We start from the raw sequence: 55,903 nt of genomic DNA, 5'->3' as shown, positions 1-55,903 counted from the left end.
CTCACCGCGGCGCTGCCGATGGTGCTGGCGATCGCAGGGGTCGCGCCGTCCGTCGCGCCGTCGCTGACGACCGCGATCGCCTCGCCGCTCGAGCTTCTGGAGCTGGTCGCCGCCTCGCTGGCAGCATCGCTGCTGTTGCGGTTGATCAAATTCCCGGCGAGCTGGATGTTCGGCGCGATGATCGGCTCCAGCGTGCTGCACGGCGCAGGCTGGGTCGAAGGCGGCCTGCCGAACTGGGTGCGCGGCGTCGCGCTGGTCGGTATCGGTGCGCTGATCGGCAGCCGTTTTGCCCGGATGCGGATCAAGACGCTGGCCGGCCATATCAACGCGGCGCTGGGCTCGTTCGCGGTAGCGATCGCGGTCTCCGCCGTCTTTGTCGGCATCGCGGCACTCGCGACACAGGTGAAATTCTCCGACGTCGTCGTCGCCTTCGCACCGGGCGCGATGGACGCCATGCTTGCGCTGGCGCTGACGCTGCACATCGACCCCATCTTCGTCGGCGCCCATCACCTCTCGCGATTCGTATTCGTCACGATCGCGACGCCCGGCATCGTGCACCTGTTCGGCCGCACGCAGGACGACGTTGACGATTAGCTGGCTTCGCCGCTCGTCCGTCCCTTCAACGCCGCCAGCTCCGCTTCCAGTTCCGCAATGCGCTGATCCCGTGCCGCCAGCGCCGCCGCGACATCGGCGGCGTCGAATTTCTGCGGAATGTGCTGCGGGCAGTTGGTGTCCCAAGCAGCGATCTTGAACACGATCACCTGCTCGGGCCGCGCGCGATAGCCCTTCGGCATCAGGGACTGCATCAATGCGTCGTCGTGCTCGAGCACCCGCGCTTCACCCCAGATCTTCACCCGGCGGCGATGGGCGTAATCCATGATGAAGATGTAGGCCTTGGGATTTTCGGAGACATTGCCCTGGCTGATGAATTGCTGGTTGCCGGCATAGTCCGCAAAGGCGAGCGTCTGCTTGTCGAGCACCTTGAGGAAACCCTTCGGGCCGCCGCGGTGCTGGATGTAGGGTTGGCCGTCCGCCGAGGCCGTGGCGAAATAGAAGCTGTTGGCATCGGCCAGGAACCCAGCCAATTTCTCGTCGATTTCGGTGCGCCAGCCGTGCTGCTCGGCACGGGCATAGGCCTCGCGCGAGCCCTTGCGGGTCTGTATCTCCTTCACCGCGGGCGTGAAGGCCACGTCGCTGGCATAGATACGGGCTGCAATTGTCATTGGAGCATCTCCTGGAGGTCCGGCGCAGGTCTGCGTCTTTCCTCGCCTAAAATGGACCTTCCAACGGCGAGAACAATCATCCCTCTTGACACTTCATCGTTGCGGAATATGCAATAATCCTCATGGACCGCCTTGAAGCCATGCATGTCTTCGTGACCGTCGCCGATCTGCGCGGCTTTGCGCCGGCGGCACGCAAGCTGCGGCTATCGCCTTCGGCAGTGACGCGGCTGATCGCAGCGTTAGAGGAGCATCTCGGCGCGCGGCTATTGCAGCGGACCACGCGACAGGTGACCCTGACCGACGTCGGCACGCGCTATCTGGAACGCGCCCGGCGCATTCTTGCCGATGTCGAGGAGGCCGACGGCTCGGCCCGCGCTGAACGCAATCGGCCGAGCGGGCGGCTGGTGGTGTCGGCGCCGGTCGGCTTCGGCCGGCTCCATGTCGGACCTGTCATGATCGCCTATCTCAAGCGCTACCCGGAGGTCGCCTGCGAATTGCGGCTGTCGGACCACCTCGTCAACCTGGTGGAAGATGCCGTCGACGCCGCGGTGCGGATCGGCCATCTCGCCGATTCCTCGCTGGTGGCGCGCCAGGTCGGCGAGATGCGGCGGATCGTGGTGGCCGCGCCCGGCTATCTCAAGCGCCACGGCGAGCCGAAGACGCCGGAGGCCCTCCTGGAGCACCAGACCATCCTGTTCGGGCCTTCGACCGCGTGGCGCTTCCTGCGCGACGGCCGCGACATCGAGATCGCGCCGACTCCGCGCTTCATCAGCAACAGTGCCGACGCCGCCCTGCAATATGCCGAGGCCGGCGGCGGCGTGACGCGGGTGCTGGCCTATCAGGCCGCCGAAGGCTTGAGGCGCGGACGCCTGAAAATCGTGCTGGCGAAATACGAGCAGCCGGCGCTGCCGATCCACATCGTCTACCCGACCTCGCGCCTGCTCTCGGCCAAGGTGCGCGCGTTCATCGATCTCGTGGTCGAGACGGCGGACTGGCGGTTTGGGTGACAACTATCCTTTCTTCGGCACCACCCGGAACGTGCCGCTGGCCCGCGCGATCAGGGTGTCGTCGGCCCTGACCAGGCACTGCGCGAAGCAAATCGTGCTGCCGGTCTTGATGGCCTCGCCTTCGACCGCGAGCCATTGGCCGATCTCGGCAGCTCCGACATAGTCGACGGACAGCGAGATCGTCACCAACGACGTGGTCCAGCCCGTCGCCTGTGCGCAGCTGTAGCCCATGGCGGCGTCGGCCAGCGCCGCGATCAGGCCGCCATGGATCAACCCGCGCGCATTGGTGTGCGGTTTGGCCAGGCGCAGACCGATGCTCACCGCCTTGTCGGTCTTCTTCGAATAGAGCGGCTCCCAGGGATCGGTGAGAGGAGCCTTGCGGAAATGTGGCTCGAAGCCAGCGGGGATGTCGGTGCTGGTCATGTGTTGCTCGCGTTAGTGGCTGCGGCCATTGAACGCGACGGACGTGACAAATGCACCACCTACAAAGTTTTAAACGGAATTTGCGCGGGTGTTTGAAACGGCTCTCGTCGTCGCGAGCGCAAGTCCCGTAGGGTGGGCAAAGGCGCATCGCGCCGTGCCCACCGTCTCTCCGCAAATACGAAAGTGGTGGGCACGCTTCGCTTTGCCCACCCTACGGGACCTTTCGCGGGGCATGACAGCCAGCGTCAAAACGGCAGCCCGACATAATTCTCCGACAGCGACGTCATCGCCGCCTGCGACTGCGTGACGTAGTCGAGCTCGGCGAGCTGGATGCGGGCGCCGATGGTGCCGGTGTCGGGGAATTTGTGCAGCATCGAGGTCATCCACCAGGAGAAGCGCACCGCCTTCCACACCCGCGCCAGCGCCTTCGCCGAATAGCCATCGATGCCGGCGCACGACTTCTCCTCGTAGAATTCGCGAATAGCGCTCGCGAGGTAATGCGCATCGCTCGCCGCAAGGTTCAGTCCCTTGGCACCGGTCGGCGGCACGATGTGGGCGGCATCGCCGCACAAGAACATCTTGCCGAAGCGCATCGGCTCGGCGACGAAGCTGCGCAAGGGTGCGATGCTCTTCTCGATCGAGGGCCCGGTGACGAGATTGTCGGCCGCCTCCTGGTCGAGCCGGCGCTTCAATTCGTCCCAGAAGCGCTCGTCCGGCCACTGATCGACATGATCGTCGAGCGAGCACTGCACGTAATGCCGGCTGCGCTTCGTCGAGCGCATGGTGCAGAGCGCAAAGCCGCGGGCGTGGTTGGAATAGATCAGCTCATGGCTGACCGGCGGCGTATCGGACAAGATGCCGAGCCAGCCGAACGGATAGATCCGTTCGAATTCCTCGATCGACGATGCCGGAACGCTGGCGCGGCTGACGCCATGAAAACCGTCGCAGCCGGCGATGAAGTCGCAATCGAGCTCGTGGGTGACGCCGTCCTTGACCCAGGTTACGCGGGGGTGACCGCCGTCGAAATCGTGCGGCTGCACATCCTTGGCCTCGTAGATCGTCGTGAGGCCGGCCGCCTTGCGTGCATTCATGAGATCGAACGTGACCTCGGTCTGGCCATAGATCATGACCGTCTTGCCGGTCGCACCTTTCATGTCGATGCGATGACGATGGCCGGAAAAGGCGAGCTCTATACCCTCATGAAGCAGGCCTTCGGCATGCGCGCGTCGACCTGCGCCCACTTGATCGAGCAATGCGACGGTTCCTTCCTCGAGAAGGCCGGCGCGGATGCGCCCGAGCACATAATCCGGGCTCTGCCGCTCAAGAATGAAGTTATCGATGCCGGAGGCATGCAGCAGCTGCCCGAGCAACAATCCTGCCGGCCCGGCCCCGATGATTGCGACTTTTGTCCGCAATACGCGCTCCTCCCGATCTTGTAGGGTGCGGCGCGGACGCGCTTGTCGCGCCGGTCCGCCCACGATAATTATAACATATAACGGTTTTGGCAAAAGGGAGGTTGCTCGCCGAGCCGGGACAAATCCATGCAACGTCGCTGACGTAGACGACGAGCCAGTTCCGGCTTGAACACGCCAGCCAATTAGATAACATGTTAATTAATGAGACCGGGCCATCGAAGCCCGCCGTCGCAAAGAGGGAGAGACGCGTGATGAGGAAAGCCTGTCTGGCTTTGCTGCTGGCAGCAAGCGTGAACCCTGCGTTCGCGCAGGACAAGACCGTCGACCTGAAGGTCTCGCACTGGGTGCCGGCGTCGCATCCGCTGCAAAAGTCACTGGAAGACTGGGTGGCCGCGGTGAACAAGGATTCGGGCGGCACCATCACGGGCAAGGTGTTTCCGGCCCAGCAGCTCGGCAAGGCGTTCGACCATTACGACATGGCGCGCGATGGCATCGCCGACGTCACCTACGTCAATCCCGGCTACCAGCCCGGCCGCTTCCCGATCATCGGCGCCGGCGAATTGCCGTTCCTGATCTCCGATGCCAAGGGCGGCTCGATGGGACTGGACGCCTGGTATCGCAAATATGCCGAGAAGGAGATGAAGGACGTCAAGTATTGTCTCGCTTTCGTCCACTCCCCCTCCTCCTTTCACTCCCGCACCAAGAAGATCGTGATGCCGGAAGACGTGAAAGGCCTGAAGGTTCGTCCCGCTCACGCCACCATGGCGAATTTCGTCACCTCGCTCGGCGGCACCAATGTGCAGTCCTCCGCGCCCGAAGTGCGCGACATCATCGAGCGCGGCGTCGCCGACGCCGTCACCTTTCCCTGGGGTTCGCTGGTGCTGTTCGGCATCGACAAGGTCACCAAACACGACATGGACGCGCCGCTCTACACCACGACCTTCGTGTTCGTGATGAACAAGGACAGGTACAATGCGATGTCCGACAAGCAAAAGGCCGCGATCGACAAGAACTGCACGACCGAGATGGCCGGCGTGGTCGGCGAGCATTGGGGCAAGTTCGAGGATGCCGGCATCGACAAGGTGAAGGCGGAAGAAGGCCATGAGGTCTACAAGCTGACGCCGGAGCAAACCGCCGCTTGGAAGAAAGCCGCCGAGCCGCTGGTCAAGACCTGGTCCGACGGCGCCAGGAAGGCCGGCGCCGATCCGGACGCGGCGCTGGCCGATCTGAAGGCGTCGCTGAAGAAGTACAACGCGCTGGCGGAGTGACGCCGAGCTGCGACCGCGAACTCGCTGCGCCTCTCCCGCTTGCGGGGGAGGTCGGCGCGAAGCGCCGGGTGGGGGCTCTCTCCTCTAGGAGATTGTCTCCTTATGGAGACACCCTCTCCCCAGCCCTCCCCCGCAAGCGGGGGAGGGAGCGCACCTCATTCGCGGGCGCACCTCGAACTCGTTGGAAGGATCTTCCATGAAGCGCGTCTGGATGGATCGCTTTATCGATGCGATCGAATGGATCGCGGCCGGCTTCGTCGGCATCGTCGCGCTCGACATCTTCCTGTCGGTGCTGCTGCGTAATACGCTGAACTATTCGATCCCCGACAGCTTCGACATCGGCCGCATGCTGCTCGGCATCCTCATTTTCTGGGGCATCGCCGCGACCTCGTATCGCGGTACGCACATCACGGTCGACCTGGTCTGGGGCAATGTCGGACCGCGCTATCAGCGCTGGATCGACGTGTTCGCGACCCTGGTGCTGCTGTTCGTCGTGACCGTGCAGACCTGGACGTTGTTCGACAAGGTGCGCGGCACCTACAACGACAACGTCCAGACCTTCGACATGCACATGCCGACATGGCCGTTCTTCGCGATCGCCTGGATCGGCGACGTCTCCGCGGTGCTGCTGATCGCGATCCGCACTTACCGGCTGATCTTCCATCCCGAAGAGATGCTCGACCCCAAGCTGAAGGCGACGGAGTAATCATGAGCACCGATGCCGTCGCCGTTCTCGGCTTCGTTTCCCTATTTGTCCTGATGCTGCTGCGCGTGCCCGTCGGCATGGCGATGGGGCTCGTCGGCGTCTCCGGATTCACCTATCTGGTCGGCGCCACACCGGCGTTGAAGCTGGTCGGCCAGACCTCGATGCGCACGGTCACCGACTACACCTTCGGCGTGATCCCGATGTTCTTGCTGATGGGCTCCTTCGTCAGCAATTCCGGCATGAGCCGCGAGCTGTTCCGCGCCGCCAACGGCTTCGTCGGGCATTTCCGCGGCGGGCTCGGCATCGCCACTGTCGGCGCCTGCGGCGGCTTTGCCGCAATCTGCGGCTCGTCGGTGGCAACCGCCGCGACCTTCTCCGCGGTTGCTTATCCCGAGATGCGCCGCTTCGGTTATCCGCAGTCGTTCGCCACCGGCGTGATCGCGGCGGGAGGCACGCTGGGTGCGATGCTGCCGCCCTCCACCGTGCTTGCGGTCTACGGCATCATCACCGAGCAGGACATCGGCAAGCTCTTCATCGCCGGCATCATCCCCGGTCTGCTGGCGATGACCATGTACATGATCACGATCTTCCTGATCGGCTATCTCCGGCCCGACTTCCTGCCCAAGGGCAAGGTGCTGCCGTGGCGCGAGCGCCTTGCCGGGTTGAAGGAGATCTGGGCGCCGGTGCTGCTGTTCGTCTTCGTGATCGGCGGCCTCTACGGCCTGCCGTTCCTGCCGCGCTTCACGCCGACGGAGGCCGGCGGCGTCGGCGCCACCGGCGCCTTCATCATCGGGGTGGCCACAGGCCGGCTCGACCGCGAGAAGGTTTTTGCATCGCTGCTCCAGGCAACGCGCACCGCGGCCGCGGTGTTCACCGTGCTGATCGGCGCGTTGATCTTCGGTTACTTCCTGACGGTGACGCAGACGCCGCAGAAGGTGACGGAATTCCTGACCGGCCTCGGCCTCGGTCCCTACGGCGTGCTGGCGCTGATCATGGTGATGTATCTGGTGCTCGGCTGCCTGATGGACGCGATGGCGATGATCATCCTCACGGTGCCGATCATCTTCCCCGTGATCACGCATCTTGGCTTTGACCCGATCTGGTTTGGCGTCATCATCGTGATGACGGTCGAGCTCGGCCTGATCCATCCGCCGGTCGGCATGAATGTCTTTGTCATCAAGAGCGTGGTGAAGGACGTCTCGTTCTCCACCATCTTCAAGGGCGTGATCCCGTTCGTGGCAACGGACCTGGTGCGATTGGTGATCCTGATCGCCTTCCCGCTGCTGGCGACATGGCTGCCAACGCGGATGATGGCGCATTGAGAATGCAATGGCTGCTACGCGACGCACTGTCGTCCCCTCTCCCCTTGTGGGAGAGGGTGGCTCGCCGCGCAGCGGCGAGACGGGTGAGGGGTCTCTCTCCGCGGACTCGCTCGTCGACAGAGACCCCTCATCCGGCGCTTCGCGCCACCTTCTCCCACAAGGGGAGAAGGAAGGGCGCCGGTGCTAGCTCGACAGATAGGAGGTGAAGCGATGACCACACCGACGCTTGAGACCAAATACGTCTTCACCGTCACCGCAAAAATCGGCGAGGTCGTCACCGCCGGCGAGACCGGCATCGGCGTTCGCCGGATCATTCCGATCATCGGCGGCGAGGTGAAAGGCGCGATCATCGGAAAAGTGCTGCCGTTCGGCGCCGACTTTCAGACCATCCGCCCCAACGAGCTGATCGATCTCGAGGCGAGATACGCCTTTGAGACCGACGACGGTGCGACTGTATATGTCGAGAACAAAGGCATCCGCTTCGGCCCGGTCGACCTGCTGCAAAAGCTGAAGCGCGGCGAGCCGGTGGACCCGAAGCTGATTTATTTCCGCACCGTGCCGAAGTTCGAGACGGGGCATGAGAAGTATCGCTGGCTGATGGAGCACATCTTCGTTGCCTCCGCCGCCCGGCACGCGGATCGCGTGGTGATTGACGTGCACCAGGTGATGTGACGCGGCTGCCACCTCGTCATTGCGAGCGAAGCGAAGCAATCCAGAGCCCCTCCGCAGAAAGATTCTGGATTTGCTTCGCTGGGCTCGCAATGACGGAGGATGTGGCGACTACCGCGCATCACAACGCGCTCCTGCCCTGACCACCGGCGCAGGGGCCAGCCGGGAAGGGCCGCCGAAGCCATCCCCAGCGCTATTCCCCTCCTTGACTCCCCCAAAATTCGTTATACAACATAACTATTCTGACAAGGACGCAAATGACACAGGGAAACGCCGAGACCGCTGACGCGGGCGCCTCCGGGCTGTTGAGGATCGAGCGGGTGGACCGGGTCTTGACCGTGAGTCTGAACCGGCCGGCCAAGCGCAATGCGCTCAACGACGGCATCATCCTGGAAATCGGCGAGTGCTTTGCCTCCCTCCCCGAGGAAATCGGCGCGGTCGTCATCCACGGCATCGGCGATCATTTCTCCTCCGGCCTCGATTTGTCGGAACTCCAGGACCATGACGCCACGGGCGGCCTCCTGCATTCGCAGATGTGGCACCGGGTGTTCGACCGCATCCAGTACAGCCGCGTGCCGGTGATCGCTGCGCTGAAAGGCGCCGTGATCGGCGGTGGGCTGGAGCTTGCCTGCTCCGCTCATATTCGCGTTGCCGAGCCTTCGACCTACTTTGCCTTGCCCGAGGGACAACGCGGCATCTTCGTCGGTGGCGGCGGCTCGGTACGGCTGCCGCGGCTGATCGGCGTCGCCCGGATGATGGACATGATGCTGACCGGGCGCGTCTATTCCGCGACCGAGGGCGCCTCGTACGGCTTTGCGCAATACGTCACCGAGGCCGGCAACGGCCTCAGCAAGGCGCTGGAGCTCGCGACCAAGGTGGCCTCCAACGCGCCGCTGACGAACTTCGCCGTGCTCCAGGCACTCCCGATGATCGCAGAGGCCAATCCGCAGACCGGCCTCTTGATGGAATCGCTGATGGCGACGGTGGCGCAGAGCGACAAGGAAGCAAAGCGCAGGATCCGCGAGTTTCTCGAACACAAGACCGCCAAGGTAAAGCCGAAGTCATGAACGCACAGCCGTCCTCTTCCAGCACAGAGCGCGGTGCGAGCCCTTCTCCGCTGCGGCCGATCTCGTTCGGCGATCCCGCCGTCAGCATCGAGCGGCGCGACGACGGCACGATTTACCTGCGGCCAAAACAGCCGCTCGGCAACTATCCCGTTCGCATTACCGACCGCCTGCACCATTGGGCAACGACCACGCCCGACCGCGTCTTCATGGCGGAGCGCGAAGGCGGCCGCGGCTGGCGCAAGATCACCTATGCGGAGCTGCTCACCGCGACCCGGCACATTGCCTCGAGCCTGATCCAGCGCGGGCTGTCGACGGAGCGGCCGGTCGTGATTCTCTCCGGCAATTCGATCGACCACGCGCTGCTGGCCTTCGGCGCGTTCTATGCCGGCATTCCGTTCTGCCCGGTGTCGCCGGCCTATTCGCTGGTGTCAAAGGACTACGGCAAGCTGTCTTATTTGATAAAGCTGCTGACGCCCGGCCTCGTCTTCGCCGAGAACGCCGACAGATTCGCCGACGCGCTTGCCGCCAACGTCTCGCTCGGCACCGAGATCGCGGCGTCCTACGGCAGCGTACCGGGCCGCGACGTCACCTTGCTCGCCGACCTGATGGCGGCGCCGGTCCGCGGCGATCTCGACGACGTCCACGGCAGGATCGGCCCCGACACCATCGCAAAATTCCTGCTGACCTCGGGCTCGACCGGCAATCCCAAGGCGGTCATCAACACCCAGCGCATGATCTGCGCCAACCAGGTGATGCTGCGCGAGACGCTCGCCTTCCTCAAGGACGAACCGCCCGTCATCATCGACTGGCTGCCCTGGAATCACACCTTTGGCGGCAACCACAATATCGGGCTGACGCTCTACAATGGCGGCTCGATGTATCTCGATGCCGGCAAGCCGATGCCCGGCGGCATCGAGGAAACCGTGCGCAATCTCCAGGAGATTTCGCCGACGGTGTATTTCAACGTGCCCAAGGGTTACGAGTCGCTGCTGCCCTATCTGCGCGACGACCAGGGCCTGCGCGCCAAGTTCTTCGACCGGCTGCACGCGATGTTCTTCTCCGGCGCGGCGCTCTCGCCGTTCGTCTGGGACAGCCTCGACGAGCTCGCGGTTAAGGAGAAGGGCTATCGCGTGCCGATGCTGACCGGCTTAGGGGCGACCGAAACCGCGCCGTTCTTCATGTCGGTCAACCCGCGCACCAGCCGTTCCGGTCATGTCGGCCTACCCGTATCAGGGAACGACGCAAAGCTGGTGCCGAACAACGGCAAGCTGGAAGTGCGCTGCAAGGGGCCGAACGTCATGCCCGGCTACTGGCGCCAGCCCGAGATCACGGCAAACTCCTTTGACGAGGAAGGCTTCTACAAGCTCGGCGACGCGCTCAAGCCCGCCGACCCCAATGATCTCAATGCCGGCTTCGATTTCGACGGCCGCATCGGTGAGGATTTCAAGCTTGCGAGCGGCACCTGGGTCAGCGTCGGCCCGTTGCGCGCGCGTTTCGTCGCAGGCTGTGCGCCGCTGGTGCGCGACGTCGTCATCGCCGGCATCAATCGCGACGAGGTCTCCGCGCTCGTGCTGCTCGATCTCGATGGCTGCCGGCTGATCAACCCGACGCTGCCGGCCGACAATCTCGCCGTCACGGCCCGCGACCGGCTGGTGCGCGACGCCTTCCGCGAGCGCCTGACGCAGTTCCTTGCCTCGGCCACCGGCTCGTCGACCCGGATCACGCGCGCGATCCTGCTGGACACGCCGCTCTCGATCGACAAAGGCGAGGTCACCGACAAGGGCTCGATCAACCAGCGCGCGGTGCTGGAACATCGCGCGGCATTGATCGACGAGCTCTACGCTGCCAATCCCTCGGACCGTGTGATATCGGTCGGGTAAGAAACCATCGCATCAGGAGAACGCCATGTTGTTGAAGGATCAGGCAGCCATCGTCACCGGCGGTGCATCGGGACTCGGCGCGGCGACCGCGCGGAAGCTGGCGGCACAGGGCGCCAGGGTCGCGGTCTTCGACCTCAATGCCAAGCTCGCGGAAAGTGTTGCCGCCGAGATCAAGGGCGTAGCCGTGACCTGCGACGTCTCCGACGCCGCGTCCGCTGAAGCTGCGATCGCGCAGGCCGCGAAAGCCCATGGCCCGGCACGCGTGCTGGTCAACTGCGCCGGCATCGGCGTCGCCAAGCGGGTCGTCGGCCGCGACGGGCCGATGGCCCTCGCCGATTTCGACAAGGTGATCAAGGTCAATCTAATCGGCACCTTCAATATGCTGCGTCTCGCCGCAACCGAGATGTCGAAGCTCGAGCCGCAGGCGACCGGCGAGCGCGGCGTCATCATCAACACGGCGTCCGTCGCCGCCTATGACGGCCAGATCGGCCAGTCGGCCTATTCGGCCTCCAAGGGCGGCATTGTCGGCATGACACTGCCGATCGCGCGCGAGCTCGCGCAATTCGGTGTCCGTGTGCTGACAATTGCGCCGGGCCTGTTTCTCACGCCCCTGCTCGCCAACCTGCCGCAGGAAGCCCAGGACTCGCTCGCCGCAGCGATCCCCTTCCCGCGCCGGCTCGGCCACGCGGACGAGTTCGCCGCGCTCGCCCTGCACATGGTCGAGAATTCGTATCTGAACGGCGAAGTGGTCCGGCTTGACGGCTCGCTGCGCATGGCGCCGAAATAGGCCCGATACATGTTCGTGAACCGGCGCGAGGTCCAGATCCAGTGGGGCGATTGCGACCCCGCCAACATCGTCTACTACCCGCGCTATTTCGCGATGTTCGATGATTCCACCTCGACTCTGTTCGAGGTGGCCGGGTTCTCGAAGCAGGACCTGGTCCGCAAGTATGGTCTGGTGGGGATTCCGATGGTCGACACGCGGGCCAAGTTCTACATCCCCTCGACCTATGGCGACTGGATCACCATCGAGACGAAGATCGAGAGCATCAAGCGCTCGAGCTTCGAGGTGAAGCACAATGTCTATAAGGGCGAGGATCTCGCGATTGAGGGTTTCGAGACCCGCGTCCTGGTCGGGCGCGATCCCGTTAGCCCCGACAAGCTGAAATCGGCACCGTTCCCGGCGGAAATGGTAGCCAAATTCACGGGAAGTTAGGTCTGGAGCTAAATCGCCACATCGCCAAAAGAGGGGGCTGAATTACCCCCCGATTTCTGCTTTCAAGGAAACACGACAAGGGAGGAATGAATGAAACGCTTTTACCTGACCGCCGCCATCGCTGCGGCTACGCTTGCGCTGCCGGCGCTGCCCGCGCTGGCCCAAACCAATGAAATCACCATCGGCATCACCACCACCACGACCGGCCCCGGTGCCGCGCTCGGCATTCCCGAGCGCAATGCGCTGGAGTTCGTGCCGAAAGAGATCGGCGGCGTGCCGCTGAGGGTGATCGTACTCGACGACGGCGGTGATCCCACCACCGCGACCACCAACGCCCGCCGCTTCGTCACGGAATCCAAGGCCGACATCATCATGGGCTCGGCGCTGACTCCACCGACGATCGCGGTTTCCAACGTCGCCAACGAGGCCGGCATTCCGCATTTCGGCCTCGCGCCGTTCCCGATCACGCCGGAACGCATGAAGTGGTCGGTGGCGATGCCGCAGCCGATTCCGATCATGGGCAAGGTGCTCTATCAGCACATGAAGTCGAAGGGCGTGAAGACGGTCGGCTATATCGGCTATTCCGACTCCTATGGCGACCTCTGGTTCAACGACTTTAAGGCCCAGGGCGTGCCGATGGGCATGACCCTTGTGGACGAGGAGCGGTTCGCACGGCCCGACACGTCGGTCACCGGCCAGGTGCTGAAGCTCGTTGCCGCCAATCCCGACGCGATCCTGGTCGGCGCCTCAGGCACCGCCGCCGCGCTGCCGCAGACCGAGCTGCGCGAGCGCGGCTATCAGGGCCTGATCTACCAGACCCATGGCGCAGCGAGCATGGATTTCATCCGCATCGCCGGCAAGGCAGCGGAAGGCGTGCTGATGGCGTCCGGCCCGGTGATGGACCCGGAAGACCAGCCGGACGAGGCCGCGACCAAGAAGCCGGGCCTCGCGCTCAACACCGCCTATGAGGGCAAGTATGGTCCGAACAGCCGCAGCCAGTTCGCCGGCCATTCCTACGACGCCTTCGAGATCCTGAAGCGCGTCATTCCGGTGGCGCTGAAGACGGCCAAGCCCGGCACTCCGGAATTCCGCGAGGCGATCCGGCAGGCGCTCCTATCGGAGAAGGAAATGGCGGCGAGCCAGGGCGTCTACAACTTCACCGAAAAAGACCGCTACGGCCTCGACGACCGCTCGCGCATCCTGCTCACCGTGAAGAACGGCAAGTACGCGCTGGTGAGGTAAACGCGGCGACGATTTCGAAGACGAGAGCCGGCTCCATGGGGCCGGCTCTTTTGCTTTTGTCTTTGTGATCGAGTTGTAGCCCAGATGTCGCTGCGCTCCCTCTCCCGCCTGCGGGAGAGGGTTGGGGAGAGGGTTGCCTCCGCGCGGGGACTGTCGGACGTACGGAAAAAATACCAACGCGGAGAGAGCCCTCACCCGGCGCTTGGCGCCGACCTCTCCCGCAAGCGGGAGAGGTTGCAGCGAGCCTGCGGATGCACCAACCGCCACGCAGCCTGGCGGCTACGCCGCCTGCCGCAGCGGCGTCCAGGCGAATTCCGGATAGTAACTGTCCATCATGCGATCGACATAGGCGATCAAGTTTGGAAATCCCTCGGCACGTTCGCGCAGGCGGGATTCGAAGAACGGCGTCAAAATCCCGGCAAGCGCGCCGAACGCGGTCGCATCGACACCGCTGGGCTTGTTGCCCATCAGATAAGACTTGTCGCCGAGTTGAACCGAGAGTGCGAACAGCGAGCGCACGGCGAGATCAACGTCGTCATCGGGCCCGTGGCGGCCGAGGCCGGAGAGCAGATAATTCTCGGCCACGCGGAATTGCGCATCCTCACGCAACTTCTCGCGATTGTGTTCCGGCGCGCCATCGAAGAAATGCGCAGGCCCCTTGGCGAAATTCACTGGATCGACCCAGCGTGCGCCGACCAGCGCCCAATAGACGTGACTCTCGATCATGCGCTCGAACGCCCAGGCCTGCGCGCGTTCCGGCAAGGAGAGGCCGGCGTCGAAATCGAAGCCGTAGCGGCGCTCGAGATGGGCGCGAATGAACGTGGAATCGGCCACCGCCTCGCCGCCGTCGTCGATGAAAGGCAATTGTCCCTTGGGCGAGGCCGGCGGCATCGCCCGCTCCTTTCGATACGGCAGTTCCGCCATCTTGAGCTGCACCTCCGTCTTGGTGACGAAAGGGCTGATCTCCGGCAGGCCGAAGCCGGCGCCAAAGCCGTAAAGCGTAATCATGATAGCTCTCCTGAACGACGGAAAGAGTTGACGGAACCTAGTGCCGGGCTGCTGCCACCATGGTGGCAGCAGCCGTGATATCTTCTGCGAAGCGGGCCCCTCGCCAGGCGCGGCCCATGACGTGGTGGACCAGTGCGTCCATGGCCTGAACCAGTGAACGGGTCATGACGCTCACGAGCGTAACCCGGAGGTCGATACTGATGAGATCAGCGGATACGAGACGGCAGAAGGCCCAGGCCTGCCAGGCGTTGACGTCGAGCGCCTTGAACCTGAAGATCTTGAAATTGAAGGTCTGGCCGTCGAAAGCCTGGGCCGGCCACAACGGACCAACCGGGCCGAAACGGGTTGGAATGATCATGGACAAATCCTCTTCAGTCGATGTGTTGTCCCCGGTATAGAACTCCCCTGCTGCCAACATCCTGTCAGCAGCCGCGCGACGTTTTTGGAATCGATCACCGATAAGAGAATTGTCATGAGACGCGCCGACCGGCTGTTTCAGATCATCCAGGTGCTGAGGCGCACCCGCAAACCGCTGACCGCGGATGCGATCGCCGCCGAGCTCGAGACCTCGAAGCGCACCATCTATCGCGACATCGCGACGCTGATGGGCCAGCGCGTGCCGATCCGCGGCGAAGCCGGCATGGGCTACATCCTGGAAAAAGGTTTTGACCTGCCGCCCCTCATGCTGACACCCGACGAGATCGAGGCGGCGGTGCTGGGCGCACAATGGGTCGCGGGCCATGCCGATTCAACGCTGGCCCGCGCGGCCGAAGATTTGATGGCCAAGATCGCCGACACGGTGCCGGAGCGCCTGCGCCCCTTCGTGCTGGAGCCGGCAAGCCGCGCGCGGCCGAGCTGGAACAGGGAGCCGGACCGCCTGGATATGGCGCGCACGCGCACCCATATCCACGAGGGCAAGAAGATCATGCTGCGCTATCGCGACGAACAGGGCCGCGCCAGCGAGCGAATGATCTGGCCGATTTCGATCGGCTATCTCGAAGCCGTGCGTCTGCTCGCGGCCTGGTGCGAGCTGCGCAGCGACTTCCGCAGCTTCCGCACCGATCGCGTCGTGGAGGCAACCTACCTCGACGAGAGATATCCGGAGCGGCGCGACGTGCTGCGCGCGAAATGGCGTCAGAGCCTGGTCTGGGGCCCGCCCAAGGACACGTGACGACAATGCAAGAGGCGATCCCCATCGACGTGTCGAACTGCTGCCAGAGCTGCGGCGCGTGCTGCGGCTATTCGGCGAACTGGCCCCGCTTCTCGATCGAGAGCGACGAGGAGCTCGCGTTGATTCCTGACAAGCTCGTCAACGAAAGGCAATCCGGCATGCGCTGCGAAGGCGATCGCTGCTCGGCCTTGCGTGGAGAGATCGGGAAAGAGACCGCCTGCGGCATCTACGAAGTGCGGCCGGAGGTGTGCCGCACCTGCATGCCGGGCGACGCCGAATGCGCGATGGCGCGCCGCAAATTCGGGCTGCCGGTGATCGAGGTCGCTTAGGCGGGAACGGCCTCGGTGATCTCGTCGTCGATCTCGTCCTCCAACGGTGCGAGCACCGAGAGCGGCTTGGTCGACAGCGTGATCGGCTTGCGGCCGCCCGACAGCGAGGGCGACGATTTGGCGGTGCGCTCGCGCGACAGCGCGTAGAGCGTCGAGCCAACGCGGCCGCCGTTCTCGATCAGGTCGCGTTCGCTACAGCTCGCCGCGATCGCGACAGCCAGCGAGTGCAGATGGCTGCGGCGATAGCAGAACAGCGCCAGCATGGCGCGGACGTCCGGGGAAACAGTCTCAACCAGCCTCGGCAGGCCACTCTCGTTGGCGCGATACATTTCGCCAAGGAGTTCGTCGCGGACCGGGCAGAAATCGCTTTCATAGGCGTCGCGGCTTGAAAACATTGCGGTTCTCCCTCGATGCCGAAGATGCAGTGCAATTCTCTAATGAAAGGTTAACCACCCCGGCCGGTAGTTACCCGGGGTGCTTGCGCCCTGGCCGCGAATCAGTGCGCGCCCCCGGCGTCATGGCCGGGCTTGTCCGGGCCATCCACGGAAAGCCGAAAGGCGCGAAGAATGTGGATGCCGATGGACGATGACCTACGCCCAGAGGGCCGCCGTCCTTCAGTTCGCGGCCATGAAGATCGAGAGGCCAAAGCCGGTGAGATGATGCAGCGCCTGGTCGACGCCGATCAGGGTCCAGAACCAGGGATGCTCATGGTTGACGCCGAAATTGGCCGAGACCAGCCCCTTGGCCCGGTCGATCGTGATGTGGATGGCGAAATCGATCAGCGCCACGAACCAGAATCTGGGCGCGACGATCAGGATCAGCGGCAGCGCAACCGCAAGGTGAACCAGGCAGTGCACCAAAAGCGGCAGGGCCCAGCCGTGCTTCTGGTCCTTGCCGTGCGCCATCCAGGCGGTTTGCAAAACGAAATCGGCGATGATGTGCTTGAACGTGAGCAGCAACATCCAGCCAATGAGCGCTTCAACCGGAATCGCCGATGACATGGGTGGAAACGACAAAGCTGACGCCCTCATTGGCTTCGAAAGGAAAATGGAGCGTTCAGCGCAACTTCTTCTTGGGCCGATCAGACGATCGGACGGAGGATTTATGACATCTCCTGCCGCGGAATGCAGCCGGGGGGAACCGGAAAATCGGCAACTGTGACTAAACGGTGATAGGACGACCCATCGTCCGGGTCGCCTTGAGTAAAGGTTACCTTCGGCGCGGAATTTGCATTCTATTGCCAGAGCGCTATCATCCCCAGCTAGAGAAATAGCTTTCTTTTTTCAGACGCTTACGAATTTTCTTGCGCGTGCGGCCGGCGATACCGCGCCGCCCGGCATCCCGGAAATAAGGCCAGAGTGCTGCCATGAGTGCTGAAGGCCCGACCTCGTCCACCGAGCTCCCGCCGCCCCGGCGTCCCAAGGTGATCAAGACCAATCAGCAGCAGGTTCTGCTGTACGTCGTGCTGACCCTGCTGCTGTCGCTTGCGACCGTCTGGGCCGGCCGGGCCATGCTGCACAATTCGGAGACGCTGATCTTTGCCGTCGGCAGCCCCAACAGCGACGAGGCGCTGTTCGCGACCAAGCTCGCGGCCGTGCTGAAGAACAACGCCTCGCGATTCCGCATCAAGGTCGTCAACACTCCCGACAACGCCAAGGCGACCACGCAATTCGACCGCAAGCAGGCCGACCTTGCCGTCCTGCGCACTGATGCCAAGGTGCCGCTGCGGGCACGGGCGCTCGCAATCCTCGAGCACGATCTCGTGCTCCTGCTCGGTCCCGGCAACAAGAAGATCAAGTCGCTCGCCGAGCTGAAAAAGAAGAAGGTCGCAGTGGTCGCCGAGACCGAGTCCTCGCTTGCCTTCGTCCGCAATATTCTCGACATTCCCGACGGCCCGGACGCAGCGAAAATCCAGATGGCGCCGCAGGGCGCTACCCTGGACAAGCTGTTCGCGCCATCGAGCGGTTTTGGCGCGGTGATCGCCATCGTCCACGCCTCCAGGGCGGTACGGGACAAGGCCTATGAGCAGGTCGCCCGACGCGGCGGCTTCACGCTCAACGCGATCGACGAAGCAAAGGCGCTGGCGCGCAAATTCCCCGGGATTTCCGACGAGACTCTGACGGCGGGCACGCTATCCGCCTCGCCAGAGATTCCTGACGATGATCTCGATACGATCGGGCTGGAATGGCTGCTGGTCGCGCAATCCAAGATGTCGGCGACCACCGCCGGCGACCTCGCGCGCATCGTCTACGAGAACAAGTCCGCGCTCGGGCTCGACAGCGGCTTCGCGACGCACATCGAGCCGGCTTCCGTCGAGAAGGATGCTTTCGTGATGGCGCATCAGGGAGCTGCCGACTACATCAATGACGACACCAAGTCGTTCATGGATAAGTATAGCGACCTGATGTACCTGGCCGCCGGCGCGCTCAGTGTCATCGGCTCGATCTTTGCCGCGATCTACGCCAAGATCACCCGGATCGCGCCGGAGAAGGCCAGCGAGCTCGCCACCGCCATCCTCGATATCGGCGAACGCATCGAGCACGCCCATTCGCTGGATCAGCTCGAATGTCTCCAGGACGAACTCGAGGGGATTTTGCGTGGCGCGGTCATTGGCCTCAGGGACGGCACGATCAGCACCGACGGGCTCGATACGTTCAAGCTCGGCTATGAATTCGTGCGCGATGAGATTGACATGCGGCGGGGCTACCTGAAGCGGCACGCCGCCGAGACCGAGAAGGCTGCCCCCGAACCCACCCCTGTCCCGGACGACAACACCAATGTCGTGGTGGTGAAGACAGCTCAGAGTGCCTGAGCTGTCGATGGGTCTGGCGACCAGGCCAGCGGCATTGCCGGTGAATGCCGCCGCCAGGCCGGGGAACCGTCCGGGCATGCAACCGTTGGTTCACGGTACAACCGGAGAACGGGCCATGCGTCTGCTCCTTCTCATCATCTTGCTTGGAATGCTGGTCGCGGCTGGTTACTTCGCCTATTCGGCAATGTCGGTCGCGGGCGACCCGATCCCGACGGAAGGTTACGTCGCATTGGCTCTGGGTGCGGGATTCTCCTTAATCGTCGGTATCGGCTTGATGCTGTTGCTCTTTTTCAGCAGCCGTCGCGGCTATGACGAGCCCCCGCATTTCAAATAGCGATTCGGCCCGCTAGCGCGTCAGCCCAGCCCCCGGCGGCCGCCTCGTCGTTGACGGGCTCGGTGCGGGCGGGCACTTTGGCGCCGAAGTCCCAGCCGGGACCGCAAGAGCCAAGACCGAGCTGCCATCCCGCATGCCCAAGCCGATGATTCCCGCTCTGGCCCAGTTCGTGGCCGCCACGGCCGGCCGCAACATGACCAAGGCGGCCTATGTGGCGGTGACGATCGGCGTGCTCAGCATGGTGCTGCTGACGGTCAACCCGGCCTATGAGACGGCGCACCGCTGGGTCGATCTCCTGCTCTGGGCCTGTCTCGCCTATTTCGTGTTCGAATGGGTGGTCCGGCTGCGCCACATGACGCGAACGGGGCGGCTGTCGCTCTATATGTCCTCCTCCGCCGGACTGGTCGACACGGTCGGGGCCCTGGCCGTGCCGGTCGCGCTGATTCTTGGGGCCGAACCCAAGACGGCCTGGCTGCTCAGCGTGCTCTGGGTCCTGAAGGTGGTGCCGGGTATCCCCGGACTGCGGCAGCTGCGCCGGGTGCTCGTGCTGGAATCGGGACCACTGCTCAGCGTGCTCGTGATCTTCCTGATGGTGGTGTTCCTCGCCTCCGTCGCCGAATATTTTCTGGAGCGGGACGTGCAGCCGCAGACGTTTGGCAGCATCCCCGCCGCACTGTGGTGGGCCGTCGTGACACTGACGACGACAGGCTATGGCGACGTCGTGCCGGTCACGCCGCTAGGGCGCATGGTGGCGGCCCTGGTGATGATCTCCGGCCTCGGCGTGTTCGGCTTGTGGACCGGTATTCTGGCGACCGGATTTGCGGCCGAGACCCGCCGCGACAATTTCCTCAAGACCTGGGAATCCGTCAGCAAGGTGCCGTTCTTCGCAGCTCTTGGCCCCGCGGCCATCGCCGACGTCACCCACATGCTGCGCACCATGGAGCTGCCGGCCCGCACCATGATCATCCGGAAGGGCGCGCAGGGCGACTGCATGTATTTCATCGCCAACGGCGAAGTCGAGGTCGACCTGCCCGGCAAGAAGGTGCAGCTCGGCGATGGTGCTTTCTTCGGCGAGATGGCGCTGCTCGGCAACAACATGCGCGGCGCCAACGTTTCGACCACGAAAGTGTCGCGGCTCCTCGTGCTCGACCTCGTCGACTTCCGCGTGCTGATGGCGCGGCACCCGGATCTCGCCGAGACCATCGACGCCGAGGCCAAGCGCCGCGCGCTCGAAAACAGCTAGATGGAGACGAGAATGTCGGACATGGCCGACGGGGCAAGCCCGCCCGTGCTCGAAATCGATGGCCCGCGTGCCACCATCCGCCTCAACCGGCCAAGGCATCTCAACCGGCTGCAGGCGGAAGATCTCGGCGAGCTTGTCAATCTGTTCGACCGCATCGAGGCTGATCCGGCGATCCGCGTGCTGGTGCTGACCGGCACCGGACGTGCCTTCTCCGCGGGCTACGACCTCAACTCGGTCGCCGAACGTGCGGTCAGCGCCAAGGAAGAGCAGAGCGCGGGCTCGGCGTTCGAGGTGATCGTCAACCGGCTCGAGGATCTTGGCGTGCCGACGATCTGCCGGCTTAATGGCGGCGTCTATGGCGGCTCGACCGACCTCGCGCTCGCCTGCGATTTCCGCATCGGTGTCGACAGCGCCGAGATGTTCATGCCGGCGGCGCGGCTCGGGCTGCACTACTACAGGAGCGGCATCAAACGCTACGTCACACGGCTCGGCGTCGACAACGCGAAGAAGCTGTTCCTCACCGCGCAGAGGATCAGCGCACCGGAAATGCTACGCATCGGCTATCTCACTGCCATGGTCGCGATGGAATTTTTGGACGAGGAGGTCGACAAGCTCGCCAACATCGTCGCGGGCAACGCGCCACAGGCGATGCGCGGCATGAAGCGCGCGATCAACGAATTCGCCCGCGGCGAGCTCGATGAGCAAGCCGCCGACCAACGCCACCGCGACAGCATGCGCGGCGACGAGATCAAGGAAGGCATCAAGGCGTTTGCGGAGAAGCGAGCGCCAAGGTTTTGAAAGCAGTGGTTCACGCGCCTCATCTCCCGGTCGTCCCGGACAAGGCGCGAGGCCCGGGGACTTCGCTTGCACTTGCCCCACCATTGAGGGGCGCGTCGCGAAAAACCTAATGGCGAGGCGCTTTGCCGCGTCCGACGAAATAATCCTGAAACACGATTCTCCGCCCGCGGCATGAACGCGTTCACGCCTCGGCTCGACCGACATGCAGGGACACAACAACGGCCCCGCGCCACACTGGAGAATGAATATGTTTCGCAAATTTGCACTTGGTCTGATCGCTGCCGGCTCGCTCGGCGTCGCCGCTCTCGCCCCCACCGCTGCCTCGGCCCATGGCTTCCATCACTGGGGTCCCGGCTGGGGCTTTGGCGGCCTTTACGTCAACACCGGCGTCGGCAACTGCTATCAGGAGCGCGTCATCCAGACCCGCCACGGCGCACGCGTGCGCGTCGTGAATGTCTGCGGCTACGGGATCTACTGAGATCAGGACACCACGACAAAACCCCGATCGCCTCGCGATCGGGGTTTTGCGTTGAGTTAACCAGCCTGCCGCTGCCTGCGAAACCAGGCCCAGGTTTCGCGCGTCGTGGCGATGTAGCCGCGGCCGCGATAGACGATCTCGCCGTCGACGATCTCATTCAATTTTGGCAGCGCGTGAAACGGGATCGAGGGATAGGCGTGGTGCTCGACGTGATAGGGCATGTTCCACGCCAACCATTTGACGATCGCGCCGGTGTAGGTCGTGCGGGTGTTTTCGAAGGCACTGCGGGTGCGCTCGCAGCCGGTGTGCTCGGCGTAGAGGTAGGGCCGCAGGAAGAATTGTCCTATGATCAGCGGTCCGATCCAGACCCAGAGCAGCAGTGCCGAGGCGAACCACAGCGAGAGCGCGAGCAGCAGCACATAAAATCCGAGATAGGCGCGCGCCTCGGTGACGATGGTGGCTCGCCTGGTCTCGGGGATCCAGGGCACGACAACCTTGCCGCTGACGGCATGGCCGAGCATCAGCCAGAGCCGGCCGACAACCTGGAGCAGGCCGCTAAAGGCGATCGCGAGCTGCGCATCGGACTTTGGTTTCACGCCGACGATAAGCTCCGGATCCTTGTCCAGGTCCTGGGTATAGCGATGATGGTCCCAGTGAAACAGGCAGTAATATTCGTAGGGCAAGCCGATGATGAAACCCGAGAGGTAGCCGACCGCGAGATTGAGCCCGCGGCTTTTGAAGGCGGTCTTGTGCGCGGTCTCGTGCACCGCCATGAACAGGAAAGCGACGAGATAGCCCTGCACTGAGACCAGCGGCAGCGCCCAGAGCACGCCGTAACTGGAAACGACCTTCCAGATCAATGCGCCGACCAGCACGATCAAGCCGTAATGGATGAGGCTTTGCGCGGCTCCCCTGAGGTTGGAGCGAGCCGACAATTCGCGCAGCATCGCCGGGGTCAGCGGCTTCAGGCGATGGGCCGTCTCTGAAAGGCTAGCGTCGCTCATGATTGATTGCCTGTCCTACTTGCTGAGAAGCTCTGCGATCTCGGCCTTGATAAAGGCCTGGTCACGCGGATTGTTGACGGGGTTGCCGGCACGATGACCGTGCAACGACGGGATCGGGTGCAGCACCGCAGATTTCGCGTTGACCAGCTTTCCGAGCTCGGCCTCGTTGTCGCGGACGTCGAAATAACGGTCGGTCGCACCCGGCATCAGCAGCACGTGCGCCTTGATGGCGGCCAGCGCGCGATCGAGATTGCCGTCGAAGATGCGACAGCGGCTGATGTCGCCGTTCTGCCAGATGCCGATCTGCGCCAGCAGATCGTCGGCGTCGCGGCGGGCAAAGGTCGAGTCCCAGGCGCGGACGAGATAGTCCTCCAGCGACGCAAAGCCCGCCTCGCGCCAGACCTCATCGCGGTAAAAAGTATGCGACATCGCCCAGCCGGCATAGACCCGCCCCATCGCGCGAAAACCCGCGACGGGCTTTTCGACGAAGCGGCCGTCACGGAACGCTGGATCTGCCGTCAGCGCGGCCTTCACGCCTTCGAGGAAGACGTGATTATACGGCGCGCAACGCGCGCTGCCGCACACGATTGCGGCGCGTTCGACCATGTCGGGATGCAGGGCCGCCCAGTGATAGGCCTGCATGCCGCCCATCGACCAGCCATAGACCAGCGCGAGTTTTGCAAGGCCGAAGCGCTCGGTGAGCAACCTGTGCTGAACCGCGATGGCGTCGTGATAGGTGAACTGCCGGAACAGCGCGCCGGAATTCGACGGCGAGGACGACAGGCCGTTGCCGAACAGGTTCGGGATAATGATGAAGTAGCGTTCGGGATCGAGCACGCCGCCCGGCCGGATCAGCCACTCGGTGTCCGCGTGCTGCGCGCTGAACGAGGTCGGATAGAGGATGACGTTACTCTTGGCCGGGTTCAGCGTACCGAAGGTTTTGTAGGCCAGCTTCAGCGCGGGGAAGATGGTTCCGGATTGAAGCGTGACGTTGCCCGCTTCGAATGTCTCATAATCGCGCTGGGCCGTCATGCATCCAACTCCCGCTCACGCGGCCCAGGAAAGCGTCCGCCGAAACAACGATGCATCGATCATGCCGGACCAGCAAACGCACCGTTGCGCCACGTCCAATAACTGTACTTATAGTACAATTATTTGATGATAGCAACGCAGACTCTGGCCCCTCGCGCGGCTCAGGCGATAGCCGCGATATATCGCTCGACGGATGCCGCGAACGCGGCCTTGGCACCCGAGGCGATGTTGCGGCCCCACCAGGCGCCGTAGATGCGGTCGAAGGCAAGCGGCTCGACCATGGCCGCGATCCGCCGCACCGCAGCGGCATTGAGCGGGATGTAGTTCGGGTAGGAGTACATGAAGCTGACGAAGCGGCGGTCCATCGTCACCTGCGCGATGTCGCCGGTGAGAAGTGCACCCTTGCCGTCCGCTCCCAGTGCATCATGCAGCATGGTGCCGCCGGCGAAATGACCGCCGGTCCGCAGCAACAACACCTCGTCGGAGATGCGGTGGGTATCTCCGGTCCAGTGGACGATCGAGGCATGCTGCCGCGTCACCCATTCACGGTCATCCGCGTGCAAATAGACCGGAACGCCGCCGAACGCATCGCTCCAGTCGGCGAGTGCGCCATAATAGTGCGGATGCGAGATCGCGATCGCCTTCAGACCGCCGAGCGAGCGGACCTGAGCGATCGCCTCCGGCGTTGCCAGCGGTATGCAATCCCACATCATGTAACCGTCGCCCAGCGGCACCAGCAGCGCGCGCTGACCGATGGCAAAACTGGGTTCGAGTGCAATTCCCGTGAGGCCCAGATCTTCGCGGCAGACCAGGTGGTGACGCTCGGCCAAGGCATCGCGCGTGAGGAAGGTTTGTCCCTTCCAGCCGACAAATTGCCGTTCGTCTTCACAGATCGGACACAGGGCAGGCGGTTTTCCTCTATCCGGGAATTGCGCGCCGCAGGTTTCGCAGGTCCAGAGGGGCATGGCCGTGATCCAGAATGAGACCGTGACAGAATGAAGTGACATCGCACTCGCACGATCGCAAGTGGGGGGCGGAACCAATGCTGTTAGCCTAAGTTAGATTCCCGTCCGTGCCGGCACAATTGGCCGCCAATTTCCGACGCAAGAGCGACCATTCGGATGGCAGCATCACTTTCAGCATCTTGATGACATCGCGCCCTTCCCCGTCTCGCCTTTGGCCCCTTTTTGCAGTCAACTTCTTCATGGCCGATATGCAGTCGGGCATCGGGCCCTTTGTCGGCGTGTTCCTCCAGGAGCGCGGCTGGGCGAGCGGATTGATCGGCACCGCCATGACGATCGGCAATGTCGCGGGCATGCTGGTCACGACGCCCATCGGCGGCTTCATCGATTCCAGCCGCAACAAGCGGCTCTGGGTCGTCATCCCCGGCATTTGCGTGGTGCTTGCGTCCGCAATCATCCTGATCTCGCAGAATTTCTGGGCGGTGACGTTCTCGCAAGTCGCGCAATCGCTGGCGAGCGCCGCGATCGTACCGGCGGTGACCGGCATCACCCTCGGCATCGCCAAGCAGAAGGGCTTCAATGCGCTGAACGGCCGCAACCAGGCCTTCAACCACGCCGGCAATATGGTCGGCGCGGCGCTATCGGGCTATCTCGGCTATAAATTCGGCTATGTCATCGTGTTCGTTCTGGCCGCGATATTCGGCGCCATCGCGGTCGCCTGCGTGCTGATGATCCCGGCGAAGTCGATCGACGATCGCGCCGCGCGCGGTGGCAAGGAAGATGACCCCGACAGTCCGCCCAGCGGCCTGTCCATCCTGTTTAAGCACAAGCCCTTGCTGGTGCTGGCGCTCGCGCTTGCGATCTTCCATCTCGGCAATGCCGCGATCGTGCCGCTCTACGGTCTCGCGGCGGTGGCCCAGGCGCAAGCCAACGGTCCGAGCTTCGTGGCGACAACGGTCGTAATCGCACAGGGCGTGATGATCGCGACATCGATCATCGGCATGCAGGTCGCGGGCAAGCGCAACTATTGGCCGGTGATCCTGGTTTCCTTCATGATGCTGCCCATCCGCGGCGTGCTCGCGTTCTTCGTTACGGGATGGTGGGGCGTCGTGCCGATGCAGGTGCTCGACGGCATCGGCACCGGACTTCAGACGGTCGCCGTTCCCGGCATGGTCGCACGCTCGCTCAACGGTACCGGCCGCATCAATCTCGGCCAGGGCGCGGTCATTACCGTACAAGGCGTCGGTGCAAGCCTCAGCCCCGCACTCGGCGGCTGGATCGCGCAATGGATCGGCTACAGCCCGACCTTCCTCCTGCTCGGAGGCTTCGGGGTGGCGTCAATAGCGCTGTGGCTGGCGTTCGGAGCGGCGGTGAAGAAGTATTAGAGACGAGCAGAGCCTCCGGCCTCTCCGTCGTTGCGAGCGCAGCGAAGCAATCCAGACGTTCACCACGGAGGCACTCTGGATTGCTTCGCTACGCTCGCAATGACGATGGGGATGCCGCGTCACTTCATGCTGCCGCAAGCAAGTTGTAGAGCGCTGTCTCGCACATCACCTCCCAGAGTTCTTCTGGACCGCCTTGTCGAGCGTCTCGGCGCCGAGGAAGCGCTGGCGCAGCTCGCGCTTCAGCAGCTTGCCGCTCGGGTTCTTCGGCAGGCTGTCGACGAAGATGACGCGCTTGGGCACCTTGAAATGTGCCATCTGGCCGGCGCAATGCTTGATGACGGCCGCCTGATCCAGCGTCTCGCCGGTCTTGACCACGACGATGGCGGTGACGGCCTCGATCCAGCGCGGATCAGGCAGGCCGACGACGGCAACTTCCGAGACCGCAGGGATGCGATAGACCATCTCCTCGACCTCGCGGCTCGCGACGTTCTCGCCGCCGGTTTTGATCATGTCCTTGACGCGGTCGACCACGGTGATGTGGCCCTCTTCGTCGACCGTAGCGAGATCGCCGGAGTGAAACCAGCCGCCGGCGAACGCGGCCGCGGTCTTCACGGGATCGTTGTAATAGCCGGACAACAGATGCGGCGAGCGGTGTACGATCTCACCGACTTCGCCGACCTTGACGTCCTGCATCGCCGTGTTGACCACGCGGGTTTCGACATTGAGCACCGGCTTGCCGGCCGAGCCGGCCTTGCGGAGCTGGTCTTCCGGGCGCAGCACGGTGGCCAGCGGCGCGGTCTCGGTCTGGCCGTAGAAATTCCAGAACTTGACCTTCGGCAGGCGGCGCTGCAGTTCCCGCAGCACTTCCACCGGCATGATCGATGCGCCGTAATAACCCTTCTGCAGCGTCGAGAGGTCGGTCTTGTCGAAGTTCGGCGAGCGCAGCATCGCGATCCAGATCGTCGGCGGCGCGAAGAAGGAGGTGATCTTGTGCGCCTGGATCAGCGCCAGGATGTTGTCGGCGCCCGGCTTGCCCGTGATCACGCCGGAGGCGCCGAGGTAGATCTGCGGCCCCAGGAAGACGTCGAGCTGGGCACAATGATAGAGCGGCAGCGCGTGGAGGACTTTGTCGTCCACGCTCATGCCGCCGTCGACGATGCAGCTGACATATTGCCACATCACGGCTTCATGGGTCAGCATCGCACCCTTGGGCAGCGATTCCGTACCGCTGGTGTAGACGATCTGTGCGAGATCTCGGCTGTCGACGGACGCCTCCAGAAACGAGCCGTCGGGGCTGAGGAGATCGTCGAACGTGGTGAGGCCCGCGGGCGCCGAGGCCGGATCCTCGCCCGGCAGCCAGATCAGCTTTTCATTGGCGCTTGCGGCGCGCGCCGCTTCGACGAAGTCAGGACCGACCGCGAGCAGCTTTGCGCCCGAGCTCTTCAGGATGAAATTGATCTCGTCCGGATTGAGCATGAAGTTGATCGGCACCAGCACCGCGCCGATCCGCGCTGCGGCAAAGCGCAGTGCCGCAAAGGCATGCGAGTTGCGCGAGAGTACGGCGAGGCGGTCGCCCTTCGTCACACCGAGACCGAGCAGGCCGCGCCCGAGTCGGTTGCAGATCGCGTCCATCTCGGCAAAGGTCCAGCTCACGCTGCCGCAGCTTACGGCAAGCTTGCCTGGCTCGCGGCTGCCTGCGCGGCGCAGGAGATCGCCGATGGAATGCTCGCGCGCTTTCGAGATAGTGGCTGCGATGTCGCTCGACATGTCCATTCCCCCGGACTCCTAATTCACGTGAGTGTCACCCTCGATGCTCGACCGGCTCTTGCATCTTGACGCGTCCTCGCGTTTGCCCAAAAGGCTAGTCGGCGCCACCGGCGGCGTCAAATGGGCCTGGACGGCGACGCCATGACGCAAGAATTGACCGTTTGAGAGAGCGACCCTACGGACCGGTCTCCCGTTGCGGGAAAGCTCCACGACATTGCATGGCGCGGAAAAACGAGCGAGCGCGCCCTCAGAAAATCTGGCCTGCCCCCTTTCCCGACTGCCACGCTCTGCGCTAGGAATAACGACAAGGGCGCAAAGCCCACGCCTGGATCGATAATAACGCCAAACGGTCCGGGAGGAATTTTGGGAGGCAGCGTGGATCTCGCGCGCCGACGAACGTGGACGAATACGTTCTCGACAGAAGCGCTGTGCCCGCGCATTCTGGCACGTCGTCACGCCTCGATCCGCCTGCGGAATCTGCCTTTCGCCGCACTCAAGCATGAGCATCAAGCCGCGACCGCGGGACCGCGAGGTCGGCCGCGCCGAACGCCGTGCGCGCTGCACATGCCGCATCCATAGCCCGCAGGAAAGACCCGGTCATGACGCGCATTCGATTCAATCAGCAAGAGATCGTCTTCGCCGTCTTCGCGCTGCTCTTCCTCGTGTTCTCGATTTTCCTGAACGGCTTTCTGACTGCGGACAATATGCTAACGCTGCTCCAGAACGTGGCGGTGCTCGGCATCCTCGGCCTTGCCATGGCGATCGTCGTGATCGGACGCGGCATCGACATCTCGCTGATCGCGGCGCTCGCGGTGCCCCCGGGGCTCGTCTTGCAAATGGTGCAGAACGGTCACTCGCTGCCGGCCTCGCTTCTGACCGCCGTGATCCTCACGATCGCGTTCGGCCTCGTCAACGGTTGGCTGATCGCCTATGCCGAGGTGCCCTCGCTGTTTGCGACGCTCGCAACCGGCCTGCTGCTGGCCGGACTTGGGCAAGCCGCATTGTTTCAGCTCGACGTCGTGCAATGGAGCTCGGGCATGGACGGTTTCGAGCGCCTCGGACAGGGCACCATTCTCGGCATCCCAACGTCGATCGTGATGTTTGCGATCGCCTGCGTCGTCGTCGCCTTCCTGCTGCGCCAGACGCGGTGGGGCGCCTATATCTACGCGATCGGCGATAACCCCTATGCCGCGCGCGTCACCGGCATCCCGTCGCGTCCGATCATCGTCCTGCAATATGTCGTCGCAGCGCTGATCGGATGCTTCGCCGGCCTCGTGATGGCCGCATCCGTCAATTCGATGCCGACCCGGGTGTTCAACTCGACGCTGATCTACGACGTGATCCTGGTCGTGGTGCTGGGCGGCATCGGCCTGTCCGGCGGTCGCGGCGGCGTGCTCAACGTCGTCATCGGCACGCTGCTGATCGGCACGATGCTCAACGGCATGACCATTATGGATATCTCCTACGCCGGACAAAATCTCATCAAGGGCGTGGTTCTGCTGCTGGCTGTCATCACGGACTCCTTCCTGAATCCGCGCAACGAAGAAACGGCACAACAAGGCGACATCTGAACGACAAGAACGACAACCATAACCAAGGAGGAAGTAATGAAACATTTTGGTAGCCCGACAAAGGCGATCGTTGCCACATTGGCTCTCGCGGCAATGACTGCACCGGCTCTTGCCCAGCAAGGCCTGGACGAGCCGTTCCAGAAGCCGTTCAAGGAAGCGCTGGCCGGCAAGACCGTGGCCTACGTCCCAGTCGCCATGAACTTCGACCTCACCGAGGGCTGGTATGCCGGGCTGAAGAAGGAGCTCGAGCCGTTCGGCGTCAAGTTCGTGATCCGCGATGCCAACTGGAACACCAACGCCGGCGCGCAAGCCGTCACCTCGCTGATCTCGGAGAAGCCGGCGGTGATGGTGGTTCACAATCCGGACGTGCAGACCTACGCCAAATTGCTGCAACGCGCCGAGAACGAAGGCATCTACGTCATCCAGATCAACATGGGCTCGGCCTATCGGAGCTCCGCTTTCGTCGGCGCCAACTGGGTCGAAATCGGCGAACGGCAGACCGAAGGCGTGGTCAAGGCCTGCGAGGGCAAGTCCAACAAGATCGCGATCATCCAGGGGGCGCTGTCGGCCGCCGCGAGCGCCTATACGCTGAAGGGCGTCGAGAACGTGCTCGCCAAGCATCCCGAGATCAAGGTGGTGTCCAGCCAGGCCGCCGATTGGGATGCGGCCAAAGCCAAGGCCATCACGCAAACGGTCCTGAAGCAAAATCCCGATCTCTGCGGCATCGTCGGCTTCTGGGACGGCATGGACATCGGCACCGCCGCGGCCGTCAAGGAAGCCGGCCTCACGGGCAAGGTGTTCGTCACCACCTCGGGTGGCGGAGAGCGCAAGGGCGCCTGCGAACTGGTGAAGTCCGGCGCGTTCGATCTCGACATGAGCTACGACGTGCCGACCCAGGCAGCGCAGATGGCCGGCACGATCAAATGGCTGCTGTCGTCGGGCGCCAAGCCCGGGTCGATCAAGGGCTCGGAATACACCACGCTGATTCCGATCACCAAGGAGAACGCCGACAGCCAGACGACCTGCTGGAATCTCAGCGACCTGAAGAAATAATTGTCGCGACGCCAGACCCAGACGTCCCGGGCCATCACAGGTCCGGGACGCTTGCTCCCGAAATTTGCAAGGTCCTGGAATGCCGATGCGCGACACCCTGACAAGCCTGCGTTACCGCTACTGGCCCGATCATCTGCTCGGCGAAATCCTGTCCAAGCGATGGACCGAGACGGCCATTCCGGTGATCCTGCTCCTGATCATCGGCTTCGCGCTCAGCCGATCCATCGATAACTTCCTGTCGCCGGCGAGCCTCGCCGACACGGCGCGGCAGGCCGGAGAGATTGGCTTCATCGCGCTCGGCCTGGCGCTGGTCGTCATCGTCGGCGGCATCGATCTGTCTGTTGGCTCGATCTTCGCGCTGACTGATTTCTGCGCGCTCTATTTGCTCGACGTGCTGGGCTGGCCGGTGCCGGCCGTGGTGGCCGCCACGCTGCTCTGCGGTGCACTGCTCGGCGCCGTCAACGGCATCCTGGTCGGATACCTGCGGCTGCGCGCATTCATCACCACGCTGATCACGCTGATCATCTACCGTTCCGCCTACGACCTCCTGATCCAGCGCTATTCCAATGCGATCGCGTCGGCCTTCCCCGACATCCCGTCCTGGGATTTTCTCGGCGGCGGCAGCGTCTTCGGCGTTCCGACCGTAGCGCTCGCCTATGTCGTGATCGCCGTCTTCGGCCATATCTTCCTGACCCGGCTACGCCCGGGCTGGCACATCACCGCGATCGGCGGCTCGCGCCGTTCCGCGTACAACTCCGGCATTCCCGTGCGTCGCACCATCGCGTTCTGCTACGTCGCCAGCGGCGTGCTGACCAGCATCGGTGCGCTGTTCTTCGCATCTCGGCTCGGAACCGTCGGTGGCGACATCGGCGTCGGGCTAGAGGTGATCGTGCTGACCGCGACCGTCCTGGGCGGCATCACGCTCGGCGGCGGCAAGGGCTCGGTTGCCAAATCGGCCGTCGGGGTGCTGATCGTGCTCCTGATCACCAATGGCCTCACGACCATGAACGCCCGCGGCGGCGTCAACCGGATGGCGCTGGCCGGCATCCTGCTCGTCGCGGCGATGGTGGATATCCGCTGGCAGAAGAACCGCACGCGCATCATCAGCAAGGTCTACGTGGCGCCGACCTATCACGCCCTGCCGCCACCACCGTCGACCGAAATTGGCCATGGCGGCCCGTTCGAGCAGAACGACAAGCTGCGCGATGTCGAGCTGATCGGCCTTGGCCGCATCGAGGCACCGGAGGATGTCATCCTCGATCGCCACGACAATCTCTATGCGGGGTCGCGTCACGGCGACATCATCCGCTTTCTCGCGCCCGACTATCAGACCATGGAGGTGTTCGCCCATATCGGTGGCCAGCCGCTCGGCATGGCGTTCGATCGCCAGGACAACCTCTACATCTGTATCGGCGGCATGGGACTTTATCGCATCAAGCCGGACGGCACGGTGGAAAAGGCGACCGACGAAACCAACCGCAGCATGCGTTCGGTCAACGACGACAGCCGCCTGAGGCTCGCCGACGACCTCGACATCACCGACGACGGCCTCATCTTCTTCTCCGAAGCGACCGTCCGCTACGAGATGGACGAATGGCCGATCGACGGACTGGAAGCGCGCGGCAACGGGCGCATCATTTCCTACGACACCAAGACCGGTGCGACACGAACCGAGTTGCGCGGCCTGAAATTCCCCAACGGCATCTGCGTCGCCAGTGACGGCCAGTCGATCCTGTTCGCCGAGACGTTCGGTTGCTCGATCAAGCGCTATTGGTTCGCGGGACCGAAGAAGGGCACGGTCGAGATGGTGATGGACAACCTCCCAGGTTATCCTGACAACATCAATCTCGCCTCGGACGGCAATTACTGGCTGGCGCTGGTCGGCATGCGCAGCCCCTCGCTCGACCTCGCCTGGAAGATGCCCGGGTTCCGGCGCCGCATGGCCAAGCGGGTGCCGGTCGACGAATGGCTATTCCCCAACATTAATACCGGCTGCGTGGTCAAATTCAACGAGCAGGGCAAGATTCTCGAATCGTTCTGGGACCTGCGCGGCGAAAACCATCCGATGATCACCTCGATGCGCGAACACCGCGGCTATCTCTATCTCGGCGGCATCGCCAACAACCGGATCGGCCGCTACAAGCTCGAAAACGCCGATGCGAACTTCGTTCAGTATGACAAGCGGTGGGGGAAGCTATCGTGATCGCGGCTGTCAAAGAGTTCGCCAACCGCTTTCTCGGGCGCGGCGATGCCACCATCACCGTGCCCTCCTTCGACGGCGCGCTGAAGCCTAACCAGAAGCTGGAATCGGCCGAGACCTTGCTGACCTGCGAGGCGCCGGAAGACCTCGCCACCGACGGCCACAACCTCTTCGTCGCCAACGGACAGCGGCTGATGTGCCTGAACGCCGGATCCGCATCGGAGGTGCGCGCCTTCGAGCGGTCGATCACGGCACTATGCGCGCTGCCCGGCGGCGGCCTCGCCGTCGCGCTCGGCGGACGCGAGGTGCGGCTTTACGCAAGCCCATCGGCTGAGCAACCGAGTGTGTCGTTTGCCGATGCGGCGTTCAACGCGATCAATGCGCTCGCGCTGGCGGAGGACAACACCCTCATTGCGACAGACGGCTCAGCGACATGCAGCGTGGACGATTGGGCGCGCGACCTGATGGAGATGAACCGGACCGGCCGCGTGTTCCGGCTGGATCCCCGGAACAAGACCGTAACGCGACTGGCCCAGGGACTTGGTTACGCCTTCGGCGCCTGCGCACATGACAACGGCGTGCTGGTCAGCGAGAGCTGGCGCCACCGCCTCGTTTTTTTGACGCCGGGCGCGTCGCCGCGGATCGTGCTCGCTCACCTTCCCGTTTATCCGTCGCGACTGACAAAGGCCTCGGGCGGCGGCTATTGGCTCACTGCTTTCACAGCACGTACACAGCTCGTCGAGTTCGTGTTGCGCGAGCCCGCTTATCGGCGTCGGATGATGGCGGAGATTGACCCGGCGTACTGGGTTGCGCCGCGCCTGCGCTCCGGCATCTCGTTCAAGGAGCCGATGCAGGGCGCGCACATCAAGACCATGGGCGTGATCAAGCCATGGGCGCCGCCGCGCTCCTATGGCCTCGTCATCCGCCTCGATGCGGAAGGCCAGCCGCTCTATTCGCTGCACAGCCGCGTCGACGGTGCCAACCACGGCATCGTTGCGGCGATCGAGATGGGCGACGACCTCGTCCTGATCGCAAAGGGGCCGGGCCGGGTTCTCAGGCTGCCGCTGGCCGGCCTTGCCGAGGAGTTTTGCTCATGAGCGACGTCGTGCTCTCTCTGCGCAAGGCCACCAAGCTCTACGCCGGCGTACCCGCCATTGAGGCGGTCGATTTCGAGCTCCGCCGCGGCGAGATTCATGCGCTGGTCGGCGAGAATGGCGCGGGCAAGTCGACCCTGACCAAGGTGATGGCGGGCGTGGTGACGCTGACGTCGGGCGCCATGACGATCGACGGCGCGGAGGTCGCGCTGAAGACGCCGCTGGAAGCGCGCAATCTCGGCATCGCGATGGTGTTTCAGGAGAACAGCCTGGTGCCGACCATGACGGTGGCGCAGAATCTCTTTCTCGGACAGGAGAAGTTTTACAACCGGCTGCGCGGCATTTACATCGCCGCGCAGCAGTTCCTGCAATCGCTCAATTTCGACGTCACGCCGACCGCGACTGTGAGCGGCCTCGGCGCTGCCAAGAAGCAGATGGTGGAGATCGCGCGCGCGGTCCTGCACCGCGCCAAGGTGATCATCTTCGACGAACCGACGGCGTCGCTGACGCCGGAGGAGAAGAAATACTTCTTCGACCTGGTCCGCGACCTCAAGAAGCGCGGTGTCTCGATCGTCTTCATCTCGCATGCGCTGGAAGAAGCCCTGTTGCTGGCTGACCGCATCACGGTCCTGCGCGACGGCAAGCATGTCGTGACCGACGATGCCGCCAAGTTCGACCGCGCCGCGATCATCCAGGCGATGGTCGGACGCGACCTCTCCAACACTCTCTACGGATCCAGGAAAAGCACCGTGCGGCCGGCCGGCGCGCGTGTGCTGACGGTGCAGAACCTGAAGATGGCGCCGATGGTGAAGAACAATTCGCTGTCGGTGTTCGCAGGGCAGATCACCGGAGTGTTCGGCCTCGTCGGAGCGGGCCGTACCGAGACGTTCAAGATCGTCGCCGGCGTCCTGAAGCGCGACTTCTTCCATGGCGGAGAGATCCTGCTGCACGACAAGCCGGTGCGCTACCGGGTGCCGGCGCCGGCGATCAAGGCCGGGATCGCCTATGTCACCGAAGACCGCAAGGTCGAGGGCTTTTTCGAAACATCCTCGATCGCGCGCAACATTTACCTTGGCCTGCTGTCGAAGTTTTCCAAGGGACGCATGATGTTGTCGCGGCGAGAAGCCGAGGCGGTCGGCAGGACCTGGATCGAACGGCTGAACGTTCGCGCGATCGGCGACAACGGCAAGGTGGTCGAGCTATCAGGCGGCAACCAGCAGAAGGTCGTGATCGCCAAATCGCTGGTGCAGGAGCCCGACCTGATCATCTTCGACGAGCCGACCCGCGGCGTCGACGTCGGGGCCATCGTCGAGATCCACGAGCTGATCAACCGGCTCGCCGACGACGGCAAGGCGGTCGTGGTCATCTCATCCTACCTGCCCGAGATCATGGCGCTGTCCGACCGCATCCTGGTGTCGCGCCAGGGCAAGGTCGTGGAAGAGTTTTCAGCGCTCGAGGCGACGGAGGAGAAGATCATGTACGCGGCGATCCACTAGAGGCGCCACCTACAGCTTGTGGCCCTTCTGGCGCAGCGCCTCGACCAGGCGCTGCTTCAGTTCCTCAGTGGCCTTCTGGCTGACGTCCTGGCCGATCTGGACGCTGGCTTGAGCCAGTGCATCCGACTTCTCCAACAGCTTCCGGCCGGTCGGCTGGGCATAGAACGCCTCGATCTGGCGCAGCTCATCCAGGGTGAAGCTCGCGGCATAGACGGCCGCGATCTGGTCGATGATCGAAGCAAAGAACGGGGCGTAGATCTCGGCGCCCGGCGCGGTCATCGCGTCATAGTCGTGCTCGATCTCCGGCCTGTCCTGCGCCACCACGGGCCGCAGCTTGAGCAGAAGCTGCGGCAGCAACGCGCGGTACTGATCCGCTATCCTCAGCGTGACCACGAGCTTGCGCGCCGCATTCATCGCCTCGGGCGACGGCGTCTCGGCGGATGCTCCGCAGACGAGGAGCAGAAGAATGCCGGCGATCGTCAACAAACGTCTGGACATGGACTTCTCCACGAAAAGCAGGCCAAGGGGTAGGCGACGGGTTCAGCGGCTCGCAGGCGCCACCGTGCCGGTCGCGACGGGAGCGATCTCGACGGCGGTCTCGGGTTCCTCGACCTCGGTCACCTTCACAAACAGGTTCGGCACCCGCTTGGCACGATCAAGCAGCCACGCAGCGCCGATCATGATGACGATGCCGGCAAGGGAGACGGCGAGCTGCTCCCACGCGCCCTTGGTATATTGCGTCAAGATCCAATGCGCGGAGAATGACAGGAACACGCCGAGACAGAAGATCGGCAGCGAATGCTGGCCGCAGAGGATCACGGGACGCAGCCATGCCGTATGCAGCGCCTTCCATTTGCGCGAGACGAAATGAGTGGTCCATAATGCCAGCGCCAGGAAGTGCGTGAAGCGCAGCATGTCGAGATCGGTCTTGTCGATCGGGTAGATCGCCTTGATCATCCATTTCGGGATCAGCGCCTCGAGCGCAGGGACGTGCCAGGTCATCACGATCAGAAGGGCGAAGACGAGCCAGCCCGCGGCGATCAGCATCGCCGGTGCCGACCAGACCCATTTGCCGATCCTGTCGATCTGGCCGATGCCGCACCAGGCGGCGAACACGAACATCAGCTGCCAGCAGAACGGGTTGAAGTACCAGGTCGTGCCGGGCGGATAGGACGCGAGGTTCCAGTCGAACCAGCGCGACAGCACGTAGAGCACCACGGACGCCGCGAGCGTCAGGCTCGGCCGGCGCACCAGGCACCAGACGATGAAGGGCGCGGCGAACACCAGCGTGATGTAGAGCGGCAGCACGTCGAGATTGACCGGCTTGTATTTCAGCAGGATCGCCTGCCCGATCAACTCGTCCGGATGCGCCAGGAAATTGAACACGTTGAACTCGTGCTCGTACATGGGATTGTCGAAGCGCCGCGCGGTGCGCGCGATCTGCGCCGTGAACAGCAGGAACAGCATGATGTGGGCGACGTACATTTCGGCGGCGCGCCGCCACAGCCGCTTGAGCGCGGCGACAAACCAACCGCCGGCGATGATCGGCCCGTAGATCCAGCCGACGAGATAACCGGAGATGAAGACGAAAAACTCGGCGGCGTCGCTGAAGCCGTAATTGCGCAGCGTCAGCCAGGCTACGACGTCGTGCGGGATGTGATCGAGAAAGATCATCCACAGCCCGATGCCGCGGAACAGATCGAGCCGCAGGTCGCGCTCGACCGGCGCCAACAGTGCTGACTGGTCCCGTGTGATCATGACCCCGCCTCATTCGGTGGGCGGGCGCCGTCGCGGCGCCGGCAAAATCGGATGCTAAAAAACTTAAATCAAAAATCACCTGACCCTACGGCCAGTGGCAACGGTAGCCCACCTTGGCGTGCGTGCAAGGGCCTTCGTCATCACGGCGCGGAGGCGCGCTCGGAGCGGCCCTTATCAAAAAAGGTCGAAAACAACCCCATGCACAGGAGAGGCGGCCTTGTAAGTCCTTGCTTTGTCTACGAAACTCAAATGACCCGTCGGGCGAAAAAATCGGCCCGACGGTACAATCGCACGCCCCACGGGGGACCAGGGTCAGTGAGCCCGCACCTGGTCAGCGCAGGCCGCCCGCTACGTGAAGTGTCTCACCCGTGACGTAGGACGCGTCGTCCGACGCGAAGAACGCGACCGCGGCGGCGATCTCCTCAACCTTGCCGATACGGCCAAGCGGGGTGTTGGATTCGATCCAGTTGCGCATGTCGCCCTCGTGCAGGCCGGCTGACACCACGCCCTCAGTGGCGATCATGCCCGGATTGACCGCATTGACGCGGATCTTGCGCGGCGCCAGCTCCTTGGCCAGCGCGGCGGAGATCGCATCCACCGAGGCTTTGGTCGCGGAGTAGACGGCCGTGTTCGCCGGCGCGATGGTCGACGCGGCAGAGCTGATATTGATGATGCTTCCGCCATTGGCGTTGAAGTGCCGCGCCGCTTCCGCCGAGACCAGGAGAAGGCCGAGCACATTGAGGTCGAACTGCTTGTGGAAATGCTCCGGCGTGATGGCCTCGATCGGCGCGAACTCGTAGACCCCCGCGTTGTTGACGAGGATGTCTATCGCGCCGAATGCCTTCACGGTTTCGGCCACGACGCTCTTCACGTCTTTGGCGTCGGCCAGGTTGCCCTGAACGGCGACGGCTTTGCCGCCCTTGCCGATGATGGCGGCGACCACGCGGTCGGCGCCCTGCTTGCTGGCGCTGTAGTTCACGGCGACCGCCGCACCCTCCGCCGCCAGCCGGGCGGCGATCTCGGCACCGATGCCTTTGGAGGCACCGGTCACGAGCGCAACTTTTCCTTCAAGTCTCTTGGTCATCGCATATCTCCGTTATTCGGCAGAGGCCGGCTACTTCAGTAGTTCAATACTAATGAACTATTGAAGCAGATCAAGGGAGATGCTACATTTTAGGCATGGCGCAGTTCGTTCACCCGGCGCGGGAGGAGATTACACTGGCCGGGGTGCTCGGAGCCCTCGCGGATCCGATGCGGCTGCGCATCGTCAAGAGCCTGGCCGCGCAGAAGGATTGCATGTCGTGCACCGAGGCGGCGCCTTGCCCTGACATGGCGAAGTCGACCCTGTCGCACCATTTTCGCATCCTGCGGGAGGCCGGCCTGGTCCGAACCTCAAAGCAAGGCGTCCAGCACCGCAACGTGCTGCGCGAAGAGGACATCAATGCGCGGTTTCCGAAACTGCTTAAGATGATCCTGAGCTTTCCGGAGTAAGGGGGAGCCCACGACAGCGGGTTTACGCGCGACTACAGTGACCGTGCAGTCAGCTCCGATGGTGCATTGAGTGCACTGTCTCGGTAACTCGGGGCATTGAGCGCAGTGTCTCCCTCACTCTTCAGCGCGGCGGTGCTCTCTTCACCGCTCCTCTAGAAAGACCGTGTTCCAGCAGCGCGTCTTTGCTCGCCTGACCCAATATCTCGACCTTCGCGTCGTTCATCGCGCCACACGCATTCTGGACGGCTTGCACGGCGGCCGCCTGTTCCGAGAGATACGCAAACCAGACGTCCTGCTTGTGCTGCCCGGCCGAATATTGCGGCCAGGTGACCAGGATCGTGTAGCCGTCGGCCGGCGTCTCGAAATCCCGGATACTGGGGCTGTGCTCTTTGGTGGACATCTGGCGTTAGCTGCTCGATTGACTGCCGAGGCAACCGGGGCGGCCCGCTGAAGTTCCTGTCGTTGCAACGAGCCATGCGCGAGTTGTCGCGCGATAGGAAACTTTGCAGACCGAGATCATTGGGGGGTGGGGGCACATACCTGGAGTATCCACATGCACGCCCAAGACATGATCAGCACGCACCCGCACGTCCGCGGTCAAACCAATGATGCGCTCATCCGCTGTATCGAGGAGTGCTATTCCTGCGCCCAGACCTGCACGTCATGTGCAGACGCCTGTCTCGCGGAGGACAATGTGAAATCGCTGACGCAGTGCATCCGGCTCAACCTCGACTGCGCTGATATCTGCAACATCACCGGGCGGATTGCGACCCGCCGCACAGGGTCGGACGAAGAGATGATCCGCAGGATGCTCGACACCTGCGCCAGCGCCTGTCGCCTCTGTGCTGAAGAATGCGAGAAGCACGCCAAGATGCACGAACACTGCCGGATCTGCGCCGAAGCCTGTCGTCGTTGCCTGAATGCGTGTGAGGAGGCGGGCCGGAGCATGGTGCACTGAGCCGGCCGTGAGCAGGCTGTGACGCTTGCGGCGGCTTCCATGTTGGCGGTGTACATCGAGCGAACGGGATGCGGGGATCCTGTCGGCAGCAGCACGTCGACACGCTCCAAGACGGCGTAGAACGCTGCAACAAAATGGCCCGCTTGATGCGGGCCATTTTCGGATCGGATCGGCGCAGTCCGAAATTGGTCACAGGGAGGCGCAACACCAGCACCGAGATATGCCGACATTGCCGCTTGACCTCAACGGCTTTGGAATTGCGGCAGCGGCCCGTCAGACCAACGAAACGTCGCCTGTTCTCATCAGACCGCACGCTCGCGTGAACCGGGTGAAAAACCAAGTGCTCTGTCAGGCTAACTCGCGTAAGTCGAACGAGGGTCAAGGCGTAGGGCTTGACGGAACGGAGTATCGAGCGTGCTGTATGGTGTCCGACAATGGGGTACGGCCCTCCTTGCTCTCTGCCTGGTGACATCGAGCTTTGCGCATGTGGCGCATGCCGCCAGCCCGACCTGCCCTGAATTTCCGTCGGTCCTGTCGCTTCAGTTCGTCGGGATTTACACCGATGCGCGGCAATCGGTGCCGGATCCGTCCGCCGAGAAAAAGAACAGTGAGTTGACCTCCGGGGTCGACCAGTTCCAACGCTCGCTGGAATCGGCGCTCGATCGGCCCGGCGTCAGCGCCACCGATCCGCGGCCGTGTGCGCCTACGAGAATTTCAGAAAGTGGGCCGCCGCCGGCGCGCTGACTGTGGTGTCCAAGCCATACAATCGTGATGGGACTGTCAAGCGCGGCGAATACCTGATCGGCCTCAACGTTCTTGCGCTAAAGTTCCGCGCAGCCGGATTCGCCCTCGATCCGAGGGTGATCGATTGGCTGCAGACGCTGAACCGCGAAAAATCGCAGCTTCTACGAGAAGGCGAGCAATCGCGGCAACCTGCGCGTCTGGGCCGCGGCGGGAGCAGCATTGTTCGCGCTGATCCAGCCTGATGCCGATGCGCTCAGCTTTCAAGATCAGGTTTGGCACGAGGCGATGGCGGCGATCCACGACGATGGAACGATCGATGCCGAGCTGGCGCGCGGACAACGGGCGCTGATCTACCACATGTTCTCCTTCTCGGCGGCGCTCGTGCTGCATGCGGCGCGCGAAGGGCTCGGCTATCGCGACACGCCGGCCGACACCGCCCGGCTCAAGCGGTTGGCCGACATGATCGGGCAGAGCTTGTGCGCCCCGAAGCCGCTTGCGGCACGCGCTCAGGCCAATCAGGAAATTCCCGGCGACTGGGCTACCGGGTGCCGCTCGGCTTCGGCGCCCGCTATCTCGGCGACAGCTGGACTCGATGCGGCAAGCCCAATGCCGCCACATCGGATCCCACGTCCGGCGGAGATGCGCGGCGCTCAGCCGCCATTTTGGCGCAATTGGCGCGAGCGCCGAGCCCCCGCCCAATCGCGCGCTGACGGGCGACACGCGGATGACGTGACAACTTTCCGTGCTGTGCTCGATGTGGCGGCAGGCGATGGTGGATTGCGGAGGTGATTGAGCGGCCAGCCAGAGAATCAAAAAGCCCGCCAACTCATTCGAGTTGACGGGCTATCTTGGTTGCGGGGATAGGATTTGAACCTATGACCTTCAGGTTATGAGAACGATTAGGGTCGTTTCTTTGTGATGCCCCACGTTTCCTGACGTGTCATAAGCCACTGATTTTGCTATATTTGTTTGACATTCTGGTTTCGGCGGTGTCCTGTGATTTCCACCACGGTGGCGACACGGTGGCGACACGAAGAACAAACCGAAATCATCTTCCGAGCCTGGGATGCCAGCAAGACTTTCAAAACGCACCATCGACGCGATCCTCGATGGTGCCCTCCCCGCGATTGTCTACGATACCGAAGTCAAGGGCTTCGGTGTGCGTGTCGCAGCCAGCAGGTCGCTAAGCTGGTTCGTTGAATACCGCCCAGGCGCTGGTGGTCGGCGCATTTCGAAAAAGCGCTTCTACTTTGGGTCGCGCGAGTTCACGCCCGAGCAAGCACGCCAAACCGCCAAGGAACTGCTTGCCTCCGTCGCTTTGGGCGAGGACCCGATGGCGGATCGGCAGCACGACCGGCAGTCGTTGACGTTTCGTGAGTTTGCGGAGCGTTATCTTTCAGAGGAAGCCGAGGCCAAGCTCAAGCCCGGCACCATTGCGAACTACCGCATCGCAATCCGCAAGCACGCCAACCCTGAGATCGGGCGTATCAAGCTGGATACGATTTCGAATAGTGACCTATCGCGCCTGCACTCAAAAATCGGCAAGACAAAGCCGATGACCGCCAACCGGGTTATGGAGTGCATCTCATCGATCTTTCGCTACGCCGCAACCTGCAACATCGTGCCACTAGGTCACAACCCGACCAAGGGAATCCGGGCGTTCCGTGAGAACCGACGTGAGCGGTTTCTCAGTTCGGAGGAACTGGCTCGCCTTGGCGAAGCAATCCGGGACGCAGAGACCGTTGGCACGCCGTATGAAATCGACGAGTCCAAGCCGTCTTCGAAGCACGCTCCCAAGCTCGAAAACCGCCGCATCAAGATCGATGCGTACACCGCGGCGGCGTTTCGATTGCTTATCCTGACCGGTGCACGGCTTCGCGAGATTTTGCATCTTAGATGGGAGTACGTGGACTTCCAGAGAGGTCTGCTCTTGCTGCCCGATAGCAAGACGGGCCGCAAGGCTATTGTGCTGAATGCTCCCGCTCTTGCCGTTTTGCACGGGCTTAATCGCGTAGGCTCCTTTGTCATCGCCTCCGAAGATTCGGATCGACCAAGGGCCGATCTCAATAGGCCATGGCGCACAATATCGAAGCGCGCAGGCTTGGAAGGCGTGAGATTGCATGATCTTCGTCATACACATGCAAGCGTCGGGGCCGCAGCCGGTCTCAGCCTGCCGATCATTGGCAAACTGCTTGGCCATACGCAAGCAAGCACTACACAACGGTACGCTCATCTGGCGGCTGACCCACTGCGGAGGGCGTCCGATGAAATTGCTCACGCGCTGGTGGCTCAAATGGGCGATTCCTTCGCCAAAGGGGGCACGAGCCTTGCCGCTACTGCCAAGACGAAACCTCGCTCTGCGTAGATTGTACGCGGCTTATTTTTAGAGGTCCTGAAGACCGCCCACCCATCAGCGCATGCAATTTATGATGGCTTCAGGCCGCCGTGGTGCGACGTTCGAAGTGGCCCGCGAAACCTTCCCGAAGAGAATGCAATGCAACGCAATATAGTGTTCGTAACGCCTCCGACTGCAACGATAACTTCAATCAGCATTGAGGACTACGAATGGCCTCATTTCGGAAAGTATATAGACGCATCCTCGGCAAACCGATTGTCCCAGGACGTGAAGCAGCATCTGCTGGAGGTGACGAATCTCTATGCGTCTAGTCTGCGCGCGAATGCTTCGGTCAAACCGCTCAAACAAGTGCTGGATCGAATCACGGACTGGACCAGAAGGACCAGCGGGATGACCTGCGGCGTATGGACAGAGAGCAAGGCTACCGCAGGGCACAATTTTAAGAAGTATTCGGAAGATTGGGCGGCTGATTTCGAAGAGATTCAAGGAAAATTCTTCTGTGCCCCTCTCAGTAAGATTGAGTCGCAATTCCCCCTGGCGCTGCTCGACCGAATTCTTACAGGCTCCCTAGAAACGGCTAAGCTTGTACATCATAAGCTTTGGATAGAGGCAGGAGCTTCAGATGACAGAAATCTGTGGTTTCTTTGGGCAGCGCTCGTTCTCAGCATATTGAGAGAGGCCAACATCCCGGTGAGACACCCTCGCCGCGAAAACTTATTAGATGGCGCAGTGTACCTGTTGGCGAGGTTACAACTGAAGCTACCGTCAGAGCTTCACCTTAGGAAACTGATCAACAACGAAGAACTCCTCTTAGGTGATATTCCTGATTCTTTCCGCAAGGGCGCGGTGATCGCCTTCAAAATACGTACGGGCAATCCAACCAGTACGATGCAGCGCATGCTGGCTCGCTGGGTACAAGGAGATTTCCGCAGAGGTGTTGAAATGCTCGACCACAAGTTCCTGAATCGCTTTGATCGTTTAATTTCTTCGTAGGATCCGAATTCCAAAAGAATATTTTCTGCCTCAGATTTCAGGTCCTCATTCCGCTGAAATCGTTCCTAGTGCCGTAGGTTCCTCACGTCGGCTGATCGTGCCGCACGACACATGAGGAACTACTATGATTGACAAAGAACGACGGCTTCCCGGAGTTTCCGGTGAAGAATACTACAGTCCAAGGGAGGCGGCTGCGTACTTGCGCACCTCGCCCTCAACGCTCGCAAAGCGACGACTCTACGGCACTGGTCCGCGCTATTGCCGGATCGGTCGAGCGATACGCTATCGCAAATCCGATCTCGACGAATTCATGGCCACGAATACCGTTAGCTCCACGTCGGATTGCAGGAAGGGGCAGCGCCCGTGAAGCAATCTAAGCATCGCGCCACAAAAAGGACTCGCGCACTCCAATATGCCAGAAATGGGTTCGCCGTCGTGCCAATGCATACGGTCCGAGACGCCGTGTGTTCTTGCTCCAAGGGTATCAAGTGCCCTAACCCAGGAAAACACCCATGGAATTTGAACGGCGTCAAAGGAGCTTCGACGAACCGAAAACAGATACGCGAATGGTGGACGGCCCACCCCGAGGCGAACATCGGAATTGCTTGTGGCAGCAAGTCCAACATTCTCGCCCTCGACATAGATCCCCGTAATGGCGGAAACGAAACCTTGCGTCAATTGAAAGAGACGCTCGGAAATTTGAACTCCGCGGTCGTATCGAATACTGGCGGCGGCGGCACTCATCACATCTTCAAGCTTCCCAAATTCACAATTCGGAAGGACAGCGGCGGGAGGGTCTTTGGCCCTGGTATCGACGTGGCATCGGAGGGTTCGATCATTATAGTACCGCCCAGCGTTCACGCTTCGGGCAAGCGGTATAGGTGGCAAAAGGGAGCATCACTTTTCGAGAGAACACCCACGAGCCTGCCAGAGAATTGGCGCAATCATATCAAATCCCAGCGGAGCGTTGATAAGCCGAAGCCTCTGGAGGCTGCGGTCATCGTCGCTGGAGCAAGAAACGACACTCTCACGAGTATCGCCGGAAGATTGCACAACACGGGCATAGGGTCGGAGACTCTCTTGGCGGCATTGCTGCAAGAAAATCAACGGTGCGATCCGCCGCTTGATAAAGAGGAAGTGGAAAGAATCGCGCAAAGCATCGGCAGCAAGCCTTCAAAATTAGGCGCGGTAACACAAGGCGATCTTGCCGAGCGCGTAACGAAACTTGTGCTTGACCGTGACTTCGGAGGTGGTGATCATCTTATCTACTGCCTAGACGGGCGGTTTTGGATGTACAACGGCAAACACTGGGAGCCAACGCAGGAGAGCTGGCTCCGTGGTCGGACGCTCGCCGCCATCCAGACTATGACGGATCGTGGAGGAACCGCCACTTCGGCGATCATCGGTCAGGTGGCGGCTCTGTTAAAGGCCAGTCGGTCCGTCAACGGTGATCCGTTGCGGTTCATTGGAACGCCTCTTGCTGTGATTAATTGCTCGAACGGCGAACTATGGATCAACACTGACGGAAGTGTTGAACTTCGGAAGCATGAGGCAAAGTCGTATCTCCGGCATTGCTTGACCGTGGCATACGATCCCGCTGCCAAATGCCCCCGCTACGATAAAGCTCTCAAGGAGATATTCAGCAGAGCTGCGCCCACATACAGCGGCATGGATCGCCATTGGAATGAACTCTTCGGTTACATGATCCAGCATAGGCGTGAGATTCCCACTGTCGCAATCCTCAAAGGCGGCGGCGACAACGGAAAAACGGTCCTCATGCAGACCGTTCTCAAGCTGCTCGGCGAAAACCTAGTATCCGCTCAACGTATCGAGAGCCTCGAAAATCAGTTCGCTGTAGGCAATCTGCTCGGTAAGCTGCTGCTGCTCGACGACGACGTGAAGGCCGGAATTCGCTTGCCTGACGGGCAGCTCAAGAAGATCAGTGAGGCCAAGACTGTAACCGGCGAACACAAGCATGGTCCCCAGTTTAACTTCACGATCAGGTCTCTACCGGTCCTGCTTTGCAATAACGTCCCGTCCCTAGCCGACGTGTCGCACGGAATGCGGCGGAGGTTGATGGTGATCCCGTTTGATCGGACGTTTACCGAGGAAGAGAAGGACGACGAACTGTTCAAGACCATCTGGAGCGACGAAATGTCCGGGGTACTCAACCGAGCGGTCAAGGGACTCCAGCGGGTACTCGCAAGGGGGATGCGGTTCAAGGCACCGAAGGCCGTCATCGCCGCCAAGGACGCATGGCTGGCAGAAGCTAACCCGCTACCGGCGTTTCTGAACGAGTGCTGCGTGCGCGAGCCCTCCGCAAGCTATCTGCTGAGCGATTTCTATGCGGCATACACTGCATGGTCTCAGGCGAAGGGTTATACACGGACCCAGCAATCCGGTTCTGTGGCCCGGAATTTGGTTCTGTTGGGATTCGAGATGAAGAAGCGCAATCGCGGTCAGACGATCCTTGGGCTAAAGGCCATATGAGAGCGCATGGTCAGGGGATGTGTCCCCTGACCACGCCATCGAACACGGACTTCTTTGGTCAGTATTCGCGACGGACTAGAACTTTTTGACTTGGATCAAGGCTCGGCTGACACCTTGCGCACACTACATCACATCGGGCCGGATACGGATATGGCACCGAAATCGGCGATCGTGATCGTGGTCGATGACGATGCGTCATTCCTGAAGGGCGTGGCGCGGCTGTTGGCGCTCGACGGCATCGAGGCTCGGACGGCATCGGGATCGAAGTGTCCTCTGATCTTCATTCAATGACCTTGTCCGCGCCCGCAACAAGATACGCTGGGATAGCAAGACCCAGTGCATCAGCTGTCTTCAAGTTAATGTAAATCTCGTATCGATCGGGCTGTTCAACTGGCAGATCAGCAGCCTCTGCTCCGTGAATTATTTTATCAACATACACTGCGCCCTGACTTGCTATTGCAAAAAGATCGGGCCCTAGGCTCATCAAGCCGCCTGCGACAACCGCTTCCCGAAAGCCATGGCAGCTCGGTAAACGTTGGGCTAACGAGAGCCCGGCGATGGTCTTTGAGTTTTCGGCAGTGAGCAAGCCGGCGATGACAATCAAGCCCTCGACATTGCTTTGCTGTATCACATCGAATGCGGCGGGCAGGTCATCCGCAGTTTTCACGTAGATCGTTTTCAATGCGACGTGCATCTCGGATGCGGCCCGCTCCATGGAAGTCATCGCAAACGGCACGTTCGGATCGCCCTGCGCCGCCAAGACGGCGATCCGCCCCAGCGACGGAACGACCTCCTTAAGCATCTGCAATCGCTTCGCATAGGTGTCGATGGCAGCTTCAAACGAAACCCCGGTCATGTTGCCGCCGGGATGCGAGAGGCTTTGAACCAGCCCAATATCAACGGGCGCGCCGACCGACAGAAACACCGTGGGGACGGTTTGGTTAAGGCGCTTTGCTACCGTTGCACCGACCGTTCCCCAAATGACCAGAATGTCGATTTCAGGGAGCAGTTTCGTAAGGCCAACTTCAACAGCCCTCGCCTCGGGCGCCACAACCGCGCGGCTTACGACAATGTTTTTCCCTGCAACATAACCGAGTGTGTCGAGCTTGTGCGTGAAATCCTCGAACAACTGATCGCCCAATCCGCCGGTCCCGACGTAGCCGAGCCGCCAGCTTTTTGCAGATTGCTGGGCCCGCGCTGCATGCGGCCATATGGTCAGACCACTTGCAAGCGCCATGAACTCCCGGCGTTTCATTTTGCACCTCGATAGATGGATCCCTGTTCAAGGTAGCATACTATAATCCTTCCGGGCTGCGACCTGTTGTGAGGCGATAACCGCTTCGGGTCAAAAGCGTCGGTTTGGTACTTGGTTACGAACTTCCGGTCTGCCCCCATGAACCGAAATCTAGCTGTGTTGCGTCAACGGAAGCGATGGGCCAGGAGCCGACATATGGGTTGAAAGGGCTCGCCCGGTTCTAGTCGGCGGGTCGCGACGGCCTGAGACGAATGTCTCATCCCGCCATCCCATTGGCTGGAGTACGTTGAATAGGAGGTGGAGGGAGCAATGACTCGTCCTTTCAAACGCCGAACTTTGATCCTCGGCTCTTTTGCCGCAATCAGCTTCGCGCGGGCAAATTCCACAAAGGTTTGGCGAATTGCCTTGGTTACCTCTAGCCCGGGCGCTCATATCCTAGACATCGTGCGCACCTCGCTCACGGGCTTAGGATACGAACAAGGCAAGGATTTCATCATAGATTTTCGTGAAGCAAGCGGCCACTTTGGCGTACTACCGGCTTTGGTTGATGAGTTGATTGCTTTGAAGCCAGATTTAATCATTGCCGAGGCAACGCCAGCCATTGCAGCCGTCCAAAAGGCCACTACAACCATCCCAGTTATCATGGCACCAGCTACCGACCCTATCGGGTCGGGCTTCGTCAAAACCTTCACTCATCCGGGTGGAAACATTACTGGTGTTGCCAACATGTTTGGTGACAGCACCACGAAGATTTTGGACATCATTAGCTCGACTTTCCCGAATGCCAAGAAGATCGGAGTTTTGATATCTAACAATCCAACACATCCGCCTTTGCTAGAGTTGGCAGTGCGCGCGGCCGCAACGGTCGGCATTTCGGCGAGCGGGTTTGTTGCCAAGAACCCCGAAGACTTGGACAGCGCGTTCGCGCAGATGAAGGCAGCCAATTGTGAAGCTGTTTACGTGCTTGCTGATCCACCTCGACCGGCTTTGCCGGGAATTGCGCTGAAAGCCCGTTTGCCAACAATTTTTCAAGTAAGTAGTTACGTCACACTCTATGATGGGCTGATGAGTTACGGGCCCAACATACGATCTTTTTACACGATGGCTGCTGACTACGCGGCCCGTATAATGAGGGGCGCCGATCCAAAAGAGTTGCCGGTGGAACAGCCGACTACCTTCGACTTCATTATCAATCTTCGAACGGCGCGGGCTATTGGTATTACGATGCCTGAAAAGGTCTTGCTGATGGCCGACCAGATTATCGAATAACCAACGGCGCGCCGCCGGAACTCCCATTCGATCGGCAAGTGCTCAAAAGCCACGTTAGTAACAAGGGCCGTGGGTTGCCTCGTGGCACGCGGTGACGGAAGTCGGCTCCGGGTCAAAATGCGAAGAACTCAGGGAGAAGGTCATTGGCTAACAGGTACGGTCATGATCGTGCTGGCCTACGCCGGGAGCTTGCTTCTAGTTCATCGTCTTTTCCTCATCGTGAAGCCGAAGCTGCTCAGGCTGCGGTGGTTCGCTCGCGGCTGGGGCGTGGGTCCTAGCCCTCCGCACACGAATGCTGACGCGATAACGATCTACGCCCTCGGCGCAGGAGGTTCGGCACCTAGGGCCACAGTGGTTGCTTCGAAGTTCGCACCAACCGGCCCGGATAGATAGCTCCGCACCTCACCCCATGGCGGGGAACTCGCGCCACACTGTCGAATTAACACAGGCTAACGGGGGATAGCGGCGCACGGCGGATTTTCGCGCGCGAAGCGTAGCTCCCAAGGATGGCCTGAATGACCCACGTGGTCCTCGTTGTTGATGACGACGCAAGCGTGCTCGATGTCATCGCGGACATGCTGCAAGAACTAGGATGTGAGGTTGTTACGGCCCGCAGCGGTGAGGAAGCTTCGACGAGCTGCGCCGGAATGACCGCATCTCAATCTTGGTCACGGACATCAACATGCCCAATATGGACGGCCACGAGCTGGCCGAACGGGCCACACGAATGAAGCCGCAGTTGCGGGTTCTCCAGCTATCCGGTCGCGAGCGACGGCGAGATGGTTATCCTATGATCAGAAAGCCGTTCACCGCAGAGGACTTGGCCGACACCATGCGGCGGACGACCGGCATCTGTTGATTGATCTGAATACAGCCCAGCTAGGGACCGTGTCCGTTGTCATCTACCAACGCTGGCCAATAAGACGCTCCCTTGCCCCCTAGGCCATAACGAACCAGTATTCGCCGAGAGTGACGAGAGTGACGGTTTTTTCTTTTTTAAGATGAGAGAACTGACTCTCTAGAATAGTGTTCTACTTTAAAGGCTTGAAAGCCGTCACTCTCGTCACTCATCGACGATGACAATTGGCATAAGGAGGCAACTTCGATCCCTCCCATTGCTGCTGCCTTTGCTACCTATTTGCACCAGCTCGGCCAGCACCCGTCTTGCTCGTGGCGGCCCGTGCGATTTGTGCAGGTCTGGTCGAGCAGGCGCTGCCCGACATTCTTCCAGAGGGCATGAGAGCCAAACAACCTAGCTGCATCCGCCTTCTGAATTTCAACGACGCGAAGGCAGCGCACGCATTCTACACGCAGCACATGGAGCGTAATTTCCGAGAGGCGACATTGCAGGATCGGCAGCGGTGATCGTCCGGTCGCGCGTGGGTCGGCCAGCACTGCCTCCCATAATCCATCCGGCATCGGATCGCTTGGTGCCGGATCTGGCTGATCGATATCTCGCCGACGAGCAGCCTCCCGCGACAGCTTCTCCATCTGCTTTGGGGTGGGCATTCTCCAGCTTGCGGGTCGCTCGTTCGTCATGGTCAGGCCAGATTGACAAAGGAACAAATAGAGAACATTATTGGCCGGTCAGGTCAAGCAGTTGGAGTCAGGCCATGGCGGAAGTCACCTATTTTGTCGCGCTGCCGTTCGTCGCGGCCGATGACGGCATTGCCGCTGGCGAGCCTACGGAATGCTTCAATCCAAACGCCGCTGTAATGCGCGCTGAGGCGTTGTCCCGCAAGAAGGCCATGTCGGTGCAGTCGCCTTTAGCCGCACCGGTGACCCTGCTAGTGGCGATTTCAGGGATGCCAAGGTGATCAGGAAATTCGGCCAAGTGCCGGATGATTTGAGTACCCTATGACCCCCAATTCATCTGCGCCGAAATCAAAAGGCTGCACCTTCAAATTCGTAGGCAGCAGAAAGAGGTCCATACGCTTCACAGTCCGGCTTTGGTGCTGCGTCGGCGGACTATTGCTGTTGCGGATGCGGGCTTCTGTGAACGCGCTGTGCATAGCGCCAGACAAATTGGTTCGCGAGCAGCGCATCGTGCCACTCTGCACGAGCGGCTTCGACGTGATTCACTGACGCAATAATTGATCGATTGGGGGTTATCGTGGCGAAAGAGGAAACGGGCTTCGGTACCATCAAGTGCCCAGGTTGCGGGGAAGCAATCCCGATCAGCGAAGCCATTCAGCACCAAATTGCAGAACGAACGCGCGAGGAATTTAAGGCCGAAGCGCTGGAAGCGAGACGGCTGCTTGCGGCAAGAGAACGCGAACTGGATGAGAAAGCAGCAGCCCTTGATCGGAAGGTTTCTGACCGGCTTGCTGCAGAACGAGCCAAACTTTCAAAAGAGATTGAAGCACAATTGAGGTCCGGACTTTCAACGGAAATTGCGGATCTTCAGCGTCAGGCGGACGAACGGGCCGAACGGCTTGCACAGGCGCAGGCAATCGAGCTTCAACTCCGAACCGAGAAGCGAAATCTAGAGGAACGAGAAAAGGCGCGCGATCTGGAAATGGCTAGAAGGCTAGACGAAGAGCGCGTCCGGCTTCAGCAAGAAATTTCGACGCGGCTCGAAGAAGAACATGCGCGGCAAGCAGCAGAGAAAGATAAGCGGCTTTCAGACGCAATGAAGGCTAACGACGAGCTTAGGCGCAAACTGCAGCAGGGCTCGCAACAGCTTCAGGGAGAAGTGCTCGAACTTGCCCTGGAGGATTTGATTTCTCAAACGTTCCCATCGGATCTGGTTCAACCCGTGCCAAAGGGCATCAACGGCGCGGACATAATGCAGCGTGTTCAGAACCCGAACGGCGACCTGACTGGCTCGATCATTTGGGAATCAAAAAGGACAAAGGCATGGAGTGATGGTTGGATTCAAAAGATAAAGGACGACCAGCGGCAGGCTAAAGCCGAGCTTGCCATATTGGTGAGTGACGCGCTGCCAAAGGATTGCAGTCACTTCAAGCAGATTAGTGGAATCTGGGTAACCCACCCAAGGTGCGCGATTCACTTAGCGAGTGCACTGCGGCTGCTTCTAATCGAGGTTGCTTCGGCGAAACGCGCCGCAGTGGGAAAAAACGAAAAGATGGAAATCCTTTACGCCTACCTGTCCGGGATTGAATTTCGCCAAAGAGTCGAGGCCATCGTCGAAGCGTTCGTCAGCATGCAAGAAGACTTGCAGGAAGAGCGTCGATCAACTGAACGGCGCTGGGCAAAACGCGAAAAGACAATTCAGAGGGTTATCACTAGTACGTCCGGCATGTATGGTGATCTTCAAGGACTGGTCGGGTCTTCGCTTGCAGCCATCCCGGCTCTGACAGCAGGCGATTAACGGCTCCTCTCGTGCAAGCTCAAGGTGTGGCAAGCGAACGCGCCCTTGGCAAATTTCGACGATCTCAAACCGTGCGACCAAATACGACTGCTGCACGGGAAGGCCGACCCGGAGCATAGAGCTAGCCTCGCGTCTCTCCCATTATCTCTCTCTTTCTCTCATTTTCTCTTATTTTCTCTAGGAATCGGCCGAACCGATCCATATAGTTCCCGAATGGCCGACGAAATACTGACAATCCCGGAGGTTGCCGAGCTTCTCAAGATCAACGAGAAGACTGCCTACAAGCTGGCCTCCGCAGGCAAAATTCCCGGTTTCAAGGTCGGCGGATCGTGGCGCTTTGAGCGGCAGGAAATTGCAAGATGGATCAAACGGAAGGTTGAGGAGCAGCAAGGGGGCAACGGGGGGTGATAATCGAGTACCACGCCACTCACGCGCTGAGCAGACGGCATTCCGTTGCGGACGCCGAGAAGCTGGCTTGCGCTCTCATGGATGCGCAGGTTGATGCAGCGTCATTCGGGCTCAATCCCCCAATTCAACGCAGGAGTCACGCTGTCGGGGCATTCGCTCGGGGCAGGACATGCAGGAAATAAATGTAGAAGTCCGGCCCGATTTTCTGGAACGGCAGGCGAAGGCCCAGCCGATCCAAGCCCTTGCCGAATTGATCTGGAACGGACTCGACGCCGACGCAACCTCGGTCAACGTCGAGATTGAAAATGACGCCTTGGGCGGCATGTCCAAGATCGTCGTTACCGACAACGGGCATGGCATGCCCCACGCAGAGGCCCCCCAACTATTCAAAAATCTCGGCGGCTCATGGAAACGTCAACGGCTGGGTACGCTCGGCCACAATCGCATATTGCATGGCCAAGAAGGTCGAGGGCGCTTCAAGGCTTTTGCGCTCGGCGGTGTTGTTGACTGGAAAGTCGTATACGACAATGGCGGCACGTCGTCCCGCTACGACATCACCGTTTTAGAACGTGAGATCGAGCGCGTCCGCATTTCCGATGAGCAGCCCTCGCGAGGGGCAGTGCGGGGCGTCACGGTTGTTGTTTCGGAGTTGAAGCGGCAGTTCAACTCATTAAAACCTGAAAATGCAGTCCAAGAACTATCCGAAATCTTCGCGATCTACCTCAAGGACTACCGTGACGTTAGCATTGCCATTGGCAGCGAGAAGATCGACCCCAATCTCGCAATCGCCAACGCATGGGAGTTTACGCTATCCCCCATAGTTGATGAACAGGGCACGCAGCGTAGTGTGATCCTTGAAGTTATCGAGTGGCGTAGGCAGACCCGCCGCACGCTTTATCTGTGCAGCGAACAGGGCTTTCCCCTGTCACACGTCGAAACGCGTTTTTATGTCGGTGACTTCCATTTTTCCGCCTATCTGAAATCAAGCTTCATCCGCGATCTGCATCGCGACGGTCGCCTCGACCTTGCTGAAATGGTCCCCGACTTGGCGACCGCCATCGAGGAAGCGCGAAAAAAGATCAAGGAACTTTTCAGGTCCCGTGCCGCCGAGCGGGCGCGGATCGTTGTCGATCAGTGGAAAGAGGATAAGGTCTATCCCTACGAAGGGGATGCCACCACGCCTCTTGAAACGGCCGAGCGACAGATTTTCGACATCGTAGCTGTCACCGTCCAGGATGCATCTCCCGATTTCCGCGAGACGCCCCCCAAGCAAGCCGCCCTGCATCTCCGGCTGTTACGCCACGCCATCGAGCGCAGCCCCACCGAATTGCAGCGCATCCTTGATGAGGTGTTGAAGCTACCTAAACGCAAACAGAAGGAACTCGCCGAACTTCTCGATGAGACTGACCTTTCGGGAATTATCAGTGCGACAACGCTGATCGCCGACCGACTCAAATTCTTAGAAGCGCTGCGATTCATCCTGTTTGACTACGAAGCGCGCCAGAAACTCCGCGAGCGCTCACAGCTTCATAAAATCCTGGAACAGAACACTTGGATATTCGGTGAGGAGTACAACCTGTGGGCAAGCGACAAGGACCTCACGACAGTCTTGAAAGCGCACAGCGCCAAGCTCGACCCTGACTTGGTCATTGATGATCCGGTTAAGGTCGTCAATAAGACGCGGGGTATTGTCGATCTCATGCTTTCGCGCGCGCAACGCCGCCATCGCCACAACGACCTTGAACATCTTGTAATCGAGTTGAAGGCCCCGAAGGTTGTGATTAACGCCACCCACTTGATGCAGATCGAAGGCTATGCGCTCGCGGTCGAAGAAGATCCGCGTTTCAACCGTGTGGACGGTCTTCGATGGCACTTCTGGATTGTCTCTGACGAGTACAATAAAGAAGTCGAGGCCCGCATCAAAAATGGGCCTGATCCGCAGCGCCGCCTAATTCAAAAAGGTGCGCGCATATCGGTGGGTGTCAAGACCTGGGGTGAAATCCTGGAAGAAAACAATGCCCGCCTCCAATTCGTGAAAGAGAAACTCGAGCATCGTGTCGATGACGGGCAGGCGCTCGCCTACCTTCAAGAACGACACCGTGAGTTCCTTGAAGGGGTTCTGGTAGAGGGCGAAGAAGGTGAAGCCGCCGCCACTTCGGAAGAGGCCCAGGCAACAACCGGCGCGGGGGCCGCATGAACGCCGTAGAGATCGAGGAAGCCATATCGGCGCTGGCCGAACAGCCATTCGACGGCGGCGAGTTTCCATTCGCGTTCCTGCAAGCCTTCGGGAACAAGGAAACCACGATCAAGCGGCTGCGCGCGGGCGCATCGAACAAGTCCGACCTTGGCGGTGTCCTGCAAACCAACAACATCCACATCGCCGTCGCCGCGCCGGGCGAGGTGACGAAGAGGCTGGCCGCGCTGAAAACCAGCCCCGCGACTGCCAAGGCGAAGGCCCGGTTCATCCTCTCAACCGACGGCGCGGATTTCGAGGCCGAGGATTTGGAAACCGGCGAAACGGTCGCCTGCACCTATGCTGATTTCCCAGATCATTTCGGGTTTTTCCTGCCACTGGCGGGGATCACCACCGTCAAGCAGGTGCGCGAAAGCTCGTTCGACATCCGCGCTACCAGTCGCATGAACAGGCTTTATGTCGAGCTTCTGAAAGACAACCCCGATTGGGATAAGCCGGAACGTCGCCACGACATGAACCATTTCATGGCGCGGCTGATCTTCTGCTTCTTCGCCGAAGATACCGACATTTTCAGCGGTAAAGACCTGTTCACCAACACAATTGCGCGAATGAGCGAGCGGGATTCGTCGAACACCCATGAGGTGATCGGCCAGTTGTTCCGCGCCATGAACACCAAGCGCGAGGATCGCGCGAGCGCCGGGATTCCAAGATGGGCCGACGCTTTCCCCTATGTGAACGGCGAGCTCTTTTCGGGCAGCGTGGCCGCGCCGCGTTTCAGCAAGATCGCCCGTTCCTATCTTCTGCACATCGGCAGCCTCGATTGGACGAAAATCAACCCCGACATTTTCGGGTCGATGATCCAAGCCGTTGCCGAGGATGAAGAGCGCGGTTTGCTCGGCATGCACTACACGAGCGTTCCGAACATCTTGAAAGTGCTCAATCCGTTATTCCTCGACGATCTGCGCACCCGGCTTGAAGAAGCGGGCGACAATTCGCGCAAGCTCTTGAACCTGCGCAACCGCATAGCAAAGATCAGGGTGTTCGATCCGGCCTGCGGCTCTGGCAACTTCCTTGTTATTGCTTACAAGGCAATGCGTGAGATAGAGGCCGCGATCAACGAACGGCGTGGGGAAGCCGACCGGCGCACGGAAATCCCGCTCACCAATTTTCGCGGCATCGAACTGCGCGACTTTCCGGCGGAGGTCGCGCGCCTTGCACTCATCATCGCGGAGTTCCAGTGCGATGTGCTTTATCGCGGGCAAAAGGAGGCGTTGGCTGACTTCCTGCCGCTCGACGCCGAGAACTGGATCACCTGCGGCAATGCCCTGCGGCTCGACTGGTTGAGCATCTGTCCGCCGAGCGGGACGGGCGTGAAGCATCATGCCGAAGACCTGTTTCACACGCCGTTCGACCAAGCGCAAATCGACTTCGAGAATGAGGGTGGAGAAACGTATGTTTGCGGGAACCCGCCGTATGTC

The 55,903-nt window shown here is 61.4% G+C and carries 56 protein-coding genes and 1 pseudogene (2 of these 57 only partly in view); 40 read left to right on the top strand and 17 right to left on the bottom strand.

Features of this window, described 5'->3' with window-relative positions:
- A protein-coding gene (locus AC0L2O_RS14400; protein ID WP_473370182.1) for an AbrB family transcriptional regulator crosses the window boundary here: on the top strand, positions 1-594 show its 3' portion. The gene continues 492 nt to the left of window position 1, outside the view; the window shows 594 of its 1,086 coding nt (coding positions 493-1,086); the start codon falls outside the window, past its left edge; it ends in the stop codon at positions 592-594.
- On the opposite strand, the gene AC0L2O_RS14395 is transcribed toward AC0L2O_RS14400, so the two are convergent.
- Positions 591-1,223 carry a pyridoxamine 5'-phosphate oxidase family protein gene (locus tag AC0L2O_RS14395; RefSeq protein WP_473370181.1) on the bottom strand — a complete coding sequence of 211 codons (633 nt, stop codon included), beginning with the start codon at positions 1,221-1,223 and terminating at the stop codon, positions 591-593. The genes AC0L2O_RS14400 and AC0L2O_RS14395 overlap by 4 nt on opposite strands.
- 122 nt (positions 1,224-1,345) lie before the next feature.
- Here AC0L2O_RS14395 and AC0L2O_RS14390 point away from each other — a divergent pair, with 122 nt between their 5' ends.
- Positions 1,346-2,230 (top strand): LysR family transcriptional regulator, encoded by an 885-nt coding sequence (locus tag AC0L2O_RS14390; RefSeq protein WP_473370180.1) that lies wholly within the window; start codon positions 1,346-1,348, stop codon positions 2,228-2,230.
- A 3-nt stretch (positions 2,231-2,233) separates the two neighbouring features.
- Here AC0L2O_RS14390 and AC0L2O_RS14385 read toward each other — a convergent pair whose 3' ends face one another.
- Together AC0L2O_RS14385 and pobA are read right to left on the bottom strand one after the other, a co-directional pair.
- Entirely contained in the window at positions 2,234-2,653 is a 420-nt protein-coding gene (locus tag AC0L2O_RS14385) for a PaaI family thioesterase (protein ID WP_369720737.1), read from the bottom strand.
- A 245-nt stretch (positions 2,654-2,898) separates the two neighbouring features.
- Positions 2,899-4,068: a 4-hydroxybenzoate 3-monooxygenase gene (gene pobA, locus AC0L2O_RS14380; protein ID WP_473370179.1), complete on the bottom strand. Its 1,170-nt coding sequence runs from the start codon at positions 4,066-4,068 to the stop codon at positions 2,899-2,901.
- Between the two features lie 251 nt (positions 4,069-4,319).
- Between pobA and AC0L2O_RS14375 the strand changes: the two genes are divergently transcribed.
- The 9 genes from AC0L2O_RS14375 to AC0L2O_RS14335 all read left to right on the top strand — a co-directional run bounded on the left by AC0L2O_RS14375 (position 4,320) and on the right by AC0L2O_RS14335 (position 13,438).
- Complete coding sequence (locus tag AC0L2O_RS14375) at positions 4,320-5,336, top strand: TRAP transporter substrate-binding protein (protein WP_473370178.1); 1,017 nt, start codon at positions 4,320-4,322, stop codon at positions 5,334-5,336.
- A gap of 196 nt (positions 5,337-5,532) precedes the next feature.
- Positions 5,533-6,042, top strand: coding sequence for a TRAP transporter small permease (locus AC0L2O_RS14370; protein WP_369720734.1), 510 nt, complete (start codon positions 5,533-5,535; stop codon positions 6,040-6,042).
- Between the two features lie 2 nt (positions 6,043-6,044).
- Complete coding sequence (locus tag AC0L2O_RS14365; RefSeq protein WP_473370177.1) at positions 6,045-7,364, top strand: TRAP transporter large permease; 1,320 nt, start codon at positions 6,045-6,047, stop codon at positions 7,362-7,364.
- A 210-nt stretch (positions 7,365-7,574) separates the two neighbouring features.
- A complete protein-coding gene (locus AC0L2O_RS14360) occupies positions 7,575-8,036 on the top strand; it encodes a DUF3237 domain-containing protein (protein WP_473370176.1) in 462 nt (153 codons plus the stop codon).
- A gap of 254 nt (positions 8,037-8,290) precedes the next feature.
- Positions 8,291-9,100, top strand: a complete 810-nt coding sequence (locus AC0L2O_RS14355; RefSeq protein WP_473370175.1) for a crotonase/enoyl-CoA hydratase family protein — start codon at positions 8,291-8,293, stop codon at positions 9,098-9,100.
- Positions 9,097-10,980: a feruloyl-CoA synthase gene (locus tag AC0L2O_RS14350; RefSeq protein ID WP_473370174.1), complete on the top strand. Its 1,884-nt coding sequence runs from the start codon at positions 9,097-9,099 to the stop codon at positions 10,978-10,980. The genes AC0L2O_RS14355 and AC0L2O_RS14350 overlap by 4 nt, the downstream gene beginning before the upstream one ends.
- Positions 10,981-11,005: 25 nt before the next feature.
- A complete protein-coding gene (locus AC0L2O_RS14345; RefSeq protein ID WP_473370173.1) occupies positions 11,006-11,767 on the top strand; it encodes an SDR family NAD(P)-dependent oxidoreductase in 762 nt (253 codons plus the stop codon).
- Between the two features lie 9 nt (positions 11,768-11,776).
- Positions 11,777-12,196, top strand: coding sequence for an acyl-CoA thioesterase (locus AC0L2O_RS14340; protein WP_473370172.1), 420 nt, complete (start codon positions 11,777-11,779; stop codon positions 12,194-12,196).
- A 90-nt stretch (positions 12,197-12,286) separates the two neighbouring features.
- On the top strand, positions 12,287-13,438 hold the full coding sequence (locus AC0L2O_RS14335) for an ABC transporter substrate-binding protein (RefSeq protein ID WP_369720728.1): 1,152 nt from the start codon (positions 12,287-12,289) through the stop codon (positions 13,436-13,438).
- 279 nt (positions 13,439-13,717) lie between these two features.
- On the opposite strand, the gene AC0L2O_RS14330 is transcribed toward AC0L2O_RS14335, so the two are convergent.
- Both AC0L2O_RS14330 and AC0L2O_RS14325 read right to left on the bottom strand, forming a co-directional pair.
- Positions 13,718-14,446, bottom strand: coding sequence for a glutathione S-transferase family protein (locus tag AC0L2O_RS14330; RefSeq protein WP_473370171.1), 729 nt, complete (start codon positions 14,444-14,446; stop codon positions 13,718-13,720).
- A 37-nt stretch (positions 14,447-14,483) separates the two neighbouring features.
- Positions 14,484-14,804 (bottom strand): hypothetical protein, encoded by a 321-nt coding sequence (locus tag AC0L2O_RS14325; RefSeq protein ID WP_473370170.1) that lies wholly within the window; start codon positions 14,802-14,804, stop codon positions 14,484-14,486.
- A gap of 114 nt (positions 14,805-14,918) precedes the next feature.
- On the opposite strand from AC0L2O_RS14325, the gene AC0L2O_RS14320 reads away from it, so the two are divergent.
- Both AC0L2O_RS14320 and AC0L2O_RS14315 read left to right on the top strand, forming a co-directional pair.
- Entirely contained in the window at positions 14,919-15,617 is a 699-nt protein-coding gene (locus AC0L2O_RS14320) for a helix-turn-helix transcriptional regulator (RefSeq protein WP_369720725.1), read from the top strand.
- Positions 15,618-15,622: 5 nt separating this feature from the next.
- Positions 15,623-15,946 carry a YkgJ family cysteine cluster protein gene (locus AC0L2O_RS14315; protein WP_473370169.1) on the top strand — a complete coding sequence of 108 codons (324 nt, stop codon included), beginning with the start codon at positions 15,623-15,625 and terminating at the stop codon, positions 15,944-15,946.
- Here the strand turns inward: AC0L2O_RS14315 and AC0L2O_RS14310 are convergent.
- Both AC0L2O_RS14310 and AC0L2O_RS14305 read right to left on the bottom strand, forming a co-directional pair.
- A complete protein-coding gene (locus tag AC0L2O_RS14310; RefSeq protein WP_369720723.1) occupies positions 15,943-16,341 on the bottom strand; it encodes a hypothetical protein in 399 nt (132 codons plus the stop codon). The two genes, AC0L2O_RS14315 and AC0L2O_RS14310, sit on opposite strands and share 4 nt — an antisense overlap.
- A 219-nt stretch (positions 16,342-16,560) precedes the next feature.
- Positions 16,561-16,908, bottom strand: a complete 348-nt coding sequence (locus AC0L2O_RS14305; protein WP_473370224.1) for a DUF3307 domain-containing protein — start codon at positions 16,906-16,908, stop codon at positions 16,561-16,563.
- Positions 16,909-17,312: 404 nt separating this feature from the next.
- Between AC0L2O_RS14305 and AC0L2O_RS14300 the strand changes: the two genes are divergently transcribed.
- The 5 genes from AC0L2O_RS14300 to AC0L2O_RS14280 all read left to right on the top strand — a co-directional run bounded on the left by AC0L2O_RS14300 (position 17,313) and on the right by AC0L2O_RS14280 (position 21,611).
- Complete coding sequence (locus tag AC0L2O_RS14300) at positions 17,313-18,758, top strand: TAXI family TRAP transporter solute-binding subunit (protein WP_473370168.1); 1,446 nt, start codon at positions 17,313-17,315, stop codon at positions 18,756-18,758.
- Positions 18,759-18,873: 115 nt separating this feature from the next.
- Positions 18,874-19,092: a hypothetical protein gene (locus AC0L2O_RS14295; protein ID WP_369726617.1), complete on the top strand. Its 219-nt coding sequence runs from the start codon at positions 18,874-18,876 to the stop codon at positions 19,090-19,092.
- A 133-nt stretch (positions 19,093-19,225) separates the two neighbouring features.
- Positions 19,226-20,335 carry a cyclic nucleotide-gated ion channel gene (locus AC0L2O_RS14290; RefSeq protein WP_473370167.1) on the top strand — a complete coding sequence of 370 codons (1,110 nt, stop codon included), beginning with the start codon at positions 19,226-19,228 and terminating at the stop codon, positions 20,333-20,335.
- A 12-nt stretch (positions 20,336-20,347) separates the two neighbouring features.
- Positions 20,348-21,133: an enoyl-CoA hydratase/isomerase family protein gene (locus AC0L2O_RS14285; RefSeq protein WP_473370166.1), complete on the top strand. Its 786-nt coding sequence runs from the start codon at positions 20,348-20,350 to the stop codon at positions 21,131-21,133.
- Between the two features lie 247 nt (positions 21,134-21,380).
- The gene (locus AC0L2O_RS14280) at positions 21,381-21,611 is read left to right on the top strand and encodes a hypothetical protein (protein ID WP_369720719.1); all 231 of its coding nucleotides are present in this window, start codon (positions 21,381-21,383) and stop codon (positions 21,609-21,611) included.
- 56 nt (positions 21,612-21,667) lie between these two features.
- On the opposite strand, the gene AC0L2O_RS14275 is transcribed toward AC0L2O_RS14280, so the two are convergent.
- The 3 genes from AC0L2O_RS14275 to AC0L2O_RS14265 all read right to left on the bottom strand — a co-directional run bounded on the left by AC0L2O_RS14275 (position 21,668) and on the right by AC0L2O_RS14265 (position 24,612).
- Positions 21,668-22,615 (bottom strand): fatty acid desaturase, encoded by a 948-nt coding sequence (locus AC0L2O_RS14275; protein WP_369720718.1) that lies wholly within the window; start codon positions 22,613-22,615, stop codon positions 21,668-21,670.
- A gap of 15 nt (positions 22,616-22,630) precedes the next feature.
- Positions 22,631-23,647, bottom strand: a complete 1,017-nt coding sequence (locus AC0L2O_RS14270) for an alpha/beta fold hydrolase (protein ID WP_473370165.1) — start codon at positions 23,645-23,647, stop codon at positions 22,631-22,633.
- A gap of 161 nt (positions 23,648-23,808) precedes the next feature.
- Positions 23,809-24,612 carry an MBL fold metallo-hydrolase gene (locus AC0L2O_RS14265; RefSeq protein ID WP_473370164.1) on the bottom strand — a complete coding sequence of 268 codons (804 nt, stop codon included), beginning with the start codon at positions 24,610-24,612 and terminating at the stop codon, positions 23,809-23,811.
- A 182-nt stretch (positions 24,613-24,794) separates the two neighbouring features.
- Here AC0L2O_RS14265 and AC0L2O_RS14260 point away from each other — a divergent pair, with 182 nt between their 5' ends.
- Positions 24,795-25,994: an MFS transporter gene (locus AC0L2O_RS14260; RefSeq protein WP_473370223.1), complete on the top strand. Its 1,200-nt coding sequence runs from the start codon at positions 24,795-24,797 to the stop codon at positions 25,992-25,994.
- 165 nt (positions 25,995-26,159) lie between these two features.
- Here the strand turns inward: AC0L2O_RS14260 and AC0L2O_RS14255 are convergent, their stop codons facing one another.
- Entirely contained in the window at positions 26,160-27,761 is a 1,602-nt protein-coding gene (locus AC0L2O_RS14255) for an acyl-CoA synthetase (RefSeq protein ID WP_473370222.1), read from the bottom strand.
- 599 nt (positions 27,762-28,360) lie between these two features.
- Here AC0L2O_RS14255 and AC0L2O_RS14250 point away from each other — a divergent pair.
- The 5 genes from AC0L2O_RS14250 (at position 28,361) to AC0L2O_RS14230 (ending at position 35,175) form a co-directional block, all read left to right on the top strand.
- Complete coding sequence (locus AC0L2O_RS14250) at positions 28,361-29,332, top strand: ABC transporter permease (protein WP_369720715.1); 972 nt, start codon at positions 28,361-28,363, stop codon at positions 29,330-29,332.
- A 36-nt stretch (positions 29,333-29,368) separates the two neighbouring features.
- A complete protein-coding gene (locus AC0L2O_RS14245; RefSeq protein ID WP_369720714.1) occupies positions 29,369-30,385 on the top strand; it encodes a sugar ABC transporter substrate-binding protein in 1,017 nt (338 codons plus the stop codon).
- Positions 30,386-30,464: 79 nt separating this feature from the next.
- Positions 30,465-32,588 carry an ABC transporter permease gene (locus AC0L2O_RS14240; protein WP_473370163.1) on the top strand — a complete coding sequence of 708 codons (2,124 nt, stop codon included), beginning with the start codon at positions 30,465-30,467 and terminating at the stop codon, positions 32,586-32,588.
- Positions 32,585-33,682, top strand: a complete 1,098-nt coding sequence (locus AC0L2O_RS14235) for a hypothetical protein (RefSeq protein WP_369720712.1) — start codon at positions 32,585-32,587, stop codon at positions 33,680-33,682. The genes AC0L2O_RS14240 and AC0L2O_RS14235 overlap by 4 nt, the downstream gene beginning before the upstream one ends.
- Positions 33,679-35,175 carry a sugar ABC transporter ATP-binding protein gene (locus AC0L2O_RS14230; RefSeq protein ID WP_473370162.1) on the top strand — a complete coding sequence of 499 codons (1,497 nt, stop codon included), beginning with the start codon at positions 33,679-33,681 and terminating at the stop codon, positions 35,173-35,175. The genes AC0L2O_RS14235 and AC0L2O_RS14230 overlap by 4 nt, the downstream gene beginning before the upstream one ends.
- Positions 35,176-35,184: 9 nt before the next feature.
- On the opposite strand, the gene AC0L2O_RS14225 is transcribed toward AC0L2O_RS14230, so the two are convergent.
- From AC0L2O_RS14225 to AC0L2O_RS14215, 3 genes are all read right to left on the bottom strand, one after another.
- Positions 35,185-35,673, bottom strand: coding sequence for a DUF2059 domain-containing protein (locus AC0L2O_RS14225; RefSeq protein ID WP_473370161.1), 489 nt, complete (start codon positions 35,671-35,673; stop codon positions 35,185-35,187).
- 42 nt (positions 35,674-35,715) lie between these two features.
- Positions 35,716-36,933 carry an OpgC domain-containing protein gene (locus AC0L2O_RS14220; RefSeq protein ID WP_473370160.1) on the bottom strand — a complete coding sequence of 406 codons (1,218 nt, stop codon included), beginning with the start codon at positions 36,931-36,933 and terminating at the stop codon, positions 35,716-35,718.
- Between the two features lie 331 nt (positions 36,934-37,264).
- Positions 37,265-38,017 carry an SDR family NAD(P)-dependent oxidoreductase gene (locus AC0L2O_RS14215; protein WP_369720708.1) on the bottom strand — a complete coding sequence of 251 codons (753 nt, stop codon included), beginning with the start codon at positions 38,015-38,017 and terminating at the stop codon, positions 37,265-37,267.
- Between the two features lie 95 nt (positions 38,018-38,112).
- On the opposite strand from AC0L2O_RS14215, the gene AC0L2O_RS14210 reads away from it, so the two are divergent.
- Positions 38,113-38,424 (top strand): ArsR/SmtB family transcription factor, encoded by a 312-nt coding sequence (locus AC0L2O_RS14210; protein WP_409191642.1) that lies wholly within the window; start codon positions 38,113-38,115, stop codon positions 38,422-38,424.
- A gap of 121 nt (positions 38,425-38,545) precedes the next feature.
- Here AC0L2O_RS14210 and AC0L2O_RS14205 read toward each other — a convergent pair whose 3' ends face one another.
- A complete protein-coding gene (locus AC0L2O_RS14205) occupies positions 38,546-38,824 on the bottom strand; it encodes a hypothetical protein (RefSeq protein ID WP_409191641.1) in 279 nt (92 codons plus the stop codon).
- 153 nt (positions 38,825-38,977) lie between these two features.
- Between AC0L2O_RS14205 and AC0L2O_RS14200 the strand changes: the two genes are divergently transcribed.
- The 8 genes from AC0L2O_RS14200 (at position 38,978) to AC0L2O_RS14165 (ending at position 46,256) form a co-directional block, all read left to right on the top strand.
- On the top strand, positions 38,978-39,382 hold the full coding sequence (locus AC0L2O_RS14200) for a four-helix bundle copper-binding protein (protein WP_409191640.1): 405 nt from the start codon (positions 38,978-38,980) through the stop codon (positions 39,380-39,382).
- 695 nt (positions 39,383-40,077) lie between these two features.
- Positions 40,078-40,368, top strand: coding sequence for a hypothetical protein (locus AC0L2O_RS14195; protein ID WP_473370159.1), 291 nt, complete (start codon positions 40,078-40,080; stop codon positions 40,366-40,368).
- Positions 40,346-40,915, top strand: coding sequence for an alginate lyase family protein (locus AC0L2O_RS14190; RefSeq protein WP_473370158.1), 570 nt, complete (start codon positions 40,346-40,348; stop codon positions 40,913-40,915). Before AC0L2O_RS14195 ends, AC0L2O_RS14190 begins: the two co-directional genes overlap by 23 nt.
- 277 nt (positions 40,916-41,192) lie before the next feature.
- The gene (locus tag AC0L2O_RS14185; protein ID WP_473370157.1) at positions 41,193-42,491 is read left to right on the top strand and encodes a tyrosine-type recombinase/integrase; all 1,299 of its coding nucleotides are present in this window, start codon (positions 41,193-41,195) and stop codon (positions 42,489-42,491) included.
- Positions 42,492-42,620: 129 nt separating this feature from the next.
- On the top strand, positions 42,621-43,475 hold the full coding sequence (locus tag AC0L2O_RS14180; protein WP_473370156.1) for a hypothetical protein: 855 nt from the start codon (positions 42,621-42,623) through the stop codon (positions 43,473-43,475).
- Between the two features lie 124 nt (positions 43,476-43,599).
- Positions 43,600-43,842, top strand: coding sequence for a helix-turn-helix transcriptional regulator (locus AC0L2O_RS14175; RefSeq protein ID WP_473370155.1), 243 nt, complete (start codon positions 43,600-43,602; stop codon positions 43,840-43,842).
- The gene (locus AC0L2O_RS14170) at positions 43,839-45,965 is read left to right on the top strand and encodes a phage/plasmid primase, P4 family (RefSeq protein ID WP_473370154.1); all 2,127 of its coding nucleotides are present in this window, start codon (positions 43,839-43,841) and stop codon (positions 45,963-45,965) included. The genes AC0L2O_RS14175 and AC0L2O_RS14170 overlap by 4 nt, the downstream gene beginning before the upstream one ends.
- A gap of 150 nt (positions 45,966-46,115) precedes the next feature.
- Positions 46,116-46,256, top strand: coding sequence for a hypothetical protein (locus AC0L2O_RS14165; RefSeq protein ID WP_473370153.1), 141 nt, complete (start codon positions 46,116-46,118; stop codon positions 46,254-46,256).
- Here the strand turns inward: AC0L2O_RS14165 and AC0L2O_RS14160 are convergent.
- Positions 46,246-47,220: an ABC transporter substrate-binding protein gene (locus tag AC0L2O_RS14160; protein ID WP_473370152.1), complete on the bottom strand. Its 975-nt coding sequence runs from the start codon at positions 47,218-47,220 to the stop codon at positions 46,246-46,248. The two genes, AC0L2O_RS14165 and AC0L2O_RS14160, sit on opposite strands and share 11 nt — an antisense overlap.
- A gap of 309 nt (positions 47,221-47,529) precedes the next feature.
- Between AC0L2O_RS14160 and AC0L2O_RS14155 the strand changes: the two genes are divergently transcribed.
- Together AC0L2O_RS14155 and AC0L2O_RS14150 are read left to right on the top strand one after the other, a co-directional pair.
- Positions 47,530-48,489 (top strand): ABC transporter substrate-binding protein, encoded by a 960-nt coding sequence (locus AC0L2O_RS14155; protein ID WP_473370151.1) that lies wholly within the window; start codon positions 47,530-47,532, stop codon positions 48,487-48,489.
- Positions 48,490-49,171: 682 nt separating this feature from the next.
- Entirely contained in the window at positions 49,172-49,348 is a 177-nt protein-coding gene (locus AC0L2O_RS14150) for a hypothetical protein (protein ID WP_473370150.1), read from the top strand.
- Between the two features lie 275 nt (positions 49,349-49,623).
- Here AC0L2O_RS14150 and AC0L2O_RS14145 read toward each other — a convergent pair whose 3' ends face one another.
- The gene (locus AC0L2O_RS14145) at positions 49,624-49,998 is read right to left on the bottom strand and encodes a hypothetical protein (RefSeq protein ID WP_473370149.1); all 375 of its coding nucleotides are present in this window, start codon (positions 49,996-49,998) and stop codon (positions 49,624-49,626) included.
- Positions 49,999-50,102: 104 nt separating this feature from the next.
- On the opposite strand from AC0L2O_RS14145, the pseudogene AC0L2O_RS14140 reads away from it, so the two are divergent.
- The 5 genes and pseudogenes from AC0L2O_RS14140 to AC0L2O_RS14120 form a co-directional block, all read left to right on the top strand.
- Positions 50,103-50,350 (top strand): annotated as a pseudogene (locus AC0L2O_RS14140) (hypothetical protein).
- A 252-nt stretch (positions 50,351-50,602) separates the two neighbouring features.
- Complete coding sequence (locus AC0L2O_RS14135; protein ID WP_473370148.1) at positions 50,603-51,823, top strand: DUF2130 domain-containing protein; 1,221 nt, start codon at positions 50,603-50,605, stop codon at positions 51,821-51,823.
- Between the two features lie 213 nt (positions 51,824-52,036).
- Positions 52,037-52,231 (top strand): helix-turn-helix domain-containing protein, encoded by a 195-nt coding sequence (locus tag AC0L2O_RS14130; RefSeq protein ID WP_211419715.1) that lies wholly within the window; start codon positions 52,037-52,039, stop codon positions 52,229-52,231.
- A gap of 169 nt (positions 52,232-52,400) precedes the next feature.
- Positions 52,401-54,428, top strand: coding sequence for an ATP-binding protein (locus tag AC0L2O_RS14125; protein ID WP_473370147.1), 2,028 nt, complete (start codon positions 52,401-52,403; stop codon positions 54,426-54,428).
- Positions 54,425-55,903, top strand: partial view of a class I SAM-dependent DNA methyltransferase gene (locus AC0L2O_RS14120; RefSeq protein WP_473370146.1) — the 5' portion only. The gene runs 1,272 nt beyond the window's last position; 1,479 of the gene's 2,751 nt are visible here — the first part of the coding sequence; its start codon is at positions 54,425-54,427; the stop codon falls past the right edge of the window. The genes AC0L2O_RS14125 and AC0L2O_RS14120 overlap by 4 nt, the downstream gene beginning before the upstream one ends.

It is taken from the genome of Bradyrhizobium sp. Kon10 (assembly GCF_055807395.1).
Note: the sequence above shows the minus strand (reverse complement) of the source record. Positions and strands in the feature narration are given on the sequence as shown.

Coding starts and splice junctions, on each gene's coding strand:
- AC0L2O_RS14395 (WP_473370181.1), bottom strand. CDS start 1,223: ATGACAATTGCAGCCCGTATCTATGCCAGCGACGTGGCCTTCACGCCC.
- AC0L2O_RS14390 (WP_473370180.1), top strand. CDS start 1,346: ATGGACCGCCTTGAAGCCATGCATGTCTTCGTGACCGTCGCCGATCTG.
- AC0L2O_RS14385 (WP_369720737.1), bottom strand. CDS start 2,653: ATGACCAGCACCGACATCCCCGCTGGCTTCGAGCCACATTTCCGCAAG.
- AC0L2O_RS14375 (WP_473370178.1), top strand. CDS start 4,320: ATGAGGAAAGCCTGTCTGGCTTTGCTGCTGGCAGCAAGCGTGAACCCT.
- AC0L2O_RS14370 (WP_369720734.1), top strand. CDS start 5,533: ATGAAGCGCGTCTGGATGGATCGCTTTATCGATGCGATCGAATGGATC.
- AC0L2O_RS14365 (WP_473370177.1), top strand. CDS start 6,045: ATGAGCACCGATGCCGTCGCCGTTCTCGGCTTCGTTTCCCTATTTGTC.
- AC0L2O_RS14360 (WP_473370176.1), top strand. CDS start 7,575: ATGACCACACCGACGCTTGAGACCAAATACGTCTTCACCGTCACCGCA.
- AC0L2O_RS14355 (WP_473370175.1), top strand. CDS start 8,291: ATGACACAGGGAAACGCCGAGACCGCTGACGCGGGCGCCTCCGGGCTG.
- AC0L2O_RS14350 (WP_473370174.1), top strand. CDS start 9,097: ATGAACGCACAGCCGTCCTCTTCCAGCACAGAGCGCGGTGCGAGCCCT.
- AC0L2O_RS14345 (WP_473370173.1), top strand. CDS start 11,006: ATGTTGTTGAAGGATCAGGCAGCCATCGTCACCGGCGGTGCATCGGGA.
- AC0L2O_RS14340 (WP_473370172.1), top strand. CDS start 11,777: ATGTTCGTGAACCGGCGCGAGGTCCAGATCCAGTGGGGCGATTGCGAC.
- AC0L2O_RS14335 (WP_369720728.1), top strand. CDS start 12,287: ATGAAACGCTTTTACCTGACCGCCGCCATCGCTGCGGCTACGCTTGCG.
- AC0L2O_RS14330 (WP_473370171.1), bottom strand. CDS start 14,446: ATGATTACGCTTTACGGCTTTGGCGCCGGCTTCGGCCTGCCGGAGATC.
- AC0L2O_RS14325 (WP_473370170.1), bottom strand. CDS start 14,804: ATGATCATTCCAACCCGTTTCGGCCCGGTTGGTCCGTTGTGGCCGGCC.
- AC0L2O_RS14320 (WP_369720725.1), top strand. CDS start 14,919: ATGAGACGCGCCGACCGGCTGTTTCAGATCATCCAGGTGCTGAGGCGC.
- AC0L2O_RS14315 (WP_473370169.1), top strand. CDS start 15,623: ATGCAAGAGGCGATCCCCATCGACGTGTCGAACTGCTGCCAGAGCTGC.
- AC0L2O_RS14310 (WP_369720723.1), bottom strand. CDS start 16,341: ATGTTTTCAAGCCGCGACGCCTATGAAAGCGATTTCTGCCCGGTCCGC.
- AC0L2O_RS14305 (WP_473370224.1), bottom strand. CDS start 16,908: ATGTTGCTGCTCACGTTCAAGCACATCATCGCCGATTTCGTTTTGCAA.
- AC0L2O_RS14300 (WP_473370168.1), top strand. CDS start 17,313: ATGAGTGCTGAAGGCCCGACCTCGTCCACCGAGCTCCCGCCGCCCCGG.
- AC0L2O_RS14295 (WP_369726617.1), top strand. CDS start 18,874: ATGCGTCTGCTCCTTCTCATCATCTTGCTTGGAATGCTGGTCGCGGCT.
- AC0L2O_RS14290 (WP_473370167.1), top strand. CDS start 19,226: ATGCCCAAGCCGATGATTCCCGCTCTGGCCCAGTTCGTGGCCGCCACG.
- AC0L2O_RS14285 (WP_473370166.1), top strand. CDS start 20,348: ATGTCGGACATGGCCGACGGGGCAAGCCCGCCCGTGCTCGAAATCGAT.
- AC0L2O_RS14280 (WP_369720719.1), top strand. CDS start 21,381: ATGTTTCGCAAATTTGCACTTGGTCTGATCGCTGCCGGCTCGCTCGGC.
- AC0L2O_RS14275 (WP_369720718.1), bottom strand. CDS start 22,615: ATGAGCGACGCTAGCCTTTCAGAGACGGCCCATCGCCTGAAGCCGCTG.
- AC0L2O_RS14270 (WP_473370165.1), bottom strand. CDS start 23,647: ATGACGGCCCAGCGCGATTATGAGACATTCGAAGCGGGCAACGTCACG.
- AC0L2O_RS14265 (WP_473370164.1), bottom strand. CDS start 24,612: ATGCCCCTCTGGACCTGCGAAACCTGCGGCGCGCAATTCCCGGATAGA.
- AC0L2O_RS14260 (WP_473370223.1), top strand. CDS start 24,795: ATGACATCGCGCCCTTCCCCGTCTCGCCTTTGGCCCCTTTTTGCAGTC.
- AC0L2O_RS14255 (WP_473370222.1), bottom strand. CDS start 27,761: ATGTCGAGCGACATCGCAGCCACTATCTCGAAAGCGCGCGAGCATTCC.
- AC0L2O_RS14250 (WP_369720715.1), top strand. CDS start 28,361: ATGACGCGCATTCGATTCAATCAGCAAGAGATCGTCTTCGCCGTCTTC.
- AC0L2O_RS14245 (WP_369720714.1), top strand. CDS start 29,369: ATGAAACATTTTGGTAGCCCGACAAAGGCGATCGTTGCCACATTGGCT.
- AC0L2O_RS14240 (WP_473370163.1), top strand. CDS start 30,465: ATGCCGATGCGCGACACCCTGACAAGCCTGCGTTACCGCTACTGGCCC.
- AC0L2O_RS14230 (WP_473370162.1), top strand. CDS start 33,679: ATGAGCGACGTCGTGCTCTCTCTGCGCAAGGCCACCAAGCTCTACGCC.
- AC0L2O_RS14225 (WP_473370161.1), bottom strand. CDS start 35,673: ATGTCCAGACGTTTGTTGACGATCGCCGGCATTCTTCTGCTCCTCGTC.
- AC0L2O_RS14220 (WP_473370160.1), bottom strand. CDS start 36,933: ATGATCACACGGGACCAGTCAGCACTGTTGGCGCCGGTCGAGCGCGAC.
- AC0L2O_RS14215 (WP_369720708.1), bottom strand. CDS start 38,017: ATGACCAAGAGACTTGAAGGAAAAGTTGCGCTCGTGACCGGTGCCTCC.
- AC0L2O_RS14210 (WP_409191642.1), top strand. CDS start 38,113: ATGGCGCAGTTCGTTCACCCGGCGCGGGAGGAGATTACACTGGCCGGG.
- AC0L2O_RS14205 (WP_409191641.1), bottom strand. CDS start 38,824: ATGTCCACCAAAGAGCACAGCCCCAGTATCCGGGATTTCGAGACGCCG.
- AC0L2O_RS14200 (WP_409191640.1), top strand. CDS start 38,978: ATGCACGCCCAAGACATGATCAGCACGCACCCGCACGTCCGCGGTCAA.
- AC0L2O_RS14185 (WP_473370157.1), top strand. CDS start 41,193: ATGCCAGCAAGACTTTCAAAACGCACCATCGACGCGATCCTCGATGGT.
- AC0L2O_RS14180 (WP_473370156.1), top strand. CDS start 42,621: ATGCAACGCAATATAGTGTTCGTAACGCCTCCGACTGCAACGATAACT.
- AC0L2O_RS14175 (WP_473370155.1), top strand. CDS start 43,600: ATGATTGACAAAGAACGACGGCTTCCCGGAGTTTCCGGTGAAGAATAC.
- AC0L2O_RS14165 (WP_473370153.1), top strand. CDS start 46,116: ATGGCACCGAAATCGGCGATCGTGATCGTGGTCGATGACGATGCGTCA.
- AC0L2O_RS14160 (WP_473370152.1), bottom strand. CDS start 47,220: ATGAAACGCCGGGAGTTCATGGCGCTTGCAAGTGGTCTGACCATATGG.
- AC0L2O_RS14155 (WP_473370151.1), top strand. CDS start 47,530: ATGACTCGTCCTTTCAAACGCCGAACTTTGATCCTCGGCTCTTTTGCC.
- AC0L2O_RS14150 (WP_473370150.1), top strand. CDS start 49,172: ATGCCCAATATGGACGGCCACGAGCTGGCCGAACGGGCCACACGAATG.
- AC0L2O_RS14145 (WP_473370149.1), bottom strand. CDS start 49,998: ATGCCCACCCCAAAGCAGATGGAGAAGCTGTCGCGGGAGGCTGCTCGT.
- AC0L2O_RS14130 (WP_211419715.1), top strand. CDS start 52,037: ATGGCCGACGAAATACTGACAATCCCGGAGGTTGCCGAGCTTCTCAAG.
- AC0L2O_RS14125 (WP_473370147.1), top strand. CDS start 52,401: ATGCAGGAAATAAATGTAGAAGTCCGGCCCGATTTTCTGGAACGGCAG.